48 protein-coding genes (2 of these 48 cut by a window edge) are annotated in these 57,671 nt (G+C 65.6%); 16 read left to right on the plus strand and 32 right to left on the minus strand.

What is annotated here, in order from left to right; genetic code table 11:
• A protein-coding gene (locus tag KTJ89_RS15800) for a tartrate dehydrogenase (protein WP_259358422.1) crosses the window boundary here: on the plus strand, positions 1-971 show its 3' portion. 139 nt of this gene lie to the left of the window's left edge; only the last 971 of its 1,110 coding nucleotides appear in the window; its start codon lies beyond the left edge, outside the window; it ends in the stop codon at positions 969-971.
• A gap of 79 nt (positions 972-1,050) precedes the next feature.
• Here the strand turns inward: KTJ89_RS15800 and KTJ89_RS15805 are convergent, their stop codons facing one another.
• From KTJ89_RS15805 to KTJ89_RS15820, 4 genes are all read right to left on the minus strand, one after another.
• Positions 1,051-1,959, minus strand: coding sequence for a cation diffusion facilitator family transporter (locus KTJ89_RS15805; RefSeq protein ID WP_139469005.1), 909 nt, complete (start codon positions 1,957-1,959; stop codon positions 1,051-1,053).
• 276 nt (positions 1,960-2,235) lie between these two features.
• Positions 2,236-4,020, minus strand: a complete 1,785-nt coding sequence (locus KTJ89_RS15810) for a flotillin family protein (RefSeq protein WP_310650304.1) — start codon at positions 4,018-4,020, stop codon at positions 2,236-2,238.
• Between the two features lie 196 nt (positions 4,021-4,216).
• Positions 4,217-4,678 carry a DUF3817 domain-containing protein gene (locus tag KTJ89_RS15815; RefSeq protein WP_139909311.1) on the minus strand — a complete coding sequence of 154 codons (462 nt, stop codon included), beginning with the start codon at positions 4,676-4,678 and terminating at the stop codon, positions 4,217-4,219.
• Positions 4,679-4,915: 237 nt separating this feature from the next.
• A complete protein-coding gene (locus KTJ89_RS15820; protein ID WP_259358423.1) occupies positions 4,916-7,066 on the minus strand; it encodes a M28 family peptidase in 2,151 nt (716 codons plus the stop codon).
• Positions 7,067-7,541: 475 nt separating this feature from the next.
• Here KTJ89_RS15820 and KTJ89_RS15825 point away from each other — a divergent pair, with 475 nt between their 5' ends.
• Together KTJ89_RS15825 and KTJ89_RS15830 are read left to right on the plus strand one after the other, a co-directional pair.
• Positions 7,542-8,645 carry a VIT1/CCC1 transporter family protein gene (locus KTJ89_RS15825; protein WP_259358424.1) on the plus strand — a complete coding sequence of 368 codons (1,104 nt, stop codon included), beginning with the start codon at positions 7,542-7,544 and terminating at the stop codon, positions 8,643-8,645.
• Positions 8,642-9,529: an aminotransferase class IV gene (locus tag KTJ89_RS15830; protein WP_139469000.1), complete on the plus strand. Its 888-nt coding sequence runs from the start codon at positions 8,642-8,644 to the stop codon at positions 9,527-9,529. Before KTJ89_RS15825 ends, KTJ89_RS15830 begins: the two co-directional genes overlap by 4 nt.
• Before the next feature lie 107 nt (positions 9,530-9,636).
• On the opposite strand, the gene KTJ89_RS15835 is transcribed toward KTJ89_RS15830, so the two are convergent.
• On the minus strand, positions 9,637-9,837 hold the full coding sequence (locus tag KTJ89_RS15835; protein ID WP_139468999.1) for a hypothetical protein: 201 nt from the start codon (positions 9,835-9,837) through the stop codon (positions 9,637-9,639).
• Between the two features lie 247 nt (positions 9,838-10,084).
• On the opposite strand from KTJ89_RS15835, the gene KTJ89_RS15840 reads away from it, so the two are divergent.
• Positions 10,085-10,384, plus strand: coding sequence for a DUF4235 domain-containing protein (locus KTJ89_RS15840; protein ID WP_092010107.1), 300 nt, complete (start codon positions 10,085-10,087; stop codon positions 10,382-10,384).
• A 175-nt stretch (positions 10,385-10,559) separates the two neighbouring features.
• On the opposite strand, the gene KTJ89_RS15845 is transcribed toward KTJ89_RS15840, so the two are convergent.
• The gene (locus tag KTJ89_RS15845; RefSeq protein ID WP_259358425.1) at positions 10,560-11,462 is read right to left on the minus strand and encodes a type I 3-dehydroquinate dehydratase; all 903 of its coding nucleotides are present in this window, start codon (positions 11,460-11,462) and stop codon (positions 10,560-10,562) included.
• Positions 11,463-11,519: 57 nt separating this feature from the next.
• On the opposite strand from KTJ89_RS15845, the gene KTJ89_RS15850 reads away from it, so the two are divergent.
• The 6 genes from KTJ89_RS15850 (at position 11,520) to KTJ89_RS15875 (ending at position 17,849) form a co-directional block, all read left to right on the plus strand.
• Complete coding sequence (locus KTJ89_RS15850) at positions 11,520-12,320, plus strand: alpha/beta fold hydrolase (protein ID WP_259358484.1); 801 nt, start codon at positions 11,520-11,522, stop codon at positions 12,318-12,320.
• A gap of 351 nt (positions 12,321-12,671) precedes the next feature.
• On the plus strand, positions 12,672-13,982 hold the full coding sequence (locus tag KTJ89_RS15855) for a quaternary amine ABC transporter ATP-binding protein (RefSeq protein ID WP_259358426.1): 1,311 nt from the start codon (positions 12,672-12,674) through the stop codon (positions 13,980-13,982).
• Positions 13,982-14,881 carry an ABC transporter permease gene (locus KTJ89_RS15860; protein ID WP_181271519.1) on the plus strand — a complete coding sequence of 300 codons (900 nt, stop codon included), beginning with the start codon at positions 13,982-13,984 and terminating at the stop codon, positions 14,879-14,881. The genes KTJ89_RS15855 and KTJ89_RS15860 overlap by 1 nt, the downstream gene beginning before the upstream one ends.
• A 53-nt stretch (positions 14,882-14,934) precedes the next feature.
• Entirely contained in the window at positions 14,935-15,840 is a 906-nt protein-coding gene (locus tag KTJ89_RS15865) for a glycine betaine ABC transporter substrate-binding protein (RefSeq protein WP_173155668.1), read from the plus strand.
• A 201-nt stretch (positions 15,841-16,041) separates the two neighbouring features.
• Positions 16,042-16,608, plus strand: coding sequence for a methylated-DNA--[protein]-cysteine S-methyltransferase (locus tag KTJ89_RS15870; protein ID WP_259358427.1), 567 nt, complete (start codon positions 16,042-16,044; stop codon positions 16,606-16,608).
• Positions 16,609-16,946: 338 nt separating this feature from the next.
• The gene (locus KTJ89_RS15875; protein WP_259358428.1) at positions 16,947-17,849 is read left to right on the plus strand and encodes a glycine betaine ABC transporter substrate-binding protein; all 903 of its coding nucleotides are present in this window, start codon (positions 16,947-16,949) and stop codon (positions 17,847-17,849) included.
• A gap of 68 nt (positions 17,850-17,917) precedes the next feature.
• Here KTJ89_RS15875 and KTJ89_RS15880 read toward each other — a convergent pair whose 3' ends face one another.
• The 4 genes from KTJ89_RS15880 to KTJ89_RS15895 form a co-directional block, all read right to left on the minus strand.
• Positions 17,918-19,228: a Dyp-type peroxidase gene (locus KTJ89_RS15880; protein ID WP_259358429.1), complete on the minus strand. Its 1,311-nt coding sequence runs from the start codon at positions 19,226-19,228 to the stop codon at positions 17,918-17,920.
• Entirely contained in the window at positions 19,218-19,886 is a 669-nt protein-coding gene (locus tag KTJ89_RS15885) for a copper chaperone PCu(A)C (protein WP_259358430.1), read from the minus strand. Before KTJ89_RS15885 ends, KTJ89_RS15880 begins: the two co-directional genes overlap by 11 nt.
• Positions 19,887-20,327: 441 nt before the next feature.
• The gene (locus tag KTJ89_RS15890) at positions 20,328-21,023 is read right to left on the minus strand and encodes a hypothetical protein (protein ID WP_259358431.1); all 696 of its coding nucleotides are present in this window, start codon (positions 21,021-21,023) and stop codon (positions 20,328-20,330) included.
• A gap of 67 nt (positions 21,024-21,090) precedes the next feature.
• Positions 21,091-21,663 carry a hypothetical protein gene (locus KTJ89_RS15895; RefSeq protein WP_172172028.1) on the minus strand — a complete coding sequence of 191 codons (573 nt, stop codon included), beginning with the start codon at positions 21,661-21,663 and terminating at the stop codon, positions 21,091-21,093.
• 229 nt (positions 21,664-21,892) lie between these two features.
• Here KTJ89_RS15895 and KTJ89_RS15900 point away from each other — a divergent pair, with 229 nt between their 5' ends.
• Positions 21,893-23,563, plus strand: coding sequence for an HNH endonuclease signature motif containing protein (locus KTJ89_RS15900; protein ID WP_259358432.1), 1,671 nt, complete (start codon positions 21,893-21,895; stop codon positions 23,561-23,563).
• 140 nt (positions 23,564-23,703) lie between these two features.
• Here KTJ89_RS15900 and KTJ89_RS15905 read toward each other — a convergent pair whose 3' ends face one another.
• From KTJ89_RS15905 to dcd, 13 genes are all read right to left on the minus strand, one after another.
• Positions 23,704-24,936, minus strand: coding sequence for an N-acetylglucosamine-6-phosphate deacetylase (locus tag KTJ89_RS15905; RefSeq protein WP_259358433.1), 1,233 nt, complete (start codon positions 24,934-24,936; stop codon positions 23,704-23,706).
• A 342-nt stretch (positions 24,937-25,278) separates the two neighbouring features.
• A complete protein-coding gene (locus KTJ89_RS15910) occupies positions 25,279-27,294 on the minus strand; it encodes a S9 family peptidase (protein ID WP_259358434.1) in 2,016 nt (671 codons plus the stop codon).
• Between the two features lie 193 nt (positions 27,295-27,487).
• Entirely contained in the window at positions 27,488-28,288 is an 801-nt protein-coding gene (locus KTJ89_RS15915; RefSeq protein WP_259358435.1) for a hypothetical protein, read from the minus strand.
• Positions 28,285-29,913 (minus strand): sensor histidine kinase, encoded by a 1,629-nt coding sequence (locus KTJ89_RS15920; protein WP_259358436.1) that lies wholly within the window; start codon positions 29,911-29,913, stop codon positions 28,285-28,287. Before KTJ89_RS15920 ends, KTJ89_RS15915 begins: the two co-directional genes overlap by 4 nt.
• Entirely contained in the window at positions 29,910-30,662 is a 753-nt protein-coding gene (locus KTJ89_RS15925) for a response regulator transcription factor (RefSeq protein WP_259358437.1), read from the minus strand. Before KTJ89_RS15925 ends, KTJ89_RS15920 begins: the two co-directional genes overlap by 4 nt.
• Complete coding sequence (gene mnhG / locus KTJ89_RS15930; protein WP_101546653.1) at positions 30,652-31,047, minus strand: monovalent cation/H(+) antiporter subunit G; 396 nt, start codon at positions 31,045-31,047, stop codon at positions 30,652-30,654. Before mnhG ends, KTJ89_RS15925 begins: the two co-directional genes overlap by 11 nt.
• Positions 31,037-31,582, minus strand: a complete 546-nt coding sequence (locus KTJ89_RS15935; RefSeq protein ID WP_259358438.1) for an MrpF/PhaF family protein — start codon at positions 31,580-31,582, stop codon at positions 31,037-31,039. The genes mnhG and KTJ89_RS15935 overlap by 11 nt, the downstream gene beginning before the upstream one ends.
• Positions 31,579-32,256 carry a Na+/H+ antiporter subunit E gene (locus KTJ89_RS15940; RefSeq protein WP_259358439.1) on the minus strand — a complete coding sequence of 226 codons (678 nt, stop codon included), beginning with the start codon at positions 32,254-32,256 and terminating at the stop codon, positions 31,579-31,581. Before KTJ89_RS15940 ends, KTJ89_RS15935 begins: the two co-directional genes overlap by 4 nt.
• The gene (locus KTJ89_RS15945; RefSeq protein WP_139909327.1) at positions 32,256-33,836 is read right to left on the minus strand and encodes a Na+/H+ antiporter subunit D; all 1,581 of its coding nucleotides are present in this window, start codon (positions 33,834-33,836) and stop codon (positions 32,256-32,258) included. The genes KTJ89_RS15940 and KTJ89_RS15945 overlap by 1 nt, the downstream gene beginning before the upstream one ends.
• Positions 33,833-34,468 (minus strand): Na(+)/H(+) antiporter subunit C, encoded by a 636-nt coding sequence (locus tag KTJ89_RS15950; RefSeq protein ID WP_139909328.1) that lies wholly within the window; start codon positions 34,466-34,468, stop codon positions 33,833-33,835. The genes KTJ89_RS15945 and KTJ89_RS15950 overlap by 4 nt, the downstream gene beginning before the upstream one ends.
• Positions 34,465-37,512, minus strand: a complete 3,048-nt coding sequence (locus tag KTJ89_RS15955) for a Na+/H+ antiporter subunit A (protein WP_139469126.1) — start codon at positions 37,510-37,512, stop codon at positions 34,465-34,467. The genes KTJ89_RS15950 and KTJ89_RS15955 overlap by 4 nt, the downstream gene beginning before the upstream one ends.
• Before the next feature lie 159 nt (positions 37,513-37,671).
• Positions 37,672-38,919 carry a hypothetical protein gene (locus KTJ89_RS15960; protein ID WP_259358440.1) on the minus strand — a complete coding sequence of 416 codons (1,248 nt, stop codon included), beginning with the start codon at positions 38,917-38,919 and terminating at the stop codon, positions 37,672-37,674.
• Entirely contained in the window at positions 38,916-39,494 is a 579-nt protein-coding gene (gene dcd / locus KTJ89_RS15965) for a dCTP deaminase (RefSeq protein WP_139468980.1), read from the minus strand. Before dcd ends, KTJ89_RS15960 begins: the two co-directional genes overlap by 4 nt.
• Positions 39,495-39,806: 312 nt before the next feature.
• Here dcd and KTJ89_RS15970 point away from each other — a divergent pair, with 312 nt between their 5' ends.
• From KTJ89_RS15970 to KTJ89_RS15980, 3 genes are all read left to right on the plus strand, one after another.
• Complete coding sequence (locus KTJ89_RS15970; protein ID WP_259358441.1) at positions 39,807-41,330, plus strand: LPXTG cell wall anchor domain-containing protein; 1,524 nt, start codon at positions 39,807-39,809, stop codon at positions 41,328-41,330.
• A 6-nt stretch (positions 41,331-41,336) separates the two neighbouring features.
• A complete protein-coding gene (locus KTJ89_RS15975; RefSeq protein ID WP_259358442.1) occupies positions 41,337-42,413 on the plus strand; it encodes an ABC transporter in 1,077 nt (358 codons plus the stop codon).
• Positions 42,414-42,476: 63 nt separating this feature from the next.
• A complete protein-coding gene (locus KTJ89_RS15980; protein WP_259358443.1) occupies positions 42,477-43,436 on the plus strand; it encodes a hypothetical protein in 960 nt (319 codons plus the stop codon).
• A gap of 227 nt (positions 43,437-43,663) precedes the next feature.
• Here KTJ89_RS15980 and KTJ89_RS15985 read toward each other — a convergent pair whose 3' ends face one another.
• From KTJ89_RS15985 to KTJ89_RS16000, 4 genes are all read right to left on the minus strand, one after another.
• Entirely contained in the window at positions 43,664-45,658 is a 1,995-nt protein-coding gene (locus KTJ89_RS15985) for an NHL domain-containing thioredoxin family protein (RefSeq protein WP_259358444.1), read from the minus strand.
• A gap of 75 nt (positions 45,659-45,733) precedes the next feature.
• On the minus strand, positions 45,734-46,516 hold the full coding sequence (locus tag KTJ89_RS15990; RefSeq protein WP_259358445.1) for a heme ABC transporter ATP-binding protein: 783 nt from the start codon (positions 46,514-46,516) through the stop codon (positions 45,734-45,736).
• The gene (locus KTJ89_RS15995; RefSeq protein WP_259358446.1) at positions 46,510-47,616 is read right to left on the minus strand and encodes a FecCD family ABC transporter permease; all 1,107 of its coding nucleotides are present in this window, start codon (positions 47,614-47,616) and stop codon (positions 46,510-46,512) included. The genes KTJ89_RS15990 and KTJ89_RS15995 overlap by 7 nt, the downstream gene beginning before the upstream one ends.
• Positions 47,613-48,644, minus strand: coding sequence for an ABC transporter substrate-binding protein (locus KTJ89_RS16000; protein ID WP_259358447.1), 1,032 nt, complete (start codon positions 48,642-48,644; stop codon positions 47,613-47,615). The genes KTJ89_RS15995 and KTJ89_RS16000 overlap by 4 nt, the downstream gene beginning before the upstream one ends.
• Before the next feature lie 284 nt (positions 48,645-48,928).
• Between KTJ89_RS16000 and KTJ89_RS16005 the strand changes: the two genes are divergently transcribed.
• A complete protein-coding gene (locus tag KTJ89_RS16005) occupies positions 48,929-50,338 on the plus strand; it encodes an alpha/beta hydrolase-fold protein (protein ID WP_259358448.1) in 1,410 nt (469 codons plus the stop codon).
• 77 nt (positions 50,339-50,415) lie between these two features.
• Here KTJ89_RS16005 and KTJ89_RS16010 read toward each other — a convergent pair whose 3' ends face one another.
• Both KTJ89_RS16010 and mmsB read right to left on the minus strand, forming a co-directional pair.
• Positions 50,416-51,153 (minus strand): YggS family pyridoxal phosphate-dependent enzyme, encoded by a 738-nt coding sequence (locus KTJ89_RS16010; protein ID WP_259358449.1) that lies wholly within the window; start codon positions 51,151-51,153, stop codon positions 50,416-50,418.
• Between the two features lie 206 nt (positions 51,154-51,359).
• The gene (gene mmsB / locus KTJ89_RS16015; RefSeq protein WP_139468974.1) at positions 51,360-52,265 is read right to left on the minus strand and encodes a 3-hydroxyisobutyrate dehydrogenase; all 906 of its coding nucleotides are present in this window, start codon (positions 52,263-52,265) and stop codon (positions 51,360-51,362) included.
• Between the two features lie 140 nt (positions 52,266-52,405).
• Here mmsB and KTJ89_RS16020 point away from each other — a divergent pair, with 140 nt between their 5' ends.
• Positions 52,406-53,281 (plus strand): LysR family transcriptional regulator, encoded by an 876-nt coding sequence (locus KTJ89_RS16020; RefSeq protein WP_259358450.1) that lies wholly within the window; start codon positions 52,406-52,408, stop codon positions 53,279-53,281.
• 90 nt (positions 53,282-53,371) lie between these two features.
• On the opposite strand, the gene KTJ89_RS16025 is transcribed toward KTJ89_RS16020, so the two are convergent.
• The 3 genes from KTJ89_RS16025 to KTJ89_RS16035 form a co-directional block, all read right to left on the minus strand.
• Positions 53,372-54,118 (minus strand): 3-hydroxybutyrate dehydrogenase, encoded by a 747-nt coding sequence (locus KTJ89_RS16025; protein WP_259358451.1) that lies wholly within the window; start codon positions 54,116-54,118, stop codon positions 53,372-53,374.
• Positions 54,119-54,311: 193 nt separating this feature from the next.
• The gene (locus tag KTJ89_RS16030) at positions 54,312-55,670 is read right to left on the minus strand and encodes an MFS transporter (RefSeq protein WP_139467449.1); all 1,359 of its coding nucleotides are present in this window, start codon (positions 55,668-55,670) and stop codon (positions 54,312-54,314) included.
• Between the two features lie 399 nt (positions 55,671-56,069).
• A protein-coding gene (locus KTJ89_RS16035; RefSeq protein WP_259358452.1) for a bifunctional copper resistance protein CopD/cytochrome c oxidase assembly protein crosses the window boundary here: on the minus strand, positions 56,070-57,671 show its 3' portion. It continues 456 nt past the right edge of the window; 1,602 of the gene's 2,058 nt are visible here — the last part of the coding sequence; its start codon lies beyond the right edge, outside the window; it ends in the stop codon at positions 56,070-56,072.

The raw sequence follows: 57,671 nt of genomic DNA on the forward strand, positions 1-57,671 counted from the left end.
ATCCCTGGAGCTCGGAGTACTACCTGAAGAACGGCCGGTACATTCCCGAAGGCGGACTCGAGGAACTCGAGAAGCACGACGCCATCTACTTCGGTGCGGTCGGTTCGGCCGACGTCCCTGACCACACCAGCCTGTGGGGGCTGCGTCTGGCGATCACACAGCCCTTCGACCAGTGGGCGAACATCCGCCCCGTCACTTTCCTGCCCGGCGTCGAGTCCCCGCTGCGGAAGGCCGACGATACCGAGCTCGACTGGATCGTCGTCAGGGAGAACAGCGAAGGTGAGTACGCAGGGATGGGCGGCCGCAACCTCAGCGGACGCGGCCCCGGCAACGAGGTGGCGCTGCAGACCAGCCTGCACACGGAGAAGGGATGCGAACGGATCATCCGCTTCGCTTTCGATATTGCGCGCACTCGGGACGTGAAGAAGGTGTCCAGCGTGACGAAGTCGAACGCTCAGCAGTACGGAATGGTGCTGTGGGACGAAGTGTTCGTCCGTGTCGCCCAGGAATACCCCGATGTCGAGACCGAGAGCGTCCTCGTCGACGCGATGAGCGCGAAATTCGTCCTGCACCCGGAGCAGCTGTCCGTTGTCGTCGCATCCAATCTGCACGCCGACATCCTCTCGGATCTCGGTTCGGCGTTGGCCGGCAGCCTAGGCCTCGCAGCGAGCGCGAACCTCAACCCCGAGCGACGCTTCCCCTCGATGTTCGAACCTGTGCACGGCTCCGCTCCGGACATCGCCGGGCAGGGGATCTCGAACCCGATCGGAGCGATCTCGTCGGCCGCACTCATGCTCGACCAGTTCGGACTGACAGCAGAGGCCGACCGCGTCCGCCGGGCCATCGAGAATGCCACCGGAGCCGGGATCCTGCCACGAGACTTGGGCGGCGAGTCGAATACCGTCGAGATGACCGAGGCGATCGTCGCTCAGCTCGAAGCCATCCACGCCGAGGATCTCGCAGCCGTCTGAGCAGCGCCCGGCAGAGACCCGAATCCCACCGAGGCGGCCCTCCCTTCACCGGTCACCGACCCACACAGGGAGGGCCGCCTCAGTCGTGGGTGTGAGTCTCCTCGGCGGCGTCCTTCGCCCGATCGAACTGGAACGTCGAGTGTTCGATCGCGATCTTGTGGTGCTCCGTCAGGCATTCCTGCAGAGCCTTGAGGATGCGCGGAGCATGCCCGTCATAGAAGCATTCATCGGCGAGAACGACATGAGCGGTGAGCACCGGCAGGTTCGAGTCGATGCGCGTGATGTGGAGGTCGTGGACTTCCTGCACGTGTTCGACTGACTCGAGATGCTCGCGGACCTTGTCGAGGTCGAGCTCCTTCGGCGCCTCTTCGAGCAGGATCGATCCGGTCTCGCGCAGGATGGCGAACGCTCTGGGGACGATGAGCGCCGCGATGACCAGAGCAGCCACGGCGTCGGCCCGGTCCCAGCCGAAGAGCCAGATCGCCAGGGCTGCGAAGATCACGGCCACCGAGCCGAGCGCATCGGCGATGACCTCGAGGAACGCTGCCTTGAGATTGAGGGAGTCTTCCTTCGATGAGCTGAGGATGACAATGGAGACGAGGTTGCCGACGAGGCCGATGGCACCGAAGAGCAGCAGGCCCGGGCCGGGCACTTCCGGCGGGACAAAGAACCTCCGGATGCCTTCGATGAGGCTGTAGACGCCGAGCCCCAGCAGCAGAGTCGCCTGGGCGCCGGCCGCGAGTACTTCCGCCCGGCGGAACCCCCAGGTCTTCTGTCCACCCGTCGGTTTGCTGATCAAGCTCGCCGCGAAGAGCGCGATGCCGATGCCGATGAGATCGACGGCGTTGTGGCCAGTGTCGATGAGCAGCGCAAGACTGCCCGTAACCACCGAGCCGATGAGCTGAAACACGAAGATCGTCGCGACGATGCCGAAGACGATCCGCAGCTGCCGCCGCGAACCTGAACCATGCGCATGATCGTGAGCCATTGATACCTCCTCGACTCAACACATTAACATATGCACATTTGTTTATGCATCCAATCGACCTCGACGAAGAGTCGGAGCGCACCAGACCCCGGCGGCGTCTCCCGCAGGTGGATCCACCTCGAAATCGTTCGGGAAATCGAGGTGGATCCACCCGCAGGTCACTTCACCGCCAGGTCGGTCGGCACCTCGGCGTAATCGACGAAAGAAGCGGCCGCCGAGGATGTCCTCGACGGCCGATTCCTGCGTGAGCCGGGCGCCCCTCACCTAGGGCGGCGGTCAGCCCTGGGAGCCCTTGCCGTCGTCCTGACCGTCGCCCGGCTCATCGCCGTCGGGCGAGGCGCTGCCGTCGCCCGAGTTCGAAGCCGAGCCCGGACCCGCCTCCGAGCCGGACCCGGACGCGCCTGAACCGCTCTCGTCGAGGCGACGCTTCGCCTCGTCGATATAGGCCTGCACATCGAAGCCGGTGGCTTTCTTCACCTCGTCGCCGATCCGGTCGAGGTCGACGCCGCTGTCATCGAGGAAAGCCTTCGGGTCGAATCCCGTGCCTGTCGATCGCGGACCGGCAGCCGCGTCGTCTGCGACGACCCCGTCGACGATCTCGTCCGAGGCGCGGTCCGCCCCAGATGAACCATCGGGAGCAGTCCCGCCAGAACCACCGGCCCCGCCGTTTCCACCGGGCTCGCCCGAACCATCACCACTCGAACCGGCTCCGCCGGAGCCCTTCGCCTTGGCCACGAGGTCGGTGAGGTCGACACCGGTCGTTCCGCGCACGACCTCGAGGACCTGCGAGAGGTTGTTCGACACGGAATTCGCAAGCTTCGACTCGCCATCGGTCGACACGATCGAGAGGTCCTTGATATTCGCATACGGCGCCACCAGCTCCCCGGCGACCGAGGGCAGCACCTCGAGCACCTTCGACAGCACGGCCGCGTCGTTGAACTGCTTGTAGGCCTCGGCCTGTGCACGCAGCGCCTCGGCTTCGGCTTCACCGCGGGCACGAATCGCATCGGCCTCGGCTTCACCTTCGAGGCGGATGGCCTCGGCGTCCTTCGACCGACGGTGGAGCTCGGCGGCGGCCTCGGCCCGGCCCTGCGCCTCGATCTCATAGGCACGGGCATCGGCCGCGGCCTGCTGCCGGTAGCGTTCGGCGTCGGCCGGGCGGCGCACTTCGGCGTCGAGCTGTTCGGCACGCAGCTCCGCGGCTTCCTTCGCCACGATCCGATCCTTTTCGAGCAGCTTCTGCTTCTCGGCCGCCGCGGCCAACGGGCCGGCGTTGTCGGCCGTGGCCTGTCGCTGATCGGCCTCTTCCTTCAGCGCGGCCCGGCGCAGCGCCAGCTGCTGCTGCTGTTCGGCGATCGCCTGATCGGTGAGCGCCTGCTGCTTCTGGGTCTCCTCGTTCTGCTGCGCCTGTTCGACGGCCGAAGCACGGCCGGCGTTCGCCTCGGCGATGGCTGCGTTCTTCGCCACTTCGGCGGCCTGCGGACGACCCCAGTCGCGCAGATAGCTGCCTTCGTCTTCGACGGCAGAGATCTGGAAGGTGTCGATGATGAGGCCCTGATTGTTCATCGAGTGCGCGGACTCTTCCTGCACCTGCGCGGCGAAGGAAGCGCGGTCCTGGATGATCTGCTCGACGGTGAGCGTGCCGACCACTGCGCGCAGGGTGCCGGAGAGGATCTCCTTCGAGTAGTGGTCGATCTGGTCCTGCTGATCGAGGAAACGCTGTGCGGCCTTGCGCACATCGTCTTCGGTGCCGCCGACCTTGACCTGGGCGACACCGCGCAGACGCAGGGCGATGCCGTTGATGGAGATGCCGTCGATCTCGACGGAGATCTGCCGCGAGGACAGCGAAAGGATGAACGCCTTCTGCACGATCGGGTAGACGACCGAGCGGCCCCCGATGACGATGCGCCCGGTTCCCGACGCGCCCGAGGCGTTCCGGCCGGTGATGATGAGCGCCTCGGACGGTGAAGCGATCTTGTAGGAGCGCAGGATCACGAACAGGGCGATCAGAATGATGAGGACGAGGACGCCGATTCCTCCGGCGCCTAAGAGCAGGTCCATCAGTGGGCCTTTCATCGCGGTGGGGTGTGCCGACCGGCCGATCGCCGGCCGATCCCCTCCATCCTATGCGAGCGCTCTGACACGCGACAGGGCAGAAACCCCCACGCGACAGGGCAGAATCTCGCCGAGGCGGCCCTCCCGACCGTCAACCGTGCGGTGGAAGTCCGCCCTCACCTCGCCGCGGCAGTGATCAGGTTCACTTGCCCCAATCGCCGGGAGGGCCTGCCAGGAGCAGCCCCGAGAAGACGAGGATGACGAAGACGATGCCCAGCCCGATGGCCAGCCAGGGCGAACGGATGCACCACGAGGTGAGCTTCTCGAACCAGGTCTGCGGGGTGCGGCCGTTGCGGCCCAGACCCCAGTCGCCTTCGAGAGATCCGGTCTTCTCGACGGAGCGCTCGAAGGGAATCGTGGCGTAGGGAATGATCGCTGACCCGAGGCCGGTGGCGATGCGTCGCTTGCTCCACTGCTGCGAGGTGCCGACGCCGATGACGGCGATGACGAAGCAGATGAAGATGAAGCCGTGGATGCCTCCGCCGATCCGCACCCCCACCTCGGTGGTGTGGGTGACGTACTTGAGGAACATGCCGATCAGCAGCAGAGTCCAGGTGACGGTCTCGGCGATGGCGAAGAAGGTGAAGAAGCGTTTGGGAGTCACAGAAGACCATTGTGCCCGGACAAGGTGAACGCCCCCTGAGGAGCGCCGCCAGGTGAGTCGCTCGATCTCAGATCTGGTTCAGGGCGGACTCAGCTGCGTCATCGGCGCCGGATTCGAACCGCGGCCATCGTCATCTTCGCAGACGAGAACGGCCCGATACGGGCCGGCGACCGTCTCCGGTCACCGGCCCACGTCGGGCCGTCCGTGCCGTTCAGGGCACGTTGTCTCGGATGCCGCTCAGCTGCGGCGGCGGCGTGAACCCAGCGTCATCGCCAGACCGAGCACGATGAGCGCTCCGGCCGAGAGGATCAGCGGCAGGGCTTCGTTACCGGTGCGCGGCAGGTCTCCTCCGCCGCCACCGTTGCCGCCGTCACCGGCACCCGGACCGTCACCCTCGGCGACGACCTCGAAGGATCCGGTCAGCGGATTCCCGCCTTCACAGTCGACCGTGACGTCGTAGGTGCCGATGTAGCTGTCGACCATCGACGCATCGAGTCCGCGGACTCCGAATCGAGCGGTGCCGTCGGCTCCGACCTCGGCAGTCTGTTCAAACGTCTCGATCTTCCCGTTGTTCGGGGTCACCGTCATCGTCGCGGTGGAGTCGGCGGTGCAGCCGGTGACCGCGACCTGGACTCCCTTCTCGCTGACGAAGTCCGGCGCCTCGATCGTCTTCGGATCGATGCTCAGAGCCCGCTCATCAGGAGCCTCGGTCGGCGTCTCCGTGGGCGGATCAGTGGGATCCGTGGGCGGAGTCGTCGGATCGGTGGGAGGATCCGTCGGCGCGTCGGTGAGGTCATAGGCCAACGTGTGGACAGCGAAGCCGATGGCGGGAGCGAAGATGTCGATGGATTCCTTGCTCACGTTCTCGATCGTGTCCGTGGACTGGTGGTAGTTCGTGTCGTGCTTCTCACCGACGGTGCCGCCGAACATCTCGGCTTCCTCGGCGGTCTTCGTACCGTCGGCGCCGGAGAACAGGCCGCTGGCCGGGATGCCGTTGTCGATAAACGCCTGATAGTCCGAGCGCCCGGAGAAATCGGTGCCGACGTTGGGCTGGTCGATATCGGCGAAGTAGTCGGTGAAGACCTTCTCGAGTTCGGCCGAGCCTTCGGGGACGTTGACGCCGTCGGGAATCGGCACATCTGAGCCATCGGAGTCGAGTGTGCCGACGATGTAGTTGTCGGACCCGATCATGTCGAAGTTCATGTACGACTTGATCTTGCCCAGCTCGGCATCGTCGAGGCTCTCCACGTAGTGTGTCGAACCGACGAGTCCCTCTTCCTCGGCTCCCCACCAACCGAATCGGATGGCGTTGTCGACATCGGTCGGCTGTTTCGCGAGCGCCTCGGCGGAAGCGAGCAGCGCCGCAGATCCCGAACCGTTGTCGTTGACGCCGGGGCCTTCTGCGACACCGTCGAGGTGGGCGCCGAACATCTGGACGTTGTCGTGGTCGCCCGCCTTGGTCTCGGCGATGACGTTCCATGTCGTCGAGGTCACATACTCGGTCTCGAGCGTGAAGTCGGCCGTGAGCACGGCGGCCGCTGCGGCATCGTTGCCGGCCTCAGCTTCGTCGCCCGTCGTTTCGTCTGCGTCGTCGGCTTCACTCGCCTCGCCTCCACCGGCGAGGCCGTTGCCGGCCTCGGTGCCGGCGTTCTCAGTCGCACCCTCGGCCTCCGCTGCGTCCTCGACCTTGGAAAGGAGATCCTGGCCGACCTTGTAGGTCACCGTCACGGTCGGGGTGCCGTTCTCAATCCGCTCGCCGAGGGTGGCGTTGAGCTCCTCGTCGGGATTGTCGGCGTCATTGTTGTAGATGATGAGCGCGGCGGCACCGGCATCGGTGGCGGCCTGCGCCTTCTCGCCGAATGAGCACTCTCCGCGGGAGGCGAGGACGAGCGCGCCTTCAGCAGACTCATCGTAATCATCGGCAGAGCAGCCGAGCTGCCCGCCCGCAAGGTCGCTGTTGTCATCATCGACCGGCAGGACCACGGGTATGCCAGTCAGCGGTTCTTCGGTCGCCTCGGTGTAGCTTGCGGTGTTGACATCGACCTTCTCGCCGTCGACGACAACCTCGACCGTGCCGTCCTTCTGCTGTTCGTGCTCGAAGGCCTGACGCTTCACATCGAAGGCACCGGTCGCCTCGAGGGTGGATTCAACGTATTCCACGGCTTCTTCGTAGCCGGGCGTGCCCAGCGCGCGGAATCCTTCATCCGCATGCGAGGTGGAGATGTCGGAGATCTTCTGCAGATGCTCCATCACGGCGTCGCCGTTGACGCCCATATCGGTGTGTTCAGTCGGCCCCGCGGTGCCCGCCGCCAGTGCCGGGCTCACCCCGCCGAGGACCAGTCCGGCCGTGGCGGTGACCGCCAGCCAGCTCTTCGTGCGCAACTTCATGGAGTTCCTTTCGCTCCTTTGTCTGTGTCCAGAGGAATCGCACATGACGGCGCACCGGAAGCGACCGGCGCGGCATGACTCCTCGGCCATACCGGTGCCGGCCCATCTACGGCTGCACTTGCGGGGAAGCTCGATTCTGACGCTTCGCCATGATTCGTCGTTGGTAACGAATCAAATGCTTCTATAACGAAACGGTGACACAACTCACATTGGTCATTAATCTAACGCACCCCAGCGGGCTTTCATGTTACGAATTGATAACAACCGGTCACTGATTGATTTCGCACACGCGGACTGTCTGCGGTTCACATGCGGATTCTCTGCGGCGACTGCGGCCGCACCAGCGGTCACTCCCGCGACGCCCCGGCCTCACCTGCTGCCTGCCCGCGCATCGCACCGCGCAACCCGGCCCGTCTTCTCAGCCCCCTCACGGCCGCCCGTGCCGGAATCAGACCGCACGACTAGACTTGGACCAGTGACGACCAATGACTCCGCAGGAGGGACTCCGCCCGCCTCCCCCGACCGGCGGACCATTCGCCGCTGGCAGCGCTACCTCGCCAACGAACGGCTCGAGGAACGGGTGTATCGCAACCTCGCCGAACGCCGCAAGGGCGAGGACCGCGAGATCCTGCTCAGCCTCGCCGCAGCGGAATCCCGGCATCAGGAGCATTGGATCTCCCTCCTCGGCGAACACGCCCAGAAGCGCCGTTCCGCCGATCTCGTCACCCGCTGCCTGGCGTTCCTCGGTCGCATGTTCGGCTCCGTGTTCGTCCTCGCCCTTGCTCAACAATCCGAGACGAGTTCGCCGTATGACGAGGAAGAAGCCGCCTCGGCGGAGATGGCCGCCGACGAACGCATCCACGCCGAGGTGGTCCGTGCCCTGGCCGCCCGTTCCCGCGCCCGCCTGTCGGGGAACTTCCGTGCCGCCGTCTTCGGCGCCAACGACGGCTTGGTCTCGAACCTCGCCCTCGTCCTCGGCGTCGGCGCGGCAGGAGTCTCGAACACCGTCATCCTGCTCACCGGCGTCTCCGGGCTGCTCGCCGGAGCCCTGTCGATGGGGGCCGGCGAATACATCTCGGTGCGCTCCCAGCGTGAACTCCTCGACGCCTCCACCCCGGACCCCGAGTCCCGGCACGCTCTGGCCGATCTCAACATCGACGCCAACGAGCTCGCCCTCGTCTTCCGCGCCCGCGGAATGGAAGCCCTCGAAGCCGAGGCCCGCGCCAACCGCACGATCGCGGCCGCGAAGAACAAACAGGCGCCGAGGCTGCCGAACCTCGACGCCGACGTCGACCGTGACGAACTGGGCACCGGCCTCGGCGCCGCCCTGTCGAGCTTCTGCTTCTTCTCCTCCGGCGCGCTCATCCCGATCCTGCCCTACATCTTCGGCATGTCCGGGCTGCCCGCCGTGTTCCTGTCCGCCGGCCTCGTCGGCATCGCGCTGCTGTTCACCGGCGGCATCGTCGGCCTGCTCTCCGGCAAATCGCCCGGCCCCCGCGCCCTGCGCCAACTCGGCATCGGCTTCGGTGCCGCCGCCGTGACCTACGCCCTCGGCCTGCTCTTCGGAGGTACCGCATGACCGATCCGCTCATCCTCGTCAACCCCGCCACCGGCACGTTCGAACTCACCGACCTGCGTTCCGCCCAACTGCCCGTCACGGACCTCTCCGCTCATCGCGGGGACGGGATCTTCGAAACCGTACTGGTGAGCGTGGGTGCGCACGGTGCCACCGTGGTGTCACGGGAACGGCACTTCACCCGGTTCCGCGCATCCGCCTCGGCGCTGAATCTGCCCGATCCCGACCAAGGACTGTGGGATCGGGTCATCGATTCCCTCATCGCCGAGGTGGCCGCCGCCGATCCCGAGAATGTCGAGTTCGGGATCCGCTACGCCCTCTCCCGCGGGGAGCAGGACGCGAACGGCGCATTCCGGGGCCGCGGGTGGGCCTTTCCCGTGCCCGTGGACGACCACATCCGTACAGCTCGGGAGCAAGGTGTCACCGCCGTCAGCCTCGACCGCGGATTCGACGCCTATATCGGCAGCAAGGCACCGTGGCTGCTCATCGGCGCGAAGACTCTGTCCTATGCGGTCAATCAGGCCGCCGGCCGCTATGCCGCGGCCAACGACGCCGATGAGGCGCTTTTCGTCTCCCATGACGGAATCGTGCTCGAAGGACCGACCGCGAATCTCATCATCCGCCGAGGCGACCACCTGCTCACTCCGAATCCGGAGGCGGGCCTGCTTTCGGGAACGACGCAGCGCCTGATCTTCGATCATGCGGAGGAACTGGGCTTGAGCGCCGAATATGCCGACCTGAGCCTCGACGACGTCAAGGCGGCGGATGGGGCTTGGTACGTCTCGTCGATGCGCACGGCGGTCGCGCTGCGCGAACTCGACGGGAACGCGATCTCAGTCGATCAGACTCTGACTGACAGGTTCCAGGAGATCATCCGCGGACGGTGAGGCCGTGGGAGCCGCCGGATCCGAGTGAGCGGCAGGCGCCTTCGGGGATGCGCTGCCCCGGGGTGGCCGTACTCTGGGCGCCTTCGGGGATGCGCTGCCCCGAGCCCTCAGGCTCGGGGCAGAGCGTCGGCGGGTTTCGCCGAGGGGAGAGTGAAGGCGAGAACGAGCCCGAGGATGCAGGCGGCGCAGCTGATCAGCCACACCGGCCAGAAGACTCCGGACATTCCCGGCAGCAGCGCAAGCAGGAATCCGAGGGCGCCACAGACGAACAGTCCGGTGACGACGCGCGTCTTCCACTTCCTCAGCATCGTGTGCCTTTCTCTTCACGTTTCGACCCAGACCTTCCCTTGCCCGATCGAAGCGTGCTCTCACGCTATCTCCCCCGGTCTGCCCGGCACATCCCCCAAAAGTATGAAATGAGCGAACTTTCTCGACCTCGTTCAATCTCGGGTGGCCTCGCGCGCATCGTCCTGCGTTAGTGTTGACTTCGACGGAATACGTTCCCGCGTCTCGTAAGAGTCGTGGGACTCAATGTTCAAAGGAAAGGACACGAGCATGGGAAAGCTCGCTTGGCAGATCATCGGCGTGGGAGCGCCTATCGCAGCTGCATTCGTCGCTCGCAAGACCCTGACCTTCGCGTGGGAGAAGTCGACGAAGCGCCCGGCGCCGTCGAACCCCGTCGATGACGAGATCTCGATGTCCGAGGCCCTGGCCTGGACGATCGTCTCCGGTGTCGGTGTGGCCGTGGCTCAGCTCGTGGTTCAGCGCATCGCCGCGAACACCGTGCGCAACAACTTCGGCGATGAGGCCCTGCCGAAGAAGTTCCGCAAGCAGATCGAAGAGGTCACTGACTGATCTTCCGCTGACCTTCTGCTGCTTCTGCAGCAGCGAAGCGGCCCGCGAAGCTCATGCTTCGCGGGCCGTCTGCTTCCCTGGCGAAATCTGCCGGTTGAGCCCGGCCCGCCAGCAAACGCGAGTCAGAAATTCATACGCCCCGATCAAGATCACTGCGTATGAACTTTGAGGCCGCTCATCCACACCTAGGTCCGACGCGGTCGAGGATCTCGGCGAGGACCGATGCCTCGATCTGCCCCGGCGCCGAAGCCTGACCGATCTGCGCGAATGTGGCGCAGCTGCCGAAGTCGGCGCCCATGATCCGGCTCGTCCGGCCCAACGATCCCATCGAGATTCCGAGCACGGGAACCGGCAGCGAGGCATCCGCCGCGGCAGTCGCCTCCAGGAGACGCAGAACATCGGCCGGCGCCTGCGGCATCATCGCCACCTTGGCCACATCAGCACCGGCCTCACCCATCGCAGCGAACGTCTTCAGCAGGCGCTCGGGTGAGTCCGTGGACTCGAAATTGTGGTGCGAAGCGACGACGGGCACGCCGGCCTCCCGCGCCGAGGCGATGAGGGAGCCCGACGCGGCCCGATCGATCTCAACGTCGACGGCGACGGGAACGCCCCTTGATGCGCTGCCGGGAACTCCCGATGCGGCGGTGCCGGTGGGACCGGTGCCGGCAGCAGTTCCGGCGTCCGCCTCGACGTCGGCGACCCCGGCGATGAGTTCCCGCACCACCTCGGCGTAGTCGTCCTCGGTGATCTCCACCTGCCCGCCCTCGAATCCGGTGCGGACGGTCAGGAGGATCGGCAACCCCGCTGTGAGTGCACTCGGAAGCAGACGAAGGGGCGCCTCGGCGAGGCTGTGCACACTCGTGCGCACCCCACCCTGCGCAGGACCGGAGGCGACGACGAGCAGCGGATCGATGCGCCATTCGACGGCGTCGACGATTCCGGTCGCGGCGGCCGCGGCGCATTCGGCAGTGAGCTCATCTGCATCGATTGCCTGTGTCGGCACGATGACGGCAGGTCGCCCAGGATTGCGCACCGCGGGCGATCCTGCGGCAGGATTGAGGAACGGCAAGAATTTCATTTCTCAAGCGTAGGCGGTGACCAGGCGCGCGCGGGCAGGAGGACACGGGTGGAGACGATGCAGGTGGACAGGATCAGCGCACGCGATGGCTTCCCCCTCGAGGTCCAGGTCAGCGGGCCGGAGGACGCTCCTGCACTGCTCCTCCTGCAGGGCCAATCGAATTCGCACGAGTGGTGGGACGATCTGCGCGGGGACTTCGAACCGGACTTCCGCACAATCACGTTCGACTATCGCGGAACGGGCGGCAGCCGGGGTGAGCTCGGGGAACTGTCGACAGCGAGCTTCGCCGAAGATGCCGTGGACGTGCTCGACCACCTCGGCGCGGATCGGGCCGCGATCTACGGCACGTCCATGGGCGGGCGGATCTCGCAGATGCTGGCACTCAACCATCCGGAGCGGGTGAGCGCTCTGGTCCTCGGGTGCACCTCGCCCGGCGGGCCGCATGCCGTCAAGCGTCCGCGTGAGGTCGGCCAAGCTCTGGCGAGGCTGCGTGGTGACGAGCACACGCAGTACCTCTTCGACCTCTTCTACACCCCCGAATGGACGGTATCGGCGGAGTACAGCAAGATGCTCGGCGACGACACGATGACGGCGGCCGAGTCATCCGCCCATCTGCGCGTGAGCGCCAATCACAATGCCTGGGACCGGCTGCCCGAGATCTCCGCCCCGACGCTGATCATGCACGGCGATGCCGATCGGATGAACCCGGTCGGGAACGCCCGCATCCTCCACGAGCGCATCCCCGGATCTCAGCTGCGCATTCTGCCGGAAGGCCGACACGGATTCTTCGAAGAATTCGCCGAGGTGGTCACTCCGGCCGTGGTCCGATTCCTCACGGAATCGCTGCAGAATTCCTGAAGGCAGAATTTCCGGAGGCAAGGCCGCCTACTGCATCAAAATCCCATATCCGGTATCAAATCCATTAACGGCATACCTACATGCTCCAATCGATGATTATAACAATCAAGTAACGCACGAACATCTGTTTGCCCAGGTCAGAGCGCTAGTCAAGGGCGACGCGCCGCATAATCCCAACAAGATCTCTACCGAAAACCCTGAACAAAACTACAATGGTGGATCAGATATCCGTGTGCGGTGAGGCGCGTGCGCAATTGAGCTATTCGGATCTGATCTGCGAGCACCGAACCGTGCAAACGGGGGTGAAGCCTCTCGTTCTTGCGGACTGCCAAGAATGCAAGGAGGAAGCACGTGAGCGTTGTCAAAGCGTCACACGTCTACAAAGTTTTCGGAAAGCGCGAAAACGAAGTCGTCAAACGACTCGAAGAGGGCGCCGACCGAGATGATCTGACAAAACTCGGAACCGCCGCCGTCATCGATGCGAGCTTCGAAGTCGAGGCCGGCGAGATCTTCGTCGTCATGGGCCTGTCAGGCTCGGGCAAGTCGACCCTGATCCGCACTCTCAACGGACTCTGGGCACCCACCGCCGGATCCGTCGAGGTGCTGGGCACCGACATCGCGAAGATCGACTCGGCCGCACTGCGCAAGGTCCGCAGCGAACACATCTCGATGGTGTTCCAGCACTTCGCACTGCTCCCGCACCGCACCGTCCGCGACAACGCCGCCTATGCGCTCGAGATCCGCGGAGTAGCGAAGGCGGAGCGGGACAAGGCTGCCGACCGCTGGCTCAAGGCCGTCGGCCTCGAAGGCTGGGGCGACAAGTTTCCCGAGCAGCTCTCCGGCGGTATGCAGCAGCGCGTCGGCCTGGCCCGCGCGCTTGCCGCTGAGACCGACATCCTCCTCATGGACGAAGCTTTCTCCGCCCTCGACCCGCTGATCCGGCGCGAGATGCAGGAACAGCTCGTCGAACTGCAGCGGGAGCTGAAGAAGACCATCATCTTCATCACCCACGACCTCAATGAGGCGATGTTCCTCGGTGACCGGATCGCGGTGATGCGCAACGGACGCATCGTCCAGGTCGGCACCCCGGAGGACATCCTCACCGACCCTGCCAACGACTACGTGGCACAGTTCGTCCACGACGTCGACCGGGCCCGCGTGCTGACTGCCAACAACGTCATGGAGAAGGCTCGGCAGACCGTGAGCAATCAGAACGGTCCCCGAGTTGCACTGCGCACCATGCGCGACAACGGCGCCTCAGGCGTGTACGTCACGGACAGGGACAGGAAGTTCCTCGGCCTCGTCAGCGACCGCGACTGCATCGAACACATCCGGACAGGTGCCACGACTCTCGATGAGATCATCAAACCGGTCGCCCACCCCGCATCTCCGGACGACCTGCTCATCGATCTCTTCCTCCCGACCGCGGAGATGCCTCTGCCGGTGCCCGTCACCGACGCGGACGGCGAGCTCGTCGGCGTCGTCCCCCGAGCCACGCTGCTCGCCGCGCTCGGCACGCAGAACGGCAATGACGAGGCCTCGACGGAAGCCGCTGTCGAAGACTGGCCCGAGCCGGTCGACACCGGAATCATCGACCAGGTTCTGGCCGAAGGTGATGATGCCGTCGCACCGCAGGCCACCGGCGAAAGGAGTGAGCGCTGATGGAGAACATCCGAATTCCGATCGGAGCCTGGGTCGACACCGTCTTCGACTGGCTCAAAGACAACGTCGCGTGGTTCTTCGACGCCGTCACTTGGCTGTTCAACTTCCTCATCGAGGTCCTCACCGACGTGCTCGTCGACCTCCACCCGCTCGTCATCATCATTCTGCTGGCGCTCATCGGCTGGATCTTCCGCTCGTGGCAGATGGCCGTGGGCACGCTCATCACTCTGTTCTTCATCATGACGATGGACCAATGGGTGGCCGCGATGCAGACCCTGGCGCTGATCATCATCGCCGCTGTCATCGCCATCATCATCGCCGTCCCGGTCGGCATTCTGGCCGCGCGCAGCAACAGAGCCTCGGCGGTCATCAAACCGATCCTCGACTTCATGCAGACGATGCCGGCATTCGTCTACCTCATCCCGGCAGTCACCTTCTTCGGCATCGGCGTCGTTCCCGGCCTCGTGGCCACGGTGATCTTCGCTCTGCCCCCGGGTGTGCGGTTCACCGAGCTCGGCATCCGCGGGGTCGATTCGGAGACGGTCGAAGCCGGACAGTCCTTCGGTGCGACTCCCGGCCAGATCCTCCGCGGAGTCCAGCTGCCCTTGGCCACCCCGACGATCATGGCCGGCATCAACCAGGTCATCATGCTCGCACTGGCGATGGCCGTCATCGCCGGCATGGTCGGCGCCGACGGACTCGGAAAGAACGTCGTTGAAGCGATCGCCACCCAGAACCTGCCGCTCGGTGTCGAAGCCGGACTCGGTGTCGTGATCATCGCGGTCTACCTCGATCGCGTCACCGCAGCCCTGGGCAACGCGAAGGACTACCCGCACTCGCTGGTTGCGGGGATGCGTCGTCGCAGCGCGAAGAACAAGGCGGCTGCGGCAGCCGCCTGAGTCGATGGACCACACAGTCTGAATAGTCGATCACTAGAGAAAAGGAACACACAATGAAGAGAAGATTCCTCACCCCGATCGTCGCTGCGGTCGCAGCCCTCGGCCTTGCCCTGACCGGTTGCTCACAGGAAGCATCGAAGGACGGTGGCGAAGGCGGCGACAAGGGCGACATCAAACTCGGCTACGTCACCGGCTGGACCGACGGCCAGAGCATCTCGCTCCTGCTCGAAGATCAGCTGGGCAAGATGGGCTACAACGTCGAGACCGAGACCTTCAACGACGCCGCCGTCCTCTACGCCGGTGTCGCCAACGGCGATATCGACATGTATCCGTCCTCGTGGCCCGAGGTCACGCACAAGCAGTACATCGACGAATACGGTGACGACCTCGAAGACCTCGGCGCCTACTACGACAACGCCGTCCTCACGATCGCCGTCCCGAAGTACATGAAGGACATCAACTCGATCGAGGACCTCAAGGGCAAGGGCAAGGACTTCGGCGGCGAGATCATCGGAATCGAGCCCGGAGCCGGTCTGACGAAGGCCACCAAGGCGATGATTCCCGAATACGGTCTCGACGACGAATACGAGCTCGTCACCTCGTCGACCGCTGCCATGCTCACCGAGCTCGGCAATGCGACCGACGCGGAGAAGGACATCGTCGTCACCCTGTGGCGTCCGTTCTGGGCCAATAACGAGTACCCGGTCAAGGACCTCGAGGACCCGAAGGGTGCGATGGGAGACCCCGAGAAACTCCACTTCACCGCGACCAAGGGCTTCGGCGAAGAGTTCTCCGACGCTGCTGACTACGTCGGGAAGATCAAGATGGATGACAAGCAGTACGGAGACCTCGAGGACCTGGTCGTCAACAAGTACAAGGATGATGGCAAAAAGGCCATCGCCGAGTGGCTGAAGGCCAACCCCGACGCCTACGAAGGTGAGCTGCCGGACGAGAAGTGATCCTGACGCCGCGGCAGCAGCCGCACTGAGGACGACATCGTCGGCTCAGCTGCGGGCTTCCCCATTGCCCGGCGTGCGGTCATGTAATGCTGTGCCCTTCCGACTCGGACGAGTCGGGAGGGCACAGCTGTATGAGTAGACTCGGCTGAGAATCGCCGTTGACACCGATTTCGGTGCGCGGGACCGAACGGAGGACATCCCATGACGACCGATTCGGCATCCGTCGACACCTTCGTCGGCCCTCTCACTGTGACCAGCGACGGCCGGTCCGTCGTCCGACTCGAATGGCACATTTCCGCCGAGGCGACCGACGCCGCCGATCCGATCCCCACCGAGGCGGCCGCCGCCTCGGGACCCTCTGTTTCGATCCCCGCCGAGGCGGCGGCCGCCTCGGATCCGACTCTCGTCGAGGCGGTCGCCCAGTTGCGAGCGTACTTCGACGGCCGCCTCGGCGATTTCGACCTGCCCGTGGACTTCGGTCAGATCTCGGACGTCGCGAGGACCGTTTTGACGACCTTGGCCGAAGAGGTCCCGGCAGGGACCACGGTCACCTACGGACAGCTCGCCGAAGCCAGCGGAACCGGGATTCCGGCGCGTGCCGTCGGCGGGATCATGGGACTCAATCCGATCCCGATCATCGTCCCCTGCCATCGTGTTGTCGCCGGTGACGGGCTCGGCGGGTATTCGGGCGGGCTGCCCGGGCAAGAGCTCGAGACCAAGCGACGCCTCCTCGAGTTCGAAGACGCCCTGCCGCAGCCCCTGTTCTGACGCTGACGCTGCCGAAGCGTTCTCGGCCCGCGTCTGGCTCGCTTCGGTACCGCGTCTGGCTCGCTTCGGTCCCGCACCGGGCTCGTTTTGGTCCCGTTCCGTGCCGGTAGTCTGCCGCATTCAGCTGTCCGCCGGGCGGAGCTCTCCGGACACCGGTCGGGGGCCACGGCAAATCTGGAGGACGCCACTGGAAGTTACGCGAATAATGTGATTACATTGCCATACCAACTTTTGTGATCACAAATGATCCTGCATTCACATGTTCCTGCTCGGACGATCGGAATTGCCAGAGTCGGCGGTTTCACCGCACTCGAGCAGCCACCACGAAGAGGAGACTGATGAAGTCACGCACACTCACCTCCGTTGTCGCCGCCTGCGCGACGCTGGGCCTCGCCCTGACCGGGTGCTCCCAGGAGGCCGGTAAGGACTCCGGCTCCGACGGCGACAAGGGCACAATCAAGATCGGCTACATCTCTTCGTGGTCCGACAGCCGCAGCACCGCGTTCCTGCTCGAGGACCAGCTCGAGAAGCTGGGATACGAGCCCGAGCTGGAGACGATCTCCGAGGCCGCGATCCTCTATGCGGGAGTGGCGAACGGCGACATCGACATCTACCCCTCCGCCTGGCCGGAGAAGACCCACAAGCAGTACATGGATGAGTACGGCGACAAGATCGAGGACATCAGCACCTATTACGACAAGGCGCAGAACACGATCGTCGTGCCCGACTATGTCGACATCGATTCGATAGATGAACTCAAAGACAATGCCGACGAGTTCGACGGCAAGATCGTCGGCATCGAGCCCGGGGCCGGTCTCACCAAGGTGACGAAGGATTCGATGATGCCTGCCTACGACCTCGAGAAGGACTTCGAACTCGTCACCTCCTCGACCCCGGCCATGCTCACCGAGCTGGGCAATGCCATCGAGGCGCAGGACGACATCGTCGTCACCCTGTGGCGTCCGTTCTGGGCGAACAACGCCTACGACGTCAAGGAGCTCAAGGATCCGAAGAACGCCATGGGCGATCCGGAGAAGATGCACTTCCTCGGCACCGAGGGCTTCAGCGACGAGTTCCCTGAGGCGTCGGAGCTCATCAAGGGGATCAAGCTCGACGACAAGACGTACGGAGAGCTCGAGGACCTCATCGTCAACGAATACAAAGAGGGCCAGGAAGGTGACGCCGTCGACCAGTGGGTCAAGGACAATCCGAAGGCCTTCGACTCCGAGATCACCGACTGAGCCGCTGCGCGAACATACGGTGCGGCCGCCGCCCCCGCTTCTGCGGGTCCGGCGGCCGCGCCGCTTTCTCAGCCGTCGAACAATTCCTGCCCGACGTACCCGTCCTCGGTCGCTCCGGGCGGGATCGCCCACACGGTCGACCCGATCGGGGTCGTCCATTCGTTGAGCAGGTCCACCTCAGCGAGGCGGCGCTGGATCGGCAGGAACTGCCGTTCGATATCGGCCTGGAAAGACGCGAACAACAGTCCCGAATCCCCACCCGCACCGGTCTCGTAGTTGAACGTGCGCCGGTGGATCTGCACCTCCGGACCCAGTCCGTCGCGGGCCCGGGCGATATGTGCGACCTGCGAGATCTTCGTCAGTCCGCGCTGATCGACAGCGGTGAAGTCCGGATCGTCGAACTCGTCCTCACCCGACAGCGGTGCCCCGGAATCCATGGTCCGCCCGACCGAGAACTCCCGTGCGGGTCGGTCGGCCTGATCCCAGGTGTCGAGGTTCATCGCGATATCGCGCAGAACCAGCGTCGTTCCCCCGCGCATCCACACCGGCAGATGCGCACCGAGGTCGGCCGGCGGCTCCCCGCGGGCGGAGAACACCGGGTTCGCGGCCTCGGTGGCCTGCCCCCATATGATCCGCGCGAAGTCCTCGGATCCGGGTCCCGGATTCGCCGTGCCGTCGAGCTGACCGAAGAGGTTCCGCTGAGTCTTCCCCTCCCCCGCGCTGCCGTAGGCACGTCGGAATCCGTCCCGCTGCCAGGCCACCTCGGCGAACGATCGCGAATCCTTGAACAGCATGCGCCTGGCATGTGCCAAGGTCAGCGGGTCGTCGCCGCAGATCTGCAGGAGCAGGTCGCCCTTGCAGCGGTCCCGATCGAGGCGATCGATCGAGAAGGCCTCCAAGGGCTTCAGCCAATCCGGGACGTGCTCCTTTCCGGCCAGCGCCACCAGCTCGGATCCGAACCCGAAGGTCACCGTCAGTCGGGCAGGGTCGACGGCGAGCTCGGATTCGGAGTCGGCCAACGGGGCCTGCCCCTGCGTCAGCGCGGCTGCATCCGCGGTGAGCAGCCGTAGCCAGCGCACCGCCTCGGCGGCCTTGATCCCGGGCCCCAGCGTGAACGCGATGAAGTGCGCGAAGGCCTGCGGCGGGGTCTCGACCCCGGATTGATGAGCGCCGTAGAACGGCTCGGTCTGCGGCCCGTTCGCGCCATCCAGATCTCGCCGAGGCGGCCCACCGTCACCGGCGCTCGTGCCCTGTGATCTGGGACCGCGGCCGAGCGCAAATCCGGCCGTGGCACCGACGACACCTGCACCGCCGGCCGCGGCCGCCGAGGTCAGGAGACCTCGGCGGCTGAAGCCGGTGCGACCGGGCTCAGTGGTCACTGTGGTCTCCGTGATCGGAGTCCTCGTGCTCTTCGCTGTCGGCGCCGATGTGTTTGCCCTCGTCGCCGTGCTCACCATGGTCGCCGTGGTCGTCGCTGGAACCTTCGGCCTCATCGGGCGCGTAGTCTTCCTGGGCTCCGGAGTACTCCTTGGCCACGGCCGTGACCTCGACGGTCTCGTCATCGGCGGTGACGAGATCGAGCTTGATCTGCTCGCCCGGCTTGATCGCCTTCTTCAGTCCCATGATCATGATGTGATCGCCTCCGGGCTCGAGGCGGAGGCTCTCCCCGGCCGGGATGGTGAAGCCGCCCTTCTTCTCCTGCATGGACATTCCGCCCGAGCTGTCGCCTACGGTTTCGTGGAGTTCCACCATCTCCGCGTCCGCGTATTTCGCCTCGACGAGGTTGATGTCGGCGTCGGTGTTGTTCTTCAGCTCCCCGAAGACCGCGGTCATTCCGTCGTCGGCGGCCTTGACCCATGCGCCGTCGAAGCTGAGCGCTTCGGCGTCGACCGCGCTTTCCGAGGATTCCGCCGAGGTGGAGCTGCCGCCGTCGGTCTGTGTCGAACCGGCGGCCTTGCTGTCGTCTTGGCCGCAGCCTGCCAGGCCGATGGCGACGGCGATGGGCAGGGCAAGGGCCAGGGTGATGTTCTTTCGCATGATGTCTGCACTTTCGTCATTCAGGTGCTGTCGAGCACATGTCGGCGCGCGCCGCGGTCACCTGTTGGCACAGGCAGTCCCGCGTGTCCCCCACCGTCAGACGACGAGGATCTTCGGTCGCAGAGTCTCTGCTGCCCGAAGCTGCGGGCGCTGAGCCGCATCGCGTTCGTCCGCCTGTATGCAGGGAACGCGGCTGACCGGCAGCGCTTTCGTGAGCCTTTGCGTAGGTCACAGTTGCCTGCGCGCAGCTCGTGCGAGTGCAAGTGCGCAGGGCATGTGCTGGCCAGGGTGCGGGTACGTGTCTTCTGCGCGCAGTGGTGTGCGCGGACGTGTTCGACTGTCACCGAGGGGCGGCCCGCCGCTGTCTGGGCGGTCGCCCGAAGATGGATGGTCACCCGGGAAACCAGGTGTGGGTCGGCGCTGCAAACGCCGATTGGGATGTCAGCCGAACGCGGGAGGGCCGCGGCGGTAGTTCGGGCCGACCACCGCCGATGTGACCGGCTGCGGCACCCGGAACGAAGCGCAGAGCTTGCGGAACGGTTCGTCGGCCAGGACTCCGGCCGCCTCGGCGAGGGCTCGCAGTGCGCCGATCACCGGGCCCAGGGCCAGCTGCAGAATGCTGAGGACGATGTCCTCACCGCGTTTGAGGATCACGGCGGTGACGAGGACGGCGACGACGTGGGCGATGACCATCCCCGCCGAGGTTGCCCCGTGGCTCGCATGTCCGAGCGCGGTTGCGGCAGGACCGAGATCAAGGGAGCCGGAGGCTGGGACGATGTGTCCGGCGTGGGCGTGGAGGGCCGCCTCGGCGGAAGTGGATCCGGCACCTGCAGCTCCGGCCTGCCCGCTTCCGGATTGAGCGGTTCCCGCGTGGGCCCCCGCATGGGCGAAGGTGTGTGCAGACCAGCTCATCGTCAGGTGCATGAGCACCTGTCCGAGGCCGAGCAGGCCCGCCAGAGTCAGGTAGCCCAGGCGCCTGCCGGCGACGATCATCGACGCCCAGAGGACGAGAACGAAGACGACCACAGTGCCCGGAATCGAGACGCCGCCACCAGCACCGAGGTGCATGAGCAGGGCGAGGAGAGTCGTGAAGAGGGCAGCGAAGAGCGCACGTACGGATTTCGTCCATCCGGTCATGGGCCCTCCTCTCAGCTCGCTCCCACATTCTACTCAATGTAGAACAATTTCGGGAAGGCGACTGAGCCTACATCCGCAGCCAGGTATCGGCGGTCTTCTTGACCATGGCACCGGCATCAGCGGCAGCATCCCCCCAGGCGACGAGGTTGCCATCGGGGTCAGTGGTGGAGTCGGAAAGGACGACGACGTCGAAGTTGCACACAAGACCCGCCATCGCCGAGGCGTAGACGGCTCCGGGGGTGCCCGCCGAGGACGCGTCGGCGCCGGCGTCGGCATCGCCCTCTGCCTGGGCGGCGGGGTCAGTGGTGACTTCGCCAGCTCCAGTGCCTGGCTCGCCCGCGGTGGCGTCGGCGCCGGCGATGATGATCCGGTCGACGGAGAGGTCATGCAGACCTGCGGCCAGATCATCGACGCCCTCGAACACATCCGGACTCTCGGATCGGAGCACGAGATCCTCCTCATCGGGGACGAAGATGCTCAGCTCCTCATCGGGAGTGTCGGCGAGGTCGGCCTTCGTCGACGCGAAGATGAGCACACCGCCCACAGCGCGGGTGCGGGTGACGATATCGCCGAGGGTCTCCATGGCGTCATCGCTGGGGTAGCTGGCGTCGTCGGTGTCAATGAGGAGCAGGGCATCCATACTCCAATCGTGCCACGACCGACTGACACATTCGAAGCCGGTTCACCTCGGCCACAGCCGACACCACCCCTGACCTGCATGGACACAAAGAATCCTGTGAGCATCCTCGAACTGTGACGAACACTGAATTTATGTTCGAAACGTTTTTCGATCATCTATGGCGTTCCACGCATTATGAGCGTACACTGGATTCCAACAACAACGATGTTGGTGAACGGAATTCATCCCCATGACCCTCACTCCCGAACGCAGCTCCGATCATTCCGATCGGAACGCCGACAACTCCTCGCAGACCAGCGGACACCCGCTGCTGGCCGACGAGGAGTGGGCAGATCTCAGCCGCTTTGCGCCCGAGGTCACCTCTTCGATCACTCAGCTGATGAGCCTCAAAGATGAGCTGCGCTCGTTCGATCGCCCCATGGGACCGGATCAGGCCATCATGCTCGCCGATGGGGTCGAGGCGATCACACGCATCAACGATGCATTGTCGACGCTCGCGCTCTCCGTCTGCGAACGTGTCGGAACACCCAGCGATTTCGGCGCCAAGTCGACGAAGTCGCTCATCGAGAACCGATTCAACCTCACCGGCGCCGAGGCGAATCGCCGCACCGATATGGCCAAGAACCTCGGCGGACGCGTCGACATGGCCGGACAGGCTCTGCCGCCTCTCTACCCTGTCGTCGCAGATGCGCTCCATGCCGGCACGATCTCCGCCGCCCAGGCGTCTGTCATCGAAGACTGCATGCGCAAACTGCCCACGTGGGTCAGTCAGACGGTCCGCACCGACGTCGAGACGCGCTTGGTCGACAACGCACCCAAGGTCCGTCTCAAGGACCTGCGCGAGATCTTCGGCAAGCTCATGGGCTATATCGACCCGGACGGCGCAGAGCCGAATGACTCGGCCGACCGCTCTGCGTACAACATGTCCATGCGCGCCAAGGCCAACGGCGACTGGGAGCTGCGTGGACTGCTCGACCCCGTCACCGGCGGCACTCTCAACGGACTGCTGACCTCACGAATCCAGTCTGCGGGAGAAGCCGACAAGACAGGCGCCGACTCGGCGACCGGCGCCTCTGAGATCGCGGCCGCGGGCAATCCCGCCACCGTAACCGCTGCTTCTGAGGAGACGAGCTCGCCGCTGCCGGACAAAGAGCTGCTTGAGATCGTCGACGCGGTGCTCTCCGGTGATCGATATGACGCGAAGCGAGTTCCGGCACCCGATCTCAACGCAGCTCGCACGAGCGGAAATTCGGCAGCTGTCCCCGGGGTCGGCGTTCGTGAGGACGGCGGTTTCGTGGACGTCAGCGCCGAACAGCCCTCGGCGCGCGAATGGATCTACGAACGATTCGCCGGCCTCGTCACGACGATCGACAAGCAGCGGACGGCTGCAGGAGCGCCTTATGCTCTCGTCATCAACGCCACCGCCGAAGATCTGGCCAAAGGAACAGGACACGGAACCACGGGCGCCGACAATCCCATTCCCATCAAGGAACTGATGAGAAACGGCCTCAACGGCTCGCTGTTCTTCCACCTCATGAGCGACAGGGCCAAGACGATGCAGGTGGCCACAGAACAGCGCTTCGCCAATCGCAAACAGTTGGCAGTGATCACCGCCCGTGACCGAGGTTGCACGTTCCCCGGCTGTGACGCCCCTCCCGGTTGGTGCGATGCCAACCATGTGTTTCCATGGTCGCTCGGCGGAAAGACGGAGATCAACAATCTCGCGCTGCTCTGCAGCTATCACCACCACCTGCTCGACCGCACCGCCTGGGACACGGTGATGCTCTTCGACGGGCGACCGGCCTACATTCCGCCTGCCGCAAAGGACCCGGCTCGTAAGCCGATCCTCCACGCCCGCTTCATCGCGGACGACATCGTCGACTCCCTGTTCGACAAATAGCCGCCCCTCCTTTCAGGGGACAGCTGTGCCCACTTTCCAGCTTCGGCCGGGTTCAGCCCACTTTCCAGGTTCAACTCGATTCAACTCGGTGCAGTCCGGTTCGGCCCGGTTCGGCCCGATTCGGCCCGGTTCAGTCGGGTTCAGTCCCCCAATGAAGAGGCTCGGATGCTCATGTCCTCATCGAGGAGCAGGAGATCAGCCGGCATTCCGGGAGCCAACAGGCTGCCGGCACCAGGGGCACCGCCCGCCGCCTGCAGAGAATCACCCGACTCCGGCACTCCGCCCACCGCACGCAATGGAACGAATCCTGCGGACTTCACAGCGTCGAACGGGCTGAGTCCCACCTCGGCGACTGCCCGCTTCACAGCCTCGTCCATCGTCAACGTGGACCCCGCGATGGCGCCTTCAGTGCCATCCGCGGTAACCAGGCGCGCTACCGAATCCTTGACCTCGACCGGGAGCGAACCAAGGTGATAGCTCCCATCGTGCAGGCCGGTCGCCGCCATGGCGTCAGTGATGAGAGCGATGCGCCCGGGCACGAGTTCGTGGAGCATACGAGCGACCGGGGCGACGACATGGACGCCGTCATTGATGAGTTCGACGGTGACATGCTCGGCCTCGGCCGCGGCGAGGACCGGCCCCGGAGCACGGTGATGGATTCCGGGCATCGCATTGAACGCGTGGGTGAGGATGCTCGCCCCCGCCTCGAAGGCCTGCGCGGCCAGCGCATAATCGGCAGCCGTGTGACCGACGGCCACACGCACCCCTGCCGCAGAGAACCGACCGATCGCATCGAGAGCACCGGGAAGTTCGGGCGCGATGGTGATCTGGCTCAGAGTTCCATCGGCCGCCTCGAGAATCGCTTCGACCGCCTCCGGGGTCGGCGATGTGAGCACTTCGGGCGCATGCGCACCTTTGAAATCCGGGGACAGGAACGGGCCTTCGGCGTGCAGGCCCATGACCATGGCCCGGTCACGGACGAGTCCGGCGCCCGCGTGCAGGGACTCGCACAGCCCCTCGATCGTGTCCGAGACGTAGGACAGAGCGAGCCTGCCGGTGCCGTGGGCCCGATGCACATCGAGGATCGCATCGATCCCCTCGCTCCCGTCCTCGGCGCTCGCACCGCCCGCACCGTGACAGTGGATATCGACGAACGCGGGAGCCACGTATCCGCCTTCCGCGTCGATGACCTCGCCCCTCGCCGAGGCGGCCCTGTCCTTCCAGCCGTCCCCGCGGCCCCGTGCCGTGACCGTTCCCTCGGCGACCGCGATCCACGTGTCCGCGGTCCCCTCGGTGAACGTCACCCGATCGCCGTCGAGGATGCACGCATTGTGGATGACCGCCTCGGCGGGGATCTGTTCGGTCTGTGTCATCAGGGTCCTTCCATCGTTCTGCGAACGCCTCATTCAGGGTACGGAATCAGTTGGTGAATTTACCCCGCAGCAGGGTCTTGGCGAGTAGGGTCTCGTCGGGCAAGGTGTCGACGGGTGTTGTGCCGACAGATCGGCTGTCGGCTCGCCCCAAGGTGCGAACGAACCGCTTGCCGCCTCGCGCCAGGGTGCGAACGAACCGCTTGCTGCCTCGCCCCGGGGGCGCCGACAAACCGGTAGCCGCCCCAGCGCGGGGCGCAGACGAGGCAGCTACCGCCCCACCGCGCGGCGCGGACGAACCGGTTGCCGCGCCCACCTCAGGAAACCGACGAACCGACTGCCGGCTCACCCCAGTGTGCGAACTCGGTTCGCGTCGATGCCGAGCACATGCGTATCGAGGAACGCGAGCACGGTGCGGTACCAGACCTCGGCGTTCCCGCGGCCGAGGATCCAATGCCCCTCGTCGGGGAAGTAGAGGAACCGATGCTGAGTGTCGCCATCGGCGTCGAGGGGAGTCTTCGCCCGAGTGAGAAGATCCAGCCACAGCTCCTGACCCTGACCGATCGGTACCCGGTAGTCTTTGTCGCCATGGATGACGAGCATCGGCACCTCGATGTCATCGGCGAACAGGTGCGGCGAATACTGAGTCGACTGCTCCCGCATCGCCTGATCCCACGACGAATTGTCCGTCGTCCGCCCCATCGACGTGGTGTTCCACAGAGAGGCGTGGGTGACGATGCACTTGAACGCGCTGCCGGTATGCCCGGCCACCCAGTTGGCCATGTATCCGCCGTAGGACCCGCCGGCCAGGGCGACACGTTCGAAATCGATGTCCGCCCTCTCCCCTGCGGCCTCGGTCAGCGCCATGATGTCGGTGAAAGGAGTGCCGCCGAGCTGCTGCTGACCGCGATCGATCATCGCCTGCCCGTAGCCGGTGGAGATCGCCGGGTCCGGCAGCAGCACCGCATAGCCGGCAGCCGCGAAGGGACCCGGATTCCACCGGTAGGTCCACGCATTCCACGACCCCCACGGTCCGCCGTGGGCGAAGACGACGAGCGGATGCGGCCCCTCCCCTTCCGGAAGCACCAGCCACGCACGGATCGGCGTGCCGTCCTCGGCACGGACCTCGACCTCGGTGAGGGTGCCTTCCTCGTCGAGCACCGTCGCGGGGTTCGCGAGCTCGCTGATGACCCCGGTGCGGAGGTCGACGGAGATCGGCAGCGGCGCGACATCGATCGCCGAGGCGGTCGCCACGACCGTGTCCTCGCGCAGGGCCAGCCCCGAGAACGAATACTTCTGATTGGCGCCCCCGACGAGCCGCCGAGGCTGAGCATCATTGATGTCACCGATGAAGATGCTGCCGCGACCGTGATCATCCGCGGTGGCCACGATGGTCGAATCGTCTGCCCAGATCGGGGAGAACCAGAAATCACCATCCGGCCACACAGGATTCAGTTCCGCGGTCTCGAGATCGAGGACCATGAGTTCGGCCGCGAGGTTGGTCTGCGGAGTCCAGTTCTGTACGCGAGTGACCAGTGCTTTCGTCCCGTCCGGGCTGATCGCCTCGATGTCGAAGCTGTGATCGGCAGCCGGTTTCGTCAGACGATGCAGTTCGGGTTCCCCGTCGAGGTCCACGCGCCAGATCTCACTGGCCTCGAGCTGTCCGGGGATCGGCTTCTCGAGCTGGACGAGGGCGAAGCGCGCCCCATCGTCGACGGCCCAATCGACAAGTCGCCCAGACGGCAGGGACAGGTACCGGAAGTCCGAGCCCGCCGGTGCACTCAGCTCGTCACCGACTTCGGGGAAGTCGGCCGCCGCCTCATCGAGGGTGGCCACAGCCAGGGTCTGCCGGCCCGGCCCCAGATCATGATCCCAGCGACGGACGGGGAAACCGGTGTGGAGGATTCCGCTGACCTTCGCGTCGCTGCGCTCGGAGCTGAATTCCTGATGGTCGTTCTCGTCGGCGGCCCATGTATGGACGGGGAACTCGACGATGATGGTCTCGCCCTTGACCTCGATGCGGGAGAAACCGCCCTCATGATCGGTAAGCTTGCGGGCCTCACCGTTGTCCGGCAGGGCCCACAGGCTCGGGGACTCGGCATCCTTGCCGTCCTCGGCCTTGCGTTTGGAGGCGAAGACGATCGTGCCGTTCTCGCTCAGTGCGGCCGGTCCCACGGACTGATCGCCGCGAGTAATGCGTCGGGGCGTCTCCCCGCTGATATCGGCGAGGTGGCTGAGGGAGGAATTCCCTTCGGAATTGAGGAACGAGTACTGGGCGATGACGCGGCCGCTCTGATTCGTCAAGAGGCCTTGCAGGCGGCGGGCGTCGAGGAGTCGGGTCACTGCGTCGTGGGTCGTCATCTTCCCATCCTAGATCCCCGCGCAGATTCCGGGGCGAAATCCAGAGAAACCCGAGATCGCCGAGGCGACCGGCCACTGTGATGACCGACCGGAGTCACCGAGGCGGTCGACCGGATCGCGGGCGCATTAACTTCGCGGGCGCACTATCTTCGCGGGCACCTGATCGCCACGTCGTTCGGTGCTCACTGGCACGTCAGTGGAAGCTCGGTGACGGGACTTTCTCACCATCGATCGTAACCGTCGGAAGCATCTTCTTGAAGTCCTCCGCCACTTCGGTGTTCGTCTTCGGTGTGCGCATCTCGATGGACAGATTCACCAGGCGCCCGTTGATCTTATACCCCGTCTGCACCCCAAAGGCATAAGTCGGTTCGTTGTTGATAGCGAGGATCTCGGTCGGACCGAGTTCACCCTGATAGCTCCAGAACTCGCCCGCGGCCAGAGACCCTGTCTGCTCGGCCAACACCTGTGAGTCCTGTTCGGAGAAGTTGTACCGCCTCTTCTGATCAACGACTTCCTGAGCACTGTCACCGTATTCGTCGGTGCAGTTGACGAGGATGGTATCGCCGCGAGTGGTGTCTTCGCCATGGTTGAATACATGGAACTGCTCGGTGCTCCCGGTGCTGTCTCTCCAGTCATCACCGATTGCGAAGGTGAGTTCGACCGGGCAGCTGCTGCCGAACGTCACTGAAGTCTTCGTCATCCCCTCGGGGATGCCGGCTTCGGTGGGCTTGCCCGTAGGCTCGGGACCGGCGGTCTCCTCCACGCCGATCCGCACCGGCCCTGCGGACTTGTCTTCCGTGCGGATCTGGAGGACCGAGCATCCGCTGAGGAGGACGGTCAGTGCGAGTGTGCCGGCGGCCGCGGCTCGTCGCGCCGAGGCGGGTCTGCCCGCGTCGGGACTCCCCGCGGTACGACTCCCCGAAACGGGTCTCTTCGCTGCGAAGATCCCCACGGATGAGGTATCCGATGCCGTGCGCCCAGTCACTGGTCTCACTGCTGGTCACCTCGGCGGCGACGGTCTGGGTACCCCGCTTCCGGACCGTTCTGATTCGGCTGAGCCGGCCCGTACCCGTGCTGAGGCATTTGCGGACCGGATCCGGACTGGCTTCCGACAGGTGGTTGTCCGGTGGACTGGGGGCCGCCGGCGGGCTGACTGCCTGCAGGCGGCTGACCGTTGTACGGAGCACCGGGCTGGCTGCCGACGGGCTGCTGGCCGAAGTTCTGGGGTCCCGAATTGGGCTGACTTCCCGCGTAGGGCTGGCCGAAGCTCTGCGGACCGGAATTGGGCTGACTGCCCACAGGTGGCTGCCCGAAGCTCTGCTGACCCGAGTGCGGCTGACTTCCGACCGAAGGCTGTCCGGGCTGTTGCGGGCCGGATCTCTGAGGACCCGAGTTCGGCTGGCTGCCGGCAGGCGGCTGCCCATAGCCCGGGTTCTGTCTGCCGGCGTTCGAGGCCTGACGCGGCGGTTTGAACTGCGAATGCTGACCGGAATCCGGCGGGAACCCACCGGAGACGGATTCGCCCGTCCGACGATTGACCAGGTTCCCGTCGACCCTCTCGAGACGACGCTTCGACGTCCGCCGCGGAGTGCCGAGGATCCGTCCCTGCAGTTCGGCCTCATTGGGCTGACGCGGAGGCAGGAATCCGGGCGCCTGCCGCGAATCCGCCTGTTGCACCGGCTGCACCGCATGCGAACCGGCAGCGACCCGATCCATATGATCCGACATCTGCGGAACGGTCACGGGCGCGGCATCGGCAAGGACGGGGAGGACCATGCGCACCGAGGTGCCCACACCCTCCTGGCTGAAGAGCTGCACGGATCCGCCGTGCCGAGTGACGATGGCGCGCACGAGCGAGAGTCCCATGCCCGAACCGGCGACCGCGCGTACACGTGAACCGCGAGAGAGCTCGTCCCAGACGTTCTCCTGTTCGGCCAGCGGGATGCCGCTGCCCGTATCCGCGACCTCGACGACGACCCAGCGGTGCCCGTCGATGATCTGCTCATTGGCACGCAGCTCGACGACTTCGGCCTGCGACGAGTATTTGAGAGCATTGCCCAGCAGGTTGAGGATCGCGGTGAGCAGCAGATCCTCTTCACCGGCGACATCGGGCAGCCGCCACGGAGCACGGGCGACAGTCGCCACGATCATCCGGTCCTCGGCTCCCGGCGCCGTCGATGCATCTTCGACGGCCTGATGGATGAGCGCATCGAGATCGACGCGGGCGTATTCGATGATGCGGGTCTCGACGTCGGCGAGCTTGCGCAGATCGGCCAGCAGTCGGGCGACCCGGCGCGAGGACACGTCGACCTGCTTGGCGGCCGGCTCAACCTCGCTCAGCGTGCCGCCGTCGCGGACGACCTCCCGGATGCTCGCCGCCGAGGTGCGCAGCGCCGTCAGCGGATTCTTGAGCTCATGATCGAGTCGGATGAGCATCCGATTGCGCTTCGTCATCGAATCCTCGGCCGCGGCCGTCTCGATGGATTCCCGCAGCGCGGCCTCACGCCTCTGCAGATACCGGCAGCCGAACCAGGCACCGACGGCGAGACCGCCGAGCACGATGACGAGCAGCAGCAGGAACAGCCAGACCTGGATCTCGAAGACAAGGAAGTTCGTCATAGACGGCTCTGTCCGTCCTCGCCGCGGACCTCACCGACGAAACGATAGCCGCGCCCCTGCACGGTGGCGATCCACCGCGGTTCTGCGGCGTCCTCGCCGAGCACACGACGCAGCTCGGCGACCCGGGAGTCCACGGCGCGGGTGCCCACGGCCTCTTCGAATCCCCACAGCACTTCGAGCAGGCGGGAGCGTTCGATGAGTTCGTCCTTGTGCACCATGAGGTACTCGAGCAGGGTGAAGCCCTTCGGGGTGATGACGAGTTCACGCTGCCCCAACCACGCCCGGCGTCCGACACGGTCGACGCGCAGGCCGAAGCTGGACACGAGCACCGGTGCCGTGGCCAAGGGCGGACCGTCATTGCGGGTCCTGCGCAGCACGGCACGGATGCGCGCGACGAGCTCGTGCGGATCGAAGGGTTTGTTGAGGTAGTCGTCGGCGCCCTCTTCGAGCGCCATCGCCCGCTCGACGCCCTCGCCGACCTGGGTCAGCAGCAGCACCGGAACCCAGTTCTCCTCTTCGCGCAGGCGGCGCAGCACCTGCCGACCGTCGGCTCCGGGCATGAGCACGTCGAGGACGCACACATCGGGTTTGTGACGATGGATCTCGTCGAGAGCGAGCAGTCCGTCGCTGGCAGGCAACACCCGGAAACCGGAGCGCTCGAGGAACGGTACGACCGCCCCGAGGACGTCGGGCTCATCATCGGCGACTAAGACGAGTGGTTGGGGCTCGGTGTGATTGTCAGCCGTCATGGTGGTCTGTTCCGGTTCCTCTCTGGCGTTCCCAGGCGATCTCTCGGGCCTCGGCACGGTCGACCGCCTCGGCGAGTTCATCTCGGTACAGCATAGATCGACGCAGGTGCTTGGTGCGATAGCCGGCGCGGCCGACCATATGGGTGGCGACGGGAATCGTCACGAGCTGGAAGGAGATGATGATCGCCAGAGTCGTCACCGTCGCCCAAGTCGGGAACTGGATCGCGATCGCCACGGCGACGAGCACCAGGCCCAGCACCTGGGGTTTCGCGCTCGCGTGCATTCGCGAGAGAAGGTCGCCGAAGCGGACGAGACCGACCGCGGCGGCCAGGGACAGGACCGCGCCGAGGAAGATGAGCACGGCCGAGATGATGTCAAGAACCACGATTGCTCTCCTGCCCGTCGCCATCCGACACGTGCTCGGCGTCATCGGGTCCCGGGTCGGGTCCGGTGCCCTCGCCCTCTCCGCCGCTGTCGGCGTGGGCGTCGTAGGTGGCATCCGCGATCTCGGTGACGTCATCGCCGGGTCGAGCCTGGGGCACAGAGGTCGATCCGGGCCCGGCGCACTGCTCGTCCGCATCACGGGGCATGTGCCAGTCAGAGGCACTGAACTCGGACAGGGCCCCCGCCTCGGCGCCCGGAGTCATCGAATCGGACTTCGACACATACCGCGACACGCTCACCGAACCGACGAAGCCGAGCATCGCGAGCACGATGAGCACGGGCAGCAGATCCGTCCGGTCGGACAGAGCCATATACCCGCCGAGGCCGCACATGATCGCCGCCAGCACGACGTCGGTGCCGATCATGCGGTCGAGGATCGACGGACCGCGGACGATCCGGAAGAGCGCAATGACCACCGAGGCGGCCAACAGCACCGAACCGGCGACGACGAGGGAGTGGAGGACGATCTCACTCATGAGCGGCCTCCTTCGGTTTCGGCCAGCGGATCCGGTCTGGCCCGCAGGGCGGCGAGATCACGGTGGGAACCGAGAGTGCGGATGAGCAGCTCTTCGATGTAGTAGACCTGCGCTTTCGCCTTGCGCACCTTCTCCTCGGAATCGCAGTCGAGGAAGTGCAGGTAGAGCATGCCCATGGCGCGATCGCTGTCGATGATGATCGACCCGGGGATGAGGCTGGCGGTATCGGCTATGAGGGTGAGCACGAGGTCCGAGCTCGTGCGCAGATCGCATGCGACGACGGACCCGGCGCCGACCGCTTTGCGACGGAACGCATACCAGGCGACTTCGATGGAGGCGTGGAGAACCGAATAGAGGAACCACAGACCGAACACCAACGCATGCCAGACGTTGAACCGTCCGGAGAGCACAACGGGCGGGAGGTAGAAGACGCGCGTGATGACGAAGGCCAGCACGATTCCGGTGACCACGGTGACCACTGTGATCGAATCCCACAGCATCAGCCACAGCAGAACCAGCGAGACCAGCAGCACGAGCTGCTGGATGAATCCGCGGCCCCGGCTCATCCGCGCCCGGTTCGCCGGCACCCGGTCCTGACCCATCGCCCGGTCCCGGCCGCGGACTCGGTCCTGGCCGTCAGCTCGGGTCTGTCCCTGGTCTCGGTCGGGGCTCATCACTCATCACCTCCGAGCACATTCGTGACGTAGTCGATCGGCGTCGAGAGGTTCTCGGCTGCCCGGTTCGACATGTCCCACAAAGGTTCGGCTGCGACGGTGAGAACGATGGAGGCGATCACCACCACCGAGGTGGCCGCCACCATGGCGGGGGGAACGCCGATCTGAGATTTCCACTTCTTCCCCGCCAGCAGCGTCTTCTTCCGCTCCGTGAACTCCTCGACGAGGTCCTCGTTCGGCTCCTCCGCATCGGCCGGATCACGCCAGAATGCGAGGTTGAAGGTACGTCCGATGACGTAGAGAGTGAGCAGACTCGTCACGGTGCCGGCGACGATGAGGACGGTCGGCAGCCACGCGTGGTCGTCGAAGCCGGCGAGGAAGAGTGCGACCTTGCCGATGAACCCGGAGAACGGCGGGATGCCGGAGAGGTTGAGAGCCGGGATGAAGAAGATGATCGTGATCACCGGCGAGAGCACCATGAGACCGCCGAGCGACCTCGTCGAGGTGGACCCGCCGCGCATTTCGACGAGGCCGATGGCCAGGAACAGCGCGGTCTGGACGATGATGTGGTGAACCGTGTAGTAGATCGCCGCAGACAGGCCGACACTCGTGCCCAGCGCCACGCCGAAGAGCATATAGCCGATATGGGAGACCAGGGTGAAGGACACGATCCTCTTGATCTCCGACTGTGCGATGGCGCCGAAGATGCCCACGAGCATCGTCAGCCCGGCCGCGATGAGCAGCGGCACCCGCAGGGAGGACTCGGCGAACAGCAGGGTCTCCGTGCGGATGATCGCATAGATGCCGACCTTGGTCAGCAGTCCCGCGAAGACCGCTGTCACCGGGGCCGGTGCCGTCGGATAGGAGTCGGGCAGCCAGAACGACAGCGGGAAGATCGCGGCCTTGATGCCGAAGCCCAGCAGCAGGAGGACGTGGAGGATCATCTGCACATCGGCCGGCAGATCCGAGAGCCTCTCGGACAGCTGCGCCATGTTCACGGTGCCGCACGCGGCGTAGATGACACCGATGGCGGCGAGGAAGATCACCGAGGACACAAGCGAGATGATCACATAGGTGACTCCCGCCCGGATCCGCTCCGCCGTGGCACCGAGGGTGAGCAGCACATAGGAAGCGACGAGGAACATCTCGAAGCCGACGTAGAGATTGAACAGGTCTCCGGCGAGGAACGAGTTCGCAATGCCCGCGCACAGCACCAGATAGCTGGGGTTGAACACGGAGATCGGAGTCTCGTTCGAATCGTCGTTGGCGTCCTGACTCAGGGCGTAGACGAGCACGCACAGTGTGACCAGTGCAGACACGATGAGCATGAGAGCTGACAGCCGGTCGGCGACGAGCACGATGCCCGCAGGAGGCTGCCACCCGCCGATCGCCACGACCTGCGGCCCATGCGCATCGACTCCGAAGAGGATCATCGTGGCGATGACCATGACCGCGACCAGGATCGCGATCGACACGATGTTCTGCGCCCGCGTGTGCTTCGACAGGATGAGCGCGATTCCGGCGCCGATGAGCGGCAGCAGAACCGGCAGGGGAACGAGCACGGGCAGAAGATCGATCATGCGTCGTCTCCCTGCTGTTTCGCGTCTTTGGCCTCTTCGGTGACCTCGGCCTCCTCGGCGCTGTGCGCTTCCGTCTGCGAGTCTGCGGCCTCCTCGGCGATGGCATCGGCCTCGGCCGGGGTCGACGCGTCCTCGATGTCGTCGGCGAGGTCCTCCCGCTCTGCGGGCGTGCCGTCGTCGTCGAGGTCGATGGCACCGGTGATCGGGGACTCCGCTTCGTCACCGAACTCGGTGTCGTCGTAGTCGGTGCTCGCCTCCGCCTCGGAGTCGATGAGCTTCGTGATCGCCACTTGGAGGTCGGTGTCGTCGTCCTGCAGCGAATCGGCGCGCATGAGCCTCCAAGAGCGGTAGATCATCGCCAGCAGGAACGCCGTCACGGAGAAGGTGATGACGATGGCGGTGAGGACGAGGGCATGCGGCAGCGGATCGGACATGCCTTCGGTCGACAGGTTCTCTCCGTCGGTCAGGGGTGGGGAACCGCGGCCGGCGGTGAGGATGATGAGCAGGTTCGCTCCGTTGCCGAGCAGGATGAAGCCGAGCAGGACTCGGGTCAGGGAGCGTTCGAGCATGAGGTAGATTCCGGCGGCGAAGAGGACGCCCATGGCCAGGACCATGATGAAGGGGACGCTCATAGGCGGCCTCCTTCCGCACCGTTGTCGACGTCGAGTTCGTTGACGCGGTCGATGATCTCGGACACGGCCCGGTGTTCGGCTGTGGCGCCCATGTCCTCGGAGAAGTTCACATTGTCGTGGATGCGGTTGGTCAGCATCGCCTCGTCGCGCTCCTGGTGCAGATCGACCTCGGCTCCCAGCGAGCGGAGGATGTCGAGCATGAGGCCGACGACGATGAGGTAGACGCCGATGTCGAAGAACGTCGACGTACCGAAGGACAGGTGGCCCAGCACCGGCAGATCACCCTCGATGTAGACGGATTCGAAGACCGTCCCACCCCAGATCCACCCGCCGATGACGGTGAGGATCGCGGTGACCAGACCGGTGCCCAGCATTCCCGAGGGGGTGAAGGGGGCCGCTTCGGCGAGTTCGTACTTGCCTCCGGCAAGGTAGCGCACGACGAGCGCGAGCCCGGCGACGAGGCCGCCGGCGAATCCGCCGCCCGGATCGTTGTGGCCGGCGAAGAGCAGGTAGACGGAGAAGACGATGACGGCGTGGAAGATCAGGCGGGCAGTGACCTCGAGGATGATCGACCGATTGCGCGGAGCCAGGGTCCGTCCGGCGATGAGCCAGGACGCACGCTTCTGCGACAGCCCTTCCCCGCGGCCGGCGTGGTGGAGGTCGACGACGTCCTCGGCCACGGGTTGGAAGCGAATACGGCCGGCCGCCTCGGTGCCGTCTTTCTTTCGTTCGAACCGATGCAGGTGTCCTTCGCGACCACGGACGAAGATGAGGCCTGCGATACCGGTTCCGGCGGCCACGAGCACCGAGATCTCGCCCATCGTGTCCCACGCGCGGATATCGACGAGGGTGACATTGACGATGTTCTTGCCGTGACCGAGCTCGTAGGCGAGCTGACCGAAGTCGATGGAGATCGGATCGGCCATGCGCACACCGGAGGCGATGAGGACCACGAGCATCATGGTGATGCCCACGGCACCGCCGATGATCGCCCGCCAGGCGGGGGTGAGTCGACCGGTCGACTCGCCGATGCGCGCCGGCAGCCGGCGGAGGACGAGGACGAACACGACGATCGTGATGGTCTCGACGAGCACCTGGGTCAGGGCCAAGTCGGGAGCGCCGACGAAAGCGAAGTAGGCGACCATGGCGTAGCCGGAGATGCCGGTGACGACGACGGCGGTGAACCGCTTCTTGGCTCGGGTGGCACCGATCGCGACGATGACGAGCACGGCAGCGACGATGAGGTCCAGCGGGGTGTCCCAGAGCCGGAACGTGATGTTCCACGTGTCGTTGGAGATGATCGCCAGTCCCAGTCCGGCGACGAGGACGAGGTAGACCACGCCTTGGTAGAACGGCAGCGAACCGCGCTGGGTGCGGGCGGTGACCCACAGCGCCAGGGCCTCCATCCAGCCGATGAGCATTCGGTAGAGCTCATGGAAGTCCAGTCCCGACGGCAGCGTCGCCTGGACCTTCGCGAAGGGACGGCGGTAGATGAACAGAGCGAGGCCTGCGGCGACGGTGACGGCGGTGAAGGCTAGCGCCGGTTCGAATCCGTGCCACAGCGCGAGGTGGTAGTGCCCATCGCCTTCGGCCACTGCCGGCAGCCCGGAGGTCCACGCGGAGAAGTAGCCGTCGAGCAGGCCGACTCCCGGGCCGAGCGCCAGAGTCAGGGCGGTGAGGATGAGCGGGGAAACGACGAGGGTGAGCTTCTCGTCGCGGCGGGCGATGTCGTCGACTCCGGGCTTCGAGGAGAACGCGCCCCAGACGAAACGGGCCGAGTAGGCGACGGTGAGGATCGAGCCGATCATGATGCCGATGAAGGCGATGACCGAGGCCTTGTCCGGCGAGGACAGAAGGGTCGAGTACGCGGCTTCCTTCGCCGCGAAGCCGAGCAGAGGGGGCAGTCCGGCCATCGAGGCGGCGGCGATCGTCGCGCACACGGCGACGACAGGGAAGGCCTTCCAGCCGCCGGAGAGCTTCGTCAGGTCACGGGTGCCGGCACGGTGGTCGATGATTCCGACGCACAGGAACAGACACGACTTGAACAGGGCGTGGGCGATGAGCAGACCCAAGGCTGCCTTCGTGATGTCCGGAGTGCCGAACGAGGCCATGGTGGTGAGGAATCCGAGCTGCGAGACCGTACCGAAGGCCAGCAGCAGTTTGAGGTCGGTCTGCTTCAGCGCCTGCCAACCGCCGATGAACATCGTCAGCAGACCCAGGGTGAGCAGCACCTCGGACCAGCCGGGGATGTTGTTGTAGCCAGGCGCCAGGCGCAGGACGAGGTAGATTCCCGCCTTGACCATGGCCGCGGCGTGCAGATAGGCGCTCACCGGAGTGGGAGCGGCCATGGCGCCGGGCAGCCAGAAGTGGAACGGCATGAGCGCGGACTTCGAGATCGCGCCGACGAGGATGAGGATGACGGCGGAGATGATGATTCCGCCGGTGTCCATGCCCGACTGGGCTCGGTCGACCAGGGTCGAGATCTGCCCGGTGCCGGTGGCGGTGATGAGCAGGATCATGCCCACGAGCATGGCCAGTCCGCCTGCGGTGGTGACGATGAGGGCCTGCAGTGCCGCCTGCCTGGAGCGGCGGCGGGACTGACTGTGCCCGATGAGCAGGTAGGAGAAGACGGTCGTGCCTTCCCAGAACAGGTAGAGCATGAGCAGTTCGTCGGCGATGACGAGCCCGTACATCATTCCGGCGAAGGCCATGAAGATTCCCGCGAACCGGGCCAGTCCCGGCTCGTCGGGCGGGAAGTAGCGTGCACAGTAGACGAAGACGAGGGCACCGACCCCGGTCACCAGCAGCGTCATGATCCAGGAGAGCACGTCGAGGCGGAAGATCCCGGCGAGACCGAGCTCGGGCAGCCAGTCGAGATTCTCCACGACCGGCTGGGCGGCGGGGCCGAAGATCTCTGGGATCGTCGACAGGCTCCACAGCAGTCCCGCGAAGGGGACGAGAGCGAGGAAGAAGAAAGCGTTGCGACCGAGCAGGCGAACCAGAGGGTAGGCGATGACAGATGCCCCGAAGAAGGCCCCTGTCATGACTATCACCGGCGGCCACCTCCGTCATATGCCTGTTTGTGAGAAAGGTTCGTCATGTCATTTTCGCACGAACAGGTGTCGTTTCCCCAATTGCTGGGTGTGAGCTGAGACAGGCTCTGCCCCGACACGACACCGCTCACGCGCGCATCCGACAGCTGGTCACGCGCGCAGCTGTCTGCTGGTCACGAGGAAGCCGTTCTCGTCGAGACCGATGCCGTCCGAGCCGACGAGCAGCTCGGCTCCGATCGCATCTGTGAGTTCGGCCACCCGACCGCGCATCCGTCGGAAGCGGCGGCCCTGGTTCGGCTGATAGCGCTTCGACTCGGTGTCCATCCAGTGCACGTGGTATTCGATCTGCGGGGCGACGGTGTGGGCGGCGACGATCGGCGGAACCCACTCGGCTTCCATCACTCGGATCTCGAGGCTGCCGGCGGATTCATCGATCTCGCCGAGCGGAACGAGCAGGGCATAGCCGTCGAGGATGACCGGGGCGGAAGGGTCGAAGAGCGGATCGTCGATGCTCGCTTGGGCCAGCACATCCTCGTCTGGGGTGGGCAGGGACTGCTGGAAGGCGTGCGGGGCATGGCGGCGGACGAAGTCGAGCGCGACCGACGGCTCCATCCAGTACGAGGAGTAGATGTAGAGGTCGACCTTCGCCTCCGGGTCGGGGATGATCACCCGCGTCGGCAGTCCGGGCTCGTCGGCCAGGCGCACGCCCGTGTGGAGGCGGGAGGCGACGGAGAGCATGAGGCTGAGCATCCGCTCCTCCTCCCGATCCGGCATTCCGTTGGGGAAGGCCTCGTGGAGTCCGTCGGCGTCGGCGAACCAGTCCGGCGGCGGGGTCGGCTGCCGATCCCGGGGGCAGTCGATGACGATGGCATGCCGAGCCCAGTCGGGGACTTCGAGCGCGGCGGCATCGGCCGGGTCGAGGGCAGCCCCGGAGCTCAGTCGGGAGTGCCGGCTCAGGCGCAGCTGCCCGTGCTCGTCGAGCACGGGGCGCAGATCGGGCAGCTTGTTGTGGATGAGCGCGAGGACGTCGGAGACCTCGACCGCGTCATCGAGGAGGATGAGGTGGAAACCGCGCAGATCCGCCGAGGTGGCCGTGTCCTCGGGCGCGGACGTGTCACCGCCGTATCCGGGCCGTCCCGTCGACGGCATCCCGGTCCGCCGCCTGCTCGCGGCCTGAGCGTCGGAGGCAGGGGGCACGGGGGCGGCAGTGGGCGCTCCAGGCGTGACTGAGGCCGGCGAGACGGAGCCACCGGCGTCAGGGCCGACCCGGTCTCCGGTCGCATTCGGGACGCCCGAAACCTCGGCGTCGGGGGCCTGGTAGCGCGCAGCGTCGGCCTGTTCCCGGGCGGCGCGTTCAGCGGCTTCGCGTTGCAGCCGCAGTTCGCGGCGGGTGATCACATGTCCCTCCGATAGAAATTGAGGTGCGAACGGGAAGCGGTCGGGCCGCGCTGGCCCTGGTAGCGGTTGCCCGTGGCCTGGGAACCGTAGGGGTTCTCCGCCGCCGAGCTGAGTCGGAAGAAGCAGAGCTGGCCGATCTTCATCCCCGGCCACAGGGTGATCGGCAGGGTCGCGACGTTCGACAGCTCCAGGGTGACGTGGCCGCTGAAACCGGGGTCGATGAAACCGGCCGTCGAATGGGTCAGGAGACCGAGACGTCCGAGCGAGGACTTGCCCTCGAGCCGAGCCGCGACATCGACGGGCAGAGTCACGAGCTCATGAGTGGATGCGAGGACGAACTCCCCCGGGTGGAGGACGAAGGGCTCCCCCGGAGCGGCTTCGACGAAACGGGTGAGTTCGGGCTGCTCGAGGCTCGGGTCGATGACCGCGTATTTGTGGTTGTCGAAGAGCCGGAAGTAGCGGTCGAGACACACGTCGACGCTGGCCGGCTGGATCAGCGACGGGTCGTAGGGGTCGAGGGCGATGCGTCCGGAGTCGAGCTCGGCGCGGATGTCGCGGTCGGAAAGGAGAGTCACGCTTCCGATGGTAGTCGCTGCAAGCCCCGCACGCTTAAGCCTTCTCTCCTCTCCCCTCTGCCGAACCATGGGTCGAATACGCATAACCGGCCGGCAAAATCTACCGACACGCCGAAACTATGTCACAAAACGGTAACGATTCTCGGGAATTCTCCTGATTTTTACCCGTGTGTCTCCCCATAGCGGCGGATGAATGCTTTAGGGTAATGAGCTGTACGGACCCGCGCACGATGGTGCCTTCCCCTTCTTAAGCCAAGGAATGCCGGGAGTCCATCGTCTTTCGTGGGTAGACAACAATCGAAAGGCATTACTGTGAAGACCTCGCGTCTTGTGCTTGCCCCCGCAGTAGCCGTTGCATTGACAGGTCTTGCTGGCGCCCCGGCGTTCGCAGCGACAGAGTCCACCGCTTCGGTCCCTCAGCAACCGCTGTGCGCCCAGGGTGATCAGCAGTCATCGAGCAGCTCCGAATCGGATTCTTCGGTTCCCGACGAGTCGGATCCGCAGGCGACCCTTGCGCAGGCGCAGGTGACCCGCGCCGACATAGCTGACGACAAAAAGGGAATCGGCTTCTCCGGCACCGGATTCAGCCCGGACCAGAAGGCCACGGTGACCGTCGTCGGCACCGATGGCACCGAATACTCGCCGGACAAGAAGCTCACGGTCGACGAAGACGGAAAGGTCTCCGGCACCTACTTCTTCACCGTCACCGACGGTGCCCAGGTGCCTGTCGGCGAGTACTCGCTCTACCTCACCGATCTCAAGTCCGAGAAGAAGTCTTCGAAGGTGACCTTCGAGGTCGTCTCCAAGGCCTCCGAGGTCGACGAACCGGGCAAGGGCGACGACGATAAGTGCGATTCGGCCACCGGTCCCATCAAGACTCCGGACGAGACTCCCAGCGAAACGAAGTCCCCGGAGCCCTCTGAGACGAAGACCGAGGAGCCCACCACCGAGGCACCGAAGCCCAGCCCGTCGGAGACGAAGACCGAGGATCCGACCACGAAGGCTCCCGAGCCGACGGAGACCAAGACCGAGGAGCCCACCACCGAGGCACCGAAGCCGAGTCCGTCGGAGACGAAGACCGAAGAGCCCACCACCGAAGCACCCAAGCCGAGCCCATCGGAGACCGACAAGGGCGAGGACAAGGACGACAAGGCTCCTGCCGACGGTGTGAAGCCGGGACCCGCCGAGGGTCCGAAGGACGAAGCGCCGAAGTCCGACGAGCCCAAGGTCGATGAGACCGACGGTGCCGAAGACGCGGCCGAAGACGACAAGAAGGCCGAGGACGAGGCTCCCGAGTCCACCGGTCCGGCCAGCCCCGGCACCGAGGACAAGAAGCCTGCCGCAGCCGCACAGGCGTCCATGTTCATCAACCCCACCGAGGTCAGCTCCGAGGACTTCCTGAACGACGGCATCAAGATCGGCGTCAGCGGGGCTCAGCCCGGCGAGAAGGTCTCGATCACGGTCGAGCATGCCCAGGGCAAGGTCGACCGCTACACGATGACCAAGGAAGCCGATTCCGAAGGCAAGGTCACGTTCGGCGTCCAGGCCAAGGTCAAGGCCGTGCTCGGTACCTACAACGTGCGTGCCCAGGCCGAGAGCTTCGATGAGCCCCAGGGCGGAAGCTTCACCGTGCTCACCAACGGCACCGCCGTCGACGAAGGCGGAAACGGGGCCGGGAACGGCAGCGGCTCGAATGATTCGGGCAGCGACCTGCCGCGCACCGGTGCCGAGATGACCGGACTGGCCCTCGGTGTCGGTCTGCTCGCAGTCGGTGCAGCAGCTGTCATCATCACCCGTCGGCGGATGAACGCCTCCGACGATCCCGCGGAGTTCTAAGCCGCGTTGAACGATGAATTGTCCCTCGCGGGGCTGCAGCTCGACGGACGCGAGATCGACCTCGGACGTCTGCGAGCAGGGACAATGCTCGGACTCATGGGCAGCCCGGACAGCACCACATCGGTGGTGCTGTCCGCGGCGGCCCTGCCCCACGTCGCACCACCACCACGCTTCCCGACCGGTCGCCGGTCGGGTCGCTTGCGTGTGCGCAGCTGGATGAAGAGCTATCTTCGCGAAGCCGATGCCGGATCTGGGGAGGCGGCATCGGCAGCGGATCCATCGGCTGCATTGACATCATTCGGACTGCGCCCCGATGTTCTGCGTCGGCGCCTCGACGACCTCGACGCGACCGATCGTGCCCGCCTCGCCCTGGCCGCGGCTTGGGCGAGCGGCGCGAAGTGGCTGGCTCTCATCGACCCGTTCGGTTCGGTCCCCGGCCATCTGCGCACCGGGCTGCGGGGTCGCTTCGCCGAACTCGTCGCCCAAGAAGGGCGCGGGGTCGTCTTCAGCTCGAATTCGCTGACCGACCACACCATCGCCGAGGCGGGGGTGGCCGATATCGAAAAGGACCAACTCGTCGCGCTCGGCTCCTTGGAGCAGATCGTCACCGAACCGCGCGGTTCGCTGCCGGCCGAGCTCAGCGGGGTCAACGTCTATTCCGGGCTGGCCCGGAAGGGATGGCTGTCCATCGGCCATTCAGCCGTGCGCGCCCGCACCGAACTCGACGGGAAGGTGTTCGTCACTCTCGGGTGGCGTGCCGCCCTCCTGTCACTGGACGAACACGACCCGGCGTTCACCTCGGCGACGGTGTTCGAAGCCATCGTCACGGGACTGCGCGATCGCGGTTCCTGTCTGCAGGCGAAGCTCTCACCGGTCGACACGGAGATGGGTCTCGCGCTCGACGTCGACCTCGCCGACCTCGCCGGAGTGCCGAGAACGCAGACGGATCCGACCATCGGATTCGGTGTCCTGCACCCGGGACTCGGCGCGACGATCTCCGAACTGCGAGCCAACGTCAAGGTCGGCACGCATGTCTTCGTCGAGGTCGACACCTCTGCCCTGCATGCCTACCCGGTCGAGTGATCCGCGGCAGATAGACTGAGAACTGCCCAGTCCCCTCAAGTCCCCAACCGAATCAGGAGCGCCATGCGAACGTCGCGCAGACTTCTGATCTCAGCGCTGACGGTCGTCGTCCTCACAGTGGCAGCGGTCCCCCTCCTCAACTTCACCGTCTACACGCCCGCGCGAGCCGCTGAATCCTATATCTCGGCGATCGAACGCGGCGATGCGCAGAGTGCCTTCTCCTACCTGTCCACGCCGACTCCGACATCGACCTTGGCACTCAGTGACGAGGTGCTCTCCGCGGCTCCCGATCTGCCGCGCGAGCCCGAGGCCGAGACCGTTTCCGTCGACGGCGATCACGCGAAGGTCAGCCTCAGGTACAACCTGTCCTCGCGGGAGCAGACCGTCGATCTCAACATGGTCCGCCTGCCTGCCAGCGCGGGACTCTTCAACCGCTGGGCCATCGAACAGGAAGCATGGCCGACCTTGACCCTGGACGTCTCCGGTTCGTCGACGGCGACGGTCAACGGATACGGGGTCAGCACGGGGAGTGTGCCCGTGCTGTTCCCGGCGAGCTACCTCGTTGGTTTCGATGCAACGTATCTGAAGTCGCGATCCCAACGCACCGAGGTGACCGCCCCCGGCGACTCCCCCACCGTGAAGCTCTCGCCCGAACCCACGGCCAAGCTCGAGCAGACCGTGGAGGAGCAGGTCACCGACCATCTGCAGGACTGCATGAAGTCGAAGACGCTCATGCCGGCCGGCTGCGTCTTCGGCTACGACACGGACAACGAGATCATCGGCGATGTCTCCTGGTCGCTCGAGCGCAGTCCGCAGATCGGGCTGACCTCGTCCGGCAGCGATCTCGAACTCACTCCCTCGACGGTCGAGGTACGGGTCAAGGGACGTTACCGCGACATCGTCACCGCTGCCGAACACGACTTCGACGAGAAGCTCTCCTTCGTCCTCGGCGGCTCGGTGGTCGTCAAGTCCTCACAGGTGAGCTTCGAACCGCGCCGCCTCGGCGACGTCACCATCGCCTGAGGGGCGCTCCTCCTGCTGAGGTCCCAGTCCCGCTCCACAGGCCCGTGTCCGGACCTCCGACGGATGCGCCTCTCGCGGTTCTCCTTGCCACAGTGATTGTTGGGTCGATCCACGGCGTTCAGAACGCCGCAACCACCGTGGATCGACCCAGCAATCTCCGTGCATGGGCGATTCTGCGACTACCGTCCGCCTGATCGACAGCGGCCCTCGCTCTGGTGGCCGAGCGCTCAGGCGCCGCGGAGGTCGAGGGTGAGTGCGTTCGGAGCCGAATCCACGAGCTCGACGGGGATGCCCCAGTCCTGCTGGTAGAGGTGGCAGGCCGCGTGCAGCGGGATCTCTCCCCCGGGCTCACCGTCGCAGGCTGCAGCACGCGCTGTCACGTGCAGGACTCCCTCGGTGTACTCGGGATTGATGACGATATCTCGGCTGAGCCCCTCGGCTCCGCCTTCTCCTGAGGAGATGAGTTCCGGCGGCGTCGCAGACACCTGCAGGAACGTGGGATCACCCCACCGGTCGTCGAGCTTCTGACCAGCTGGGACAGTGAAACTCACGGTCAGCGACACCGGACCGGAGGCGATCTCGGTCGAAGGGCGCTTCGTGGTCAGTGCGCCCTCGTCGACCTTCTGGGCGTCCTTGGGCAGCTTCACCCGGGTGAGTGCGTGTGCGGCGGACTCGACGACGATGAGTTCGGCGTCATCGGGGGTGCCTGCGTTGTCGATGAGGACGATGTCCGAGGGTTCGCGCAGGCCGCGCGCCAGGGTCGTGACTTCCTCGGTCCTCGGGTCGAAGCGGCGGATCGCACCGTTGTAGGTGTCGGCGATCGCGACCGATCCGTCAGGCAGGCTGCGCACTCCCAGCGGGTGCTGCAGGCGGGCTTCGGCGGCCGGTCCGTCGCGGAAGCCGAAGTCGAAGAGTCCGACGCCCACCAGCGAGGACACCTCACCTGTGGCGGGATCGAGGCGGCGGATCGCCGAGGTCTCGGAGTCGGCGACGAACACCTCGCCCGCTGGCCCGAGGTCGAGACCGGAGGATTGGGCGAACCACGCCGACTCGCCGTCGCCGTCGACCAGGCCCTCGTTCATCGTGCCCGAGAGGATGCGGATCGTGCCGTCCTTCGGATCGAAAGACCAGATGGTGTGGTTGCCGGCCATCGCCACGACCACCTCGGCGGTGGAGGGGACGAAGAGGACATCCCACGGCGACGACAGCTTCACGTCTACCGCGGGTCCATCGTATCGTCCCAGCTCACCGGGCTTGCCGCGGACGTTGTCGATGGCACCGACCATGTGCTGCTCACCGGTGCCGGCGATGGTCGTGACCGTCTCGTTCGTCAGGTCGATCCCGCGCAGGGTGTGGTTGACGGTATCGGCGACGACGAGCTGGTAGCCGACTTCGGCCGCCAGGTCGGCGGGCAGCACGGTGATTCCGCCGGGTTCACTGAAGCGCGCCGAGGCGAAGTCGCCGTCGTCCGCGCCGCGCTCACCAGTGCCGATACGGCGGATGATCGTGGCCGCATCGTCGTCGTATTCGACGAGGCTGTGGTGTCCGGAATCGGCGACCATGAGGTGGCCCGAGGGCAGCCGGGTGGCCTTTCCGGGGTAGAACAGGTCCGTCTCCGGGGCCGGCGGCGGAACGTAGGGCCCGTCGCCGGAGTGAAGGGTGCCCTTGGCCGAGTGCTCCTCGATGAGGCCCTCGATGATCTCGGTGAGGCCGGCCGCGTGGCCTTCACCGGACATCGTCGCTACGAGGTAGCCCTCGGGGTCGATGACGGCCAAGGTCGGCCAGGCGCGGGCGGTGTAGGCCTGCCAGGTGACGAGGTCGGGATCGTCGAGGACGAGATGCTCGACCTGGTAGCGTTCCACGGCCTGGTCGACGGCCTCGACGGTGCGTTCGAACTCGAATTTCGGCGAGTGCACGCCGATGATGACGAGCTCTTTGGCGTACTTCTCCTCCAACGGGCGCAGTTCGTCGAGGACGTGGAGGCAGTTGATGCAGCAGAAAGTCCAGAAGTCGAGGAGAACGACCTTTCCGCGCAGGTCGGCCAGGGTCAGATCCTTGCCGCCGGAGTTCATCCATCGGCGGCCGACGAGTTCGGGCGCACGGACCTTGACGTCCCGTGCCGCAGCGTCATGCGTCGAGGCGTCATGCGTCGACGCTGTGGGTGCGGCCGCCGGGTCAGCGGCAGGGGCTGGGACGGTGGATTCTTCCGGCCTGGTGTTCATAGTCCAATGATCGCAGATCCCCCACCGAGGCGGCCTCCCCGGTGTCATCATGTGACCGGCTCCTCATCCCCGATGTCAAACGGGGATGAGGATCGGATGGGCGATGCCTTCCGGCTGCAGCCGGTGCACGGACTGTCCGTACACCTCGTCGACGAGCTCTTCGGTCAGCGCCTCGGCGGGTCGACCGTCGGCGACGAGCCGCCCGTCCCCGAACACGAGAACACGGTCTGAATACCGCAGTGCGAGGTTGAGGTCGTGGAGGACGACGACGATGGCCGCCCCGTCGGCGCGCAGTGCCCGCACTGACTTCAGCAGTGACTCCTGATGCCTGAGGTCGAGGGCGGCTGTGGGTTCGTCGAGGAAGACGATCGGGGTTGTCTGCACCTTCGTCCTGGCAAAGGACACCCGGGCCGCTTCACCGCCGGAGAGCGTCGTGATGTCACGGGTCTCGAAGCCCTCGAGGTCGGCATCGGCGATCGCTTCGGCGACGAGCGCGGCATCACGGTCGGCGTCGATGTCCCAGGGCAGCCGCCCCATGTGCACGGCCTCCTCGACGCTGAAGGCGAAGTTCGAGCTGTTGTGCTGGAGCATCACCGCACGCACCCGAGCCAGCGGTCCCGACTTCCACGCCCCCACCTCGGTGCCGGTGATCTCCACCGACCCTCGCGTCGGGGACACGTCCCCGGCCAGCAGAGAGAGCATCGTCGATTTGCCCGCCCCATTGGGACCGACGAGGGCGACGACCTCACCGGCACGCAGATCGAAAGACACCCCGGAGACGAGCTCCCGGCCGTCGACGACGAAGGTGACGTCGCGGGCGCGGACGACCGCCTCGGCGGCATTGTTCACAATCACCATGAGCTTTTCCTCATCCGCACGACCAGGAACAGGAAGAAGGGCGCTCCGACGGCGGCCGTGAAGAGACCGATCGGGACCTCGGCGGGCGGAGCGACCACGCGGGAGGCACAGTCGGCGGCGACGATGAGGATCGCACCGGCGATTGCCGAGATCGGCAGCAGCCCCCGGTGGCCGGGGCCGACGACGATGCGCACGATGTGCGGGACGACGAGGCCGACGAAGCCGATTGCCCCGGCGAAGGCCACGGCCGCGCCGGTGAGCAGTGCGGTGGCGATGATGATGGTCAGGCGGCTGCGTTTGACGTTGAGCCCGAGATGCTGGGCCTCGCGCTCACCGAGGGTGAGCACGTCGAGGGTGCGGGAATTGAGCAGGACGATGACGAGGCCAGCGACGAAGACGGGCAGAGTCGCCCAGAACTGGGGCCAGATCACCTTCGCCAGCGACCCCATCTGCCAGAACGTCAGAGTCTGGAGCTGCTGATCGTCGGCGATGAAGGTGAAGAACCCCGTCAGCGCCTGACAGCCGGAGCCGACCGCAATGCCGACCAACAGCATCCGTGAGGTCCCCGTGTTCCGGCCCGGGCGGGCGAGGACGTAGATGAGTCCGGTCACCACCAGGCCCGCAAGGAACGCGCCCAACGGCAGGAGCCAGGTGATGCTGCCACCGGCGAGCACGATGACGCCGACGGCTCCGGCCGAGGCGCCGCCGCTGACGCCGATGATGCCCGGATCGGCCAGCGGGTTGTTGAACAGGCTCTGCAGCGCCGCCCCTGAGATCGCAAGCGCGGCTCCCACGAGGACGCCCATGAGGACGCGGGGAATCCGCAGCTGCCACACGACGGAGACGTCGCGCTGGCTCAGCCCTGCGCCGTCGACGAGGCCCAGCTTCGCGCCGACGATGCGCGCGACGTCGTCGAGCGGGATCCGCAGCGGTCCGACCGAAGCCGAGACTGCCATGAGCACGGCGAGGACCGCGACTCCGATGAGGACGCAGGTCAGCAGCGGGATTCGCCGGACGCTGTGCCGCTTCTCCGCCTTCGCGGCGGCGCTGCTGTACACCGGTGACGGCTTCTGGGACCGGTTGAGGACCTTCGCGCTCACGAGAGCTGCGCGACCGCCTCGGCGAGGGCCTGCGCACCGACGCCGATCTCCGGGCTCGAGTACTTCAGCTGGGCGTCGGGCATGACGAAGATCGCCGAGTTCTGGCCTGCGGGCGTCTGGTCGAGCGTCGGGAACGCCTTCCACAGGCCGTCCTCGCCGCCCCACTTCTCGTAGTCCGATTCAGCCATGACGACGACGTCCGGCGCCGAGGCGACGATGCCCTCATTGCTGAATTCGCGGGAGTATCCGCGCAGCTTCGATTCGGCTCCGACGCTCGTGTAGCCGAGCGTTTCGATCATCTCATTGCCCGGCGTACCGGTGCCGGCGACAGCATTCTGCCCGCCGGCGCCCGAGGCCGTGACCTCGATGATCGAGAGATCCGTCGTGTCGGATTCCTTCGCGGTCTTCGCGGCATCGGCGAGCTGGTCGTCGACGATCTTCGCGAGCTCTTCGCCGGCGTCCTTCGCCCCCACGTACTCGGCAACGGCCTTGAGCTTGTCGCCCTGGGACTGCTGGTCATCCATGACGACCGCATCGGTGCCGGCGTCGCGGAACTGCCCTGCAACATCGCCGTGGCGTTTGGTGTTGTCACCGATGAAGAGGGTGCCGTCCATGGCCAACAAGCCTTCGACACCGGTGCTCTTGCCGAATTCGAAGTGCTCCGGGGCATTCTTTGCCTCGGGAGAGACAGCGTCCTCCGGGGCGGCTGCGATCTTGTCGGCCAGTCCCAGCGCTCCAAGAGTCGATGCGACGCCGTCACCGGCGACGATGATCTGGTCGATGTCCTTGACCTCGACGTCGGTGCCCGTGCCGTCTTCGACCTTGACGGGCAGCTTCGGCTTGGCTTCGATCGTGGAGAAGTCGCTCTCTCCCGAGATCTGCTTCCAGCCTTCCGGGAGCGGGACGGAGAGATCGGAGCCGGAGCCCTGATCGGCAGCGGAGTCGTCAGCGGTGCCGGAGGTGGACCCTCCGCATCCGACGAGTGCCAGGGCACATGCGGCTCCGATGATCGTCAGTCCAGTTCTCATTGCTCTCCTTGGGGTGGTGTGGCGTGGTGGCTGTGTCTGCGTTGCAGCGGCCGAAGCGGTGTCGGGCGGAATCGTCGTTGGGTCTGAGGCGTGCGTGGAGGAGCTGGCGCCTACCAATTGGTAAGCCTAACCTAAGTGGATAGACTAGCAACGTTGTCAGCCGACTTGTCCAATCGATGTGGTCGACTGTCCGAAATGCGATACTCACCGGCCCTCAATGACGGCCCGGTGCTGTCGAGTGCGCGACTTGTCGCCCTACTGCCCAAACTGCAAGGATCAATCACGTGCGCTTCATCGACATCATGGCTGACTTCTCCGCTTCTGCTGCTGGGAAATCCGGTGGTTCCGGCTTCTCCGCTTCTGCCGCTGGGGAATCCGGTGGTTCAGGCGATCGCGAACGGCAGTTCTGGGATGAGGTCGCCCGGCAGGGGACACCCCTGGTCGACCCGTGCCCCACTGACACGGCCCTGCGCGACGTCACGTTCCTCTATCGCTGCACCGATCCCGAGGTGCGCAGCGTCCGGCTCGCGGCGAACCGGGTCACCGACAAACACAGGCAGGCCGATGGAGTCATGGCCCGAGTCCCTGGCACCGACATCTGGGGCGTGACGCTCACCCTGCCGGCCGATCTGCGCTGTTCCTACGGCTTCAGCCCCTCCCGTGAAGAGGTCGCCCCACCGTTGAGCGGTCCGGGTCGACCGGGGCCGCCCGCCTTCATCGACCCGCTCAACCTCGATCCACCGGTCACCCGGCCGGATCAGCCGGGTGCCGGCGAGGGGGCGTCGGTGTTCTCGGGTCCGCTCGCTCCCGATCACGGCATGTGGCTGTTCGATCGTCCCCAGGGTGCGACCGCTGCGACGAGGACGACGGTGACGGCCGGCGCTGACGCGGACATTCCCGCCGAGGCGGATGGGGGCAGCCTCGGCGAGGACCCTGAACGGGTTCGCTCTGAGCCGGCCCTCATGGTCTCTGCCGACCGTGAGATCGGCGGCAAGAAGTACCCTGTGCGGGTGTCTCTGCCGAGTGGGCCGCCGGCCGGTCTCCTCGTGCTCTTCGACGGTCGGCAGTGGTTCGACCACCTCTGCGTGGCGCGTGCCGTGGAAGCTGCCGGGCTGCCCGGGCTCATCATCATCGGCATCGGCACGCACACGACGGCCGAACGAACACATTCTCTTGCCGGCAACGACCAGTTCCTTCGCAGCGTCGCCTCGGAACTCGTTCCCGATATCGAAGCCGAAGCGGCCGTCAACGGCTCCGTACTGCCGGCCGATGCGCGGCGGATCATCTGCGGGCAGAGCCTCGGCGGGCTCGCGTCCCTGCTCATGGCTCGCACGTGCCCCGGCGCATTCGACGCCGTGCTCGCTCACTCCCCCTCGCTGTGGTGGAGCCCCGGCGGGACGGCGACTCCGGCGGACCTGGCGAGCATCGATGGTGATGACTGGACTGCGCGCCGGTTCCGCGAACACGTTGCGGGCGTGGGCGCCTGCGATTTCCACCTCGCCGTCGGTCGTCGGGAGGGACCCATGGTCGACCGCGCCGGCCGACTGGCCGAGGTGCTCGACGGTCTCGGATTTTCTGTCTCACTGTCGGTGTATGAAGGCGGGCACGACTTCGCCTGCTGGCGCGGGGCGCTCATCGACGGACTGCGGAAGGTGTTCGCGCAGGATTCTGCGGCAACCGTGTCCGACAAGTAGTTGCGGCCGGCCGCGTCATGTGCTGATCGCGCCGTGTGAGAGCCGCGCCATGTGCGGGCATGCCGCGCGGACCCGCCTCAGGTGTAGTCGCGGGCGCCGAAGATGCTCGAGCCGACTCGGACGATCGTGGCGCCTTCGGCGATGGCGAGTTCGAAGTCGTTGCTCATGCCCATCGACAGCTCGGTCGCCTCGGCGGGCATGACCCCGGCCCCGCGCAGCTTCTCGCTGAGTTCGCGCAGGTCGGAGTAGCTTGGGCGGATCTCTTCGGGACTGGTGCCGGGAAGGCCGATCGTCATGAGTCCGCGCAGCCGCATCCGGCCGAGCTTCCGGGTCGCGGTGATGAGTTCCTCGGCGTCTTCGGGCGCGACACCGAACTTCGAGTCTTCGCGGGAGGTGTTGACCTGGATGAAGTAGTCGATGGTCTCATCGAGGACGTCGAGACGGTTGTTGATCTTCTCGGCCAGCGGGAGGTTATCGACGGACTGGATGCAGTGAGCGTGCCGCAGGGTGTGATTGACCTTGTTCTTCTGCAGGGGTCCGATGAGGTGGGTCTCGGGGTTGAGGTCGGCGAGAGCCTCGGCCTTGCCGGTGATCTCCTGCACCTTGTTCTCGCCGATGAGGGTGAACCCGTGCTCGAGGGCGACGCGGATCTTCTCTGCCGGCTGCGTCTTCGTGGCCAGCAGCACGCGCACATCGTCACCGCTGCGACCGCTCGACTCGGCGGCGGCGCGGGCACGGTCAGCCACCTCGTCGAGGTTGCCGATGATGGCTGCGATGTCGTCGGCGGACAGTGAGGGGGAATCAGGCGTACTCATGTCTCCAGTCTTGCATGAGCCGCGCGAAGTTTCAGGTCGCCGAGGATGCCCAGCCGAGAAACGAAATGCGGACGATCCGGGTCGAAATCATCGTGTTTCCTCGACCTGGATCGTCCGCAGCTCGGTGCCGCCGTTGTGAGCGGGCTGTGCTTGTTCCAACCGCCTCGGCGTCGGTTGTTCCAACCGCATCGGCGTCGGTTGAGTGCTTACTTCGGCAGGCCCTCGGCGTTCGGGTCGATGTTCTTGATCAGCGCGGAGGTGTCGAGTCCGCCGAGGTCTTCGTCAATGAGCTTCTGCAGCTGCGCATGGACGAGGGTGGCCGCCGGGAGGTCGACTCCCTGGGTCTCGGCGCCGGCGAGGGCCAGGCCGACGTCCTTGTGCATGAGTGCGGTGGCGAAACCGGGCTTGAACTCGTTGTTCGCCGCGGCCGTGGTGGTCACGCCGGGCACCGGATACCAGGTCCGCAGCGGCCAGGAGTCGCCGGAGGACACCTTGGCAATATCGTGGAAGACCTTCGGATCGAGGCCGAAGCGATCGGCCAGCACAGCGCCTTCGACGACACCCTGAAGGCTGATCGAGAGCATCATGTTGTTGACGATCTTCGCGGCCTGACCTGCGGCGTCACCGCCGGCGTGGAAGATGTTCCCGGCCATTGCCTCGATGACGGGTCGGGCCTCTTCGATGTCGGCGTCGTCGCCGCCGAGCATGAACGTCAAGGTGCCGGCCTCGGCACCGGTGACGCCGCCGGAGACGGGACCGTCGATGAGGCGGAAGCCTGCCTTCTTCGCCTCGGAGTGGAGGAGGCGGGCCGAATCGAAGTCGATCGTCGAGGAATCGATGAGGAGGGTCTTCCGGTCTGCGTTGGCCAGGACTCCGTCGGGCTCGAGGTATGCGGTGCGCGCGTGCTCGCCCTTGGGCAGCATCGTGAAGACGATATCGGCACCGGCGACCGCCTCGGCGATGGAACTCACGGGGTTCACCCCGCTCTTCGCGGCTGCGTCCACGGCCTCGGGGACGAGATCGAAACCATTGACGGTGTGACCGGCCTTGACCAGGTTCGCAGTCATCGGGCGGCCCATATTTCCCAGGCCAACCCATCCAATCGTCGACATAATATGCCTCCTCGCATCATGTTCAGCAACTCTTACGTGTTCCCTCTCACAGTACGCCAGTGAACGCGCCGAAGCCCGGCGGGGAGCCTCACCTCTTCCGCACCGGTTATGTGCGCGTACGCAGATAGAATGGGGCCACTATGGCTTCCTATGCACCTGGCAGTTCCGGTCCGCAGATCGCCCCCGAGGATCTGCTGACTCTGCTCGCCGTCGCCCGGCTGGGGAAGTTCACGGCCGCGGCACACAGCCTCGGCCTCAACCACACGACCGTGTCCAGACGCATCGCCGCGCTTGAGAAGGCGTACGGCGATCGCGTGCTCGTGGCCTCGCCCGACGGGTGGGAGCTCAGCGCCGCCGGGCGTCAGCTGCTGCCGATCGCCGAGGACATCGAGGCCGCTCTGGGGCGCATCGATGCGCATTCGAATTCCGCTCTGTCCGGAACGATCCGGCTGGCGTGCCCGCAGGCCTTCGCCCTTGAGTACGCCGTTCCGGCGCTTACCGAACTGCAGGAGCAGCACCCGGGACTGCAGATCGAACTGATCACCGCTACGCAGCGGGCCCGGCAGTATCGGTCGGGCGTCGATATCGAAATCGTCGTGGGACGTCCGGATGCCCCGCGCTCGATCGCCAAGCACATCCGCGACTACCGGCTCCAGCTCTACGCTTCGCAGGATTACATCGCCTCGCATCCGATGCCGCAGACGCTGGATGATCTGGCCGACCACCGGATGGTCTACTACATCGAGAATTCGCTGCGGGTCGATGATCTCGACGAGGCGGCCGACGCACTTCCGCGCGGGAAGGGATTCTTCCGGTCTACCTCGGTGCATGCGCATGTGCTCGCGACCTCGCACGGTGCCGGGATCGGCATCCTGCCCGACTTCCTCGCCCACGGAAACTCCCGCTTGGTGCAGGTGCTGCCCGAGCTGTTCTCCAAGCAGGTGTCGTATTGGGCCTCGGTCCGCCACGAGTCCCTGCGCAACGCCGGAGTCCGCAAAGTCCTAGAATCCCTCTAATTGCTACCTGACGGCGGCCCAGCTACCTCGCGCGAGGTTGCTGGGCCGCCGTCAGGTAGTTCTGGGAGGGGGAGCGAGATGCTGGAGAGTTCAGGCGGCCACCCAGCCGCCGTCGATGCTGTGAGCGCTGCCGTTGATGACTGCGGCATGGTCCCCTGCCAGGAAGGTCGCGATCGCCGCGACGTCCTCGGGTTCGGCGAGCTTGGGCACCGCGGAATGGCCGAGGAAGACCTGCTCGAGGACCTCGTCCTCGCTGATGCCGTGAGTCTTCGCCTGATCGGCGATCTGTCCCTTCACCAGTGGCGTGAGCACGTAGCCGGGGTTGATCGCATTGCACGTCACTCCGTGCGGGCCGGCCTCGAGCGCAGTCGTCTTCGTCAGTCCCATGAGACCGTGCTTGGCCGCGACGTACGCGGACTTGTTCGCCGAGGCCCGCAGACCGTGGACGGAGGAGAGGTTGATGATGCGCCCCCAACCGCGTTCGTACATCTTCGGCAGCACCGCCTTCGTGAGCACGAACGGCGCTTCGAGCATGAGCGTATTGATCAGCCGCCAGTCCTCGAGCGGAAACTCCGTGATCGGGTGGATCCGCTGGATGCCGGCGTTGTTGACGAGGATGTCGACGTCGAGCTCGGTGCCGTCCAGCGCCGAGGTGTCCGCCAGGTTGACTGCCCACGCTTCACCGCCGAACTCGTCGGCGACGGCCTGTGCCGAGTCGGCGTCGACATCGGCGACGATGACAGAAGCACCGGCCCGTGCGAACGACTGAGCGATCGCTTTTCCGAGCCCGGATGCTCCGCCGGTGACGAGGGCGCGTTTGCCGGTGAGGTCTCCCATGAGATGTGCCTTTCGTGGTTCGAGTCTGTCGTACGTGTCCATCTTCCACCCTGCGGAGGCCGAGGAATCATCGAGGTGGGCGCCGAGGCGGCTGCCGAGCGTAGGTCGCAGTCCGACAGGTGAGGTCGGCGCCAGGCAAAGGGGCGGTGCCGATATTCACCGACACCGCCCCTCACCGGGTCACCATCCGGCCTCAGCTGGCCGTGGCGACTCCGCGGCGCACCTTGTCTGCATGGTCGAGCGAGCGCAGGTCGATCCCCTTGGTCTCGCGGGTGAACATGAGTGCGATGAACGAGATGATCGCAGCGGCCAGCAGGTAGAGTGCGATCGGCACCGAGGAGCCGAAGGCGTCGAGCAGTGCGGTGGCGATGATCGGCGCGAAGGATCCAGCGACGATGGCCGTCACCTGGTAGCCGGTCGAGACGCCCGAGTTGCGCATGCGGGTCGGGAACATCTCGGACATGATCGCCGGCTGGCCCGCGTACATCAGTGCGTGGAAGACGAGACCGATGAGGAGGGCGAGGAAGATCATGCCGGCACTGCCGGTGTCGTACATCGGGAAGGCGAAGAAGCCCCAGGTCGCGGTCAGGATGATGCCCACGGCGTAGGGCATCTTGCGTCCGATCCGGTCGGTGGCGGCACCGACGAGCGGAACGAGGACTGCGTGGATCGCATGGGCGCCGAGGAGGAGGCCGAGGATCTCGGCGGATTCGATCTTCACCTGCGTGGCGAGGTAGGTGATCGAGAAGGTCACCACGAGGTAGTAGTGGATGTTCTCGACGAAGCGCAGGCCCATCGCGGCGAAGACCTCACGCGGGTAGCGCTTGAATACGGCCTTGATGCCGTAGTCTACGCCTTCTTCGATCTCCTCGGCCTGAACCTCGTCGAAGATCGGCGCATCGGAGACTCGGGTGCGGATGTAGTAGCCGATGAGGACGATGACGGCCGAGAGCCAGAACGAAATGCGCCAGCCCCACGACAGGAAGTGCTCTTCGGTCAGCGTTGCAGTGAGAACGAAGAGAACCGCGGTGGCCAGCAGGTTGCCCAAGGGCACGCCGGACTGCGGGAATGATGCCCAGAAACCGCGCTCCTTGTTCGGAGCGTGCTCGGCCACGAGGAGGACAGCTCCGCCCCATTCGCCGCCGACTGCGAAGCCCTGGACCACACGCAGCAGCACGAGCAGGATCGGAGCGAGGTAGCCGATCTGGTCGAAGGTCGGCAGACAGCCCATGAGGAACGTGGCCACACCGACGAGGACGATCGAGAGCTGCAGCAGCTTCTTGCGTCCGTACTTGTCGCCGAAGTGACCGAAGACGATGCCGCCGACGGGGCGGGCGATGAATCCGACTGCGTAGGTGGCGAAGCCTGCCAGGATCGGCGTCAGCGGATTGTCGGAAGGCGGGAACAGAATGTGGTTGAACACCAGCGTGGCGGCCGAACCGTAGAGGAAGAACTCGTACCATTCGACGACCGTTCCGGCCATCGAGGCAGCGACGACCTTGCGCAGCTGAGCGCGGATCGACTTCCTCTCAGCATTGTTCTGAGAACTCATGGGACTCCTTCGTTTCCACAATCCGCGTCACCGTTGAATGCGCGAATAGGCTTGCTCCGGCGCCGACCGGCTGACAGCCCGGGGCACTCAGACCGCATCGGTGCGGCCGGTGTACCCCTGCTTCAGCGCAGTGTTTCGGGCGCTTGGATATTTCTCATCCAAGGATCAGTGTGCGCCACGTTACGGAGTTTTTGGTAACGACCTGGCCATAATCCGAGAATTTCCGGTGCACATTCGTGCACAGCGGTTGTGCAGCAGTCAGCTGAGACTGCTGCGAGCTCGCAAGGCCCATTGCGGCGCGAATCGTCCCTGCGCGTCAGGCCAGCTCCCCCGCGTCTGATCACCACGCCGGCCATCGAGGTACCACCGCAGTCAGCGCATGGAGCACAACCCCGAAACTCACCGTCGGCGCGGAGGCGCCTTCGCATCGCGTTCGGCCATCGAGGCGAGCATCGCATTGTAGGCGCGCAGCTCGGCGTCGTCGGTGCGGTCTTCGCTGCGGTCGATGCGCTTGGCCTCCCGGTCCGAGGACTTCGCCCATTGGACGCAGACCATGATCGCGATGAACAGGGTCGGGAATTCGCCGATGCCCCACGCGATGGAACCGCCGAGCTGCTGGTCGTCGATCGCCGTGTAGCCCCATCCTGCGCCGACGTTGCCGAACCAGTCTCCGGCGATCAGGACGTTCGAACTCATGATCGAAATGCCGAAGAAGGCGTGGAAGGCCATCGTCACCAACAGCATCACGAGCCGCATCGGGAAGACAGGGCGCTTGACGCCCGGATCGATGCCGATGAGGGCTTGGGCGAACAGGTACCCGGCGCCGAGGAAGTGCGCGATCATCAGTTCGTGCCCGATATGAGTATCGAGCGCGTAGTACATGATTCCCGAGTAGTAGAAGACGACCAGCGAACCCGCGAAGTTCACACTCGCCACGATCGGGTGCGCGAAGAAGCGCAGGTACGGAGTATGGACGAGCCAGAGCACCCATTCGCGCAGGCCTTCGGACCCGTCCGTGCGCGCCTTCGTTCCGCGCATGAGCATCGTGATCGGTGCGCCGAGCACGAGCGGCAGGGGTACGACCATGACCAGGAGCATGTGCTCGATCATGTGCGCGGAGAACTGCACCTCGCCGTAGACCCGGGGTCCGCCCGAGGTGACGTAGACGAGGAAGACCATGCCCACCAGCCAACTGATGAGGCGCAGCACCGGCCATTTGTCGCCTCGGCGGCGGAGGTTGATGAACGCCACGACGTAGGCGATCGAGGCGCCCGCTGCGATCGCGATCCACAGCGGATCCATCGACCATTCGCTGAAGTAGCGGGACAGATTCGGCTTCGGCGGCAGCGGATCACCGGTGAGGATCTCGGCCGGGGTGGGGTCGCCCACCGGCTCCTGCGGCACGGGCGGCTGTGACCGGGCCAAGGCCACGGCCATTCCCATCGTGACCCCGAAGAGGATGAATTCGACGGTGATGAGGCGCCAGAATTCCACTGTCGCCGAGGCGGCTGTGCCCAAGCGTGAAATGACGAACTGACGGTGCCAGAATCCGATCAGACCGAGCAGGACCGTCGCGAACGCCTTTGCGAGGATGACCTGCCCGTACGTGGTCATGAGGTCGTCGAAGCCCTGCACGCGCAGAAGCGAGTTGACGACTCCGGAGAAGACGATGAGGCCGAAGGCGATGAGGGCGATCGTCGAATACCGTTCGACGACCGGCTTGAGGTTCTTCGAAGCGGCCAGACGGGTGCCCAACAGGGCGATGACGAAGAGCCCACCGAGCCAGAGGACCGCGCCGAGGATGTGCAGACCGAGGCTGTTGACGGCCTGCGTGTGCCCGGAGGCCTCTGCGGAGTGGCCCATCAGAGCCAAGGGGAGGATCACGGCGACGCTGAGCACTCCGGCGGCGGCGATGCCGATATGGGAGCGGGTGCCGAAGCACAGGGTCGAGGCGACAGCGATGAGGACGACGATGAGCACCCACAGCTGCCCGTAGGCGAT

The sequence above is a fragment of the Brevibacterium sediminis genome, assembly GCF_024895295.1.
Lineage (GTDB): Bacteria > Actinomycetota > Actinomycetes > Actinomycetales > Brevibacteriaceae > Brevibacterium > Brevibacterium sediminis.

Bases quoted from the DNA above. Each gene is read 5' to 3' on its own strand.
- KTJ89_RS15945 (WP_139909327.1), bottom strand. From the start codon at position 33,836: ATGATCGATCTTCTGCCCGTGCTCGTTCCCCTGCCGGTTCTGCTGCCG.
- KTJ89_RS15805 (WP_139469005.1), bottom strand. From the start codon at position 1,959: ATGGCTCACGATCATGCGCATGGTTCAGGTTCGCGGCGGCAGCTGCGG.
- mmsB (WP_139468974.1), bottom strand. From the start codon at position 52,265: ATGTCGACGATTGGATGGGTTGGCCTGGGAAATATGGGCCGCCCGATG.
- KTJ89_RS16025 (WP_259358451.1), bottom strand. From the start codon at position 54,118: ATGGGAGACCTCACCGGCAAACGCGCCCTCGTCACCGGCGGAGCATCC.
- KTJ89_RS16030 (WP_139467449.1), bottom strand. From the start codon at position 55,670: ATGAGTTCTCAGAACAATGCTGAGAGGAAGTCGATCCGCGCTCAGCTG.
- KTJ89_RS15860 (WP_181271519.1), top strand. From the start codon at position 13,982: ATGGAGAACATCCGAATTCCGATCGGAGCCTGGGTCGACACCGTCTTC.
- KTJ89_RS15890 (WP_259358431.1), bottom strand. From the start codon at position 21,023: ATGACCGGATGGACGAAATCCGTACGTGCGCTCTTCGCTGCCCTCTTC.
- KTJ89_RS15920 (WP_259358436.1), bottom strand. From the start codon at position 29,913: ATGACGAACTTCCTTGTCTTCGAGATCCAGGTCTGGCTGTTCCTGCTG.
- KTJ89_RS16020 (WP_259358450.1), top strand. From the start codon at position 52,406: ATGGCTTCCTATGCACCTGGCAGTTCCGGTCCGCAGATCGCCCCCGAG.
- KTJ89_RS15865 (WP_173155668.1), top strand. From the start codon at position 14,935: ATGAAGAGAAGATTCCTCACCCCGATCGTCGCTGCGGTCGCAGCCCTC.
- KTJ89_RS15935 (WP_259358438.1), bottom strand. From the start codon at position 31,582: ATGAGTGAGATCGTCCTCCACTCCCTCGTCGTCGCCGGTTCGGTGCTG.
- KTJ89_RS15910 (WP_259358434.1), bottom strand. From the start codon at position 27,294: ATGACGACCCACGACGCAGTGACCCGACTCCTCGACGCCCGCCGCCTG.
- KTJ89_RS15980 (WP_259358443.1), top strand. From the start codon at position 42,477: ATGCGAACGTCGCGCAGACTTCTGATCTCAGCGCTGACGGTCGTCGTC.
- KTJ89_RS15905 (WP_259358433.1), bottom strand. From the start codon at position 24,936: ATGACACAGACCGAACAGATCCCCGCCGAGGCGGTCATCCACAATGCG.
- KTJ89_RS15875 (WP_259358428.1), top strand. From the start codon at position 16,947: ATGAAGTCACGCACACTCACCTCCGTTGTCGCCGCCTGCGCGACGCTG.
- KTJ89_RS15850 (WP_259358484.1), top strand. From the start codon at position 11,520: ATGCAGGTGGACAGGATCAGCGCACGCGATGGCTTCCCCCTCGAGGTC.
- KTJ89_RS15950 (WP_139909328.1), bottom strand. From the start codon at position 34,468: ATGAGCGTCCCCTTCATCATGGTCCTGGCCATGGGCGTCCTCTTCGCC.
- KTJ89_RS15845 (WP_259358425.1), bottom strand. From the start codon at position 11,462: ATGAAATTCTTGCCGTTCCTCAATCCTGCCGCAGGATCGCCCGCGGTG.
- KTJ89_RS16000 (WP_259358447.1), bottom strand. From the start codon at position 48,644: ATGAGAACTGGACTGACGATCATCGGAGCCGCATGTGCCCTGGCACTC.
- KTJ89_RS15835 (WP_139468999.1), bottom strand. From the start codon at position 9,837: ATGCTGAGGAAGTGGAAGACGCGCGTCGTCACCGGACTGTTCGTCTGT.
- KTJ89_RS15990 (WP_259358445.1), bottom strand. From the start codon at position 46,516: ATGGTGATTGTGAACAATGCCGCCGAGGCGGTCGTCCGCGCCCGCGAC.
- KTJ89_RS15885 (WP_259358430.1), bottom strand. From the start codon at position 19,886: ATGCGAAAGAACATCACCCTGGCCCTTGCCCTGCCCATCGCCGTCGCC.
- KTJ89_RS15955 (WP_139469126.1), bottom strand. From the start codon at position 37,512: ATGACAGGGGCCTTCTTCGGGGCATCTGTCATCGCCTACCCTCTGGTT.
- KTJ89_RS15820 (WP_259358423.1), bottom strand. From the start codon at position 7,066: ATGAAGTTGCGCACGAAGAGCTGGCTGGCGGTCACCGCCACGGCCGGA.
- KTJ89_RS15870 (WP_259358427.1), top strand. From the start codon at position 16,042: ATGACGACCGATTCGGCATCCGTCGACACCTTCGTCGGCCCTCTCACT.
- KTJ89_RS15810 (WP_310650304.1), bottom strand. From the start codon at position 4,020: ATGGACCTGCTCTTAGGCGCCGGAGGAATCGGCGTCCTCGTCCTCATC.
- KTJ89_RS15900 (WP_259358432.1), top strand. From the start codon at position 21,893: ATGACCCTCACTCCCGAACGCAGCTCCGATCATTCCGATCGGAACGCC.
- KTJ89_RS15925 (WP_259358437.1), bottom strand. From the start codon at position 30,662: ATGACGGCTGACAATCACACCGAGCCCCAACCACTCGTCTTAGTCGCC.
- KTJ89_RS15940 (WP_259358439.1), bottom strand. From the start codon at position 32,256: ATGAGCCCCGACCGAGACCAGGGACAGACCCGAGCTGACGGCCAGGAC.
- KTJ89_RS15830 (WP_139469000.1), top strand. From the start codon at position 8,642: ATGACCGATCCGCTCATCCTCGTCAACCCCGCCACCGGCACGTTCGAA.
- KTJ89_RS16010 (WP_259358449.1), bottom strand. From the start codon at position 51,153: ATGAGTACGCCTGATTCCCCCTCACTGTCCGCCGACGACATCGCAGCC.
- KTJ89_RS15985 (WP_259358444.1), bottom strand. From the start codon at position 45,658: ATGAACACCAGGCCGGAAGAATCCACCGTCCCAGCCCCTGCCGCTGAC.
- KTJ89_RS15840 (WP_092010107.1), top strand. From the start codon at position 10,085: ATGGGAAAGCTCGCTTGGCAGATCATCGGCGTGGGAGCGCCTATCGCA.
- KTJ89_RS15895 (WP_172172028.1), bottom strand. From the start codon at position 21,663: ATGGATGCCCTGCTCCTCATTGACACCGACGACGCCAGCTACCCCAGC.